The organism is Micromonospora sp. Mcm103, from assembly GCF_024519755.1.
In the GTDB taxonomy this organism is placed as follows: domain Bacteria; phylum Actinomycetota; class Actinomycetes; order Mycobacteriales; family Micromonosporaceae; genus Micromonospora; species Micromonospora aurantiaca.
This window is the reverse complement of the sequence record NZ_JALJRJ010000003.1, coordinates 201,596-258,563: the sequence shown is the minus strand read 5'-3', so window position 1 is coordinate 258,563 and position 56,968 is coordinate 201,596. Positions and strand designations below refer to the sequence as shown.

Below are 56,968 nucleotides of genomic sequence, written 5' to 3'. Positions count from 1 at the left end.
AGTGGCAGCACAAGCCGGTGGGCTTCGTCAGCTACGGCATGACCTCCGGCGGTCTGCGCGCGGTGCAGATGATCAAGCAGGTGGTGACCACGCTGAACATGACCCCGGTCAACGACCAGGTGGTCGTCTTCCTGCGGCAGGCGCTGGACGAGTCGGGCGAGCTGCGACCCGACCCGGGCCGGGAGGACGCCGCCGCGCTCATGCTCGACCAGCTCGTCCGGCTGGCCGCCGCGCTCGCGCCGCTGCGGGTTGCCGCATGAGCGCGCGGCTGTGGGAGCTGTTCGGCGAGCGCGGGCGCGGTGTGCTCGTCACGCTGCGCCGGGACGGCCGTCCCCAGCTGTCCAACCTCGACTACCTGGGCGAGCCGGGCCTGATCCGCTGCTCCACCACCGGCGACCGGGCGAAGGTGCGCAACCTGCGCCGCGACCCCCGGGCGAGCTTCCACGTGACCACCGCCGACGGCGGTGCGTACGCGGTCGCCGAGGGCACCGTGACGCTCACCCCGCCCGCTGCGGCCACCGACGACGCGACGGTCGACGAACTGGTCGAGGTCTACCGGCGGATCCGCGGCGAGCACCCGGACTGGGCCGACTACCGGGCCGCCATGGTGGCCGACGGGCGGGTGGTCCTGCGGCTCGCGGTGGAGCGGGTGTACGGCTGGCGACCCTGACCGCCCCGGTCCACCGCCGCGCCCGTACCGGGGGTGACTAGGGTCTGAGCATGGTCGCAATCTCGTACGAGGACATCGTCAAGGTCCCGAAGGCGCTGCTGCACGATCACCTCGACGGCGGCCTGCGGCCCGCGACGATCGTCGAGCTGGCCGCCGAGGTCGGCCACGAACTGCCCACCACCGACCCGGCGGCGCTCGGCGTCTGGTTCACCGAGGCGGCGAACTCCGGCTCGCTGGAGCGTTACCTGGAGACGTTCGCGCACACGGTGGCGGTCATGCAGACCCCTGCCGCGCTGCGCCGGGTGGCCCGCGAGTGCGCGCTGGACCTGGCCGCCGACGGCGTGGTCTACGCCGAGGTGCGGTTCGCGCCGGAGCAGCACCTGGAGCAGAACCTGACCCTGGACGAGGTGGTCGACGCGGTGGTCACCGGGTTCCGGGAGGGCAGCGCGCTGGCCGCCGAGGCGGGCACCCCGATCCGGATCGGCACGCTGCTCACCGCGATGCGGCACGCGGCCCGCTCGCAGGAGATCGCCGAGCTGGCCGTGCGGCACCGCGACACCGGTGTGGTCGGCTTCGACATCGCCGGCGCCGAGGCGGGCTTCCCGCCCACCCGGCACCTGGACGCGTTCGAGTACCTCCAGCGGGAGAACTTCCACTTCACCATCCACGCCGGTGAGGCGTTCGGCCTGCCGTCGATCTGGCAGGCGATCCAGTGGTGCGGCGCCGACCGGCTCGGCCACGGCGTCCGCATCGTCGACGACATCACCCCGGGCAACCCGCCGGTGCTGGGCCGGCTGGCCGCGTACGTGCGGGACAAGCGCATCCCGCTGGAGCTGTGCCCGTCGTCGAACGTGCAGACCGGCGCGGCGGCCTCGATCGCCGACCACCCGATCGGGCTGCTGCGCGACCTGCGGTTCCGGGTGACTGTGAACACCGACAACCGGCTGATGAGCGGCACCTCGATGTCGCGGGAGATGGCGCTGCTGGTGGAGGCCTTCGGCTACGGCTGGAAGGAACTCCAGTGGTTCACCATCAACGCGATGAAGAGCGCCTTCATCCCGTTCGACGAGCGGTTGCGGATCATCGACGAGGTGATCAAGCCGGCGTACGCCGAGCTGATCGGCTGATCACGACTGGCGGGGGTGGCCGGAGAGCAGTGCGGCCACCCCGCGCAGCACCTGGCCGGCCCGGGCCGCCTCGGCGCCCAGCCCGGTCTGCCGGCGCAGCACGGCCGGCTCGGCGCGCAGCAGCGCGACCCCGCGCCGGAGCAGCACCCGGGGTGCCTTGCGTTGCTCGGCGAGATCCCGGGCGAGGCGGCGCAGGAACGTCGCGCCGCGCGGTCGGCGCAGCGCGTACGCCCCGGCGAGCAACCCCAGCCGGCGGCACTCGGCCACGATCTCGGCCGCGAAGATCCCCTCGGCGACGAAGATTGGCGATCCGTCGACATCGAATGGCCGGGTGGCTACCCGACGGTCTGCGCCGATCGCATAAACCGGCACTTCGGCCTTGCCCTCACGAGCCAGTCGGGCGATTGTTTGCACCGCCGTGTCCGAATCCCAGGACAAGGGGGACTCCCAATCCACCTGTCCGTTTCGACGCGGACACGTGGGGTCATCGCCGTCCTTGTAGAAGTCGTCCAGGCAGAGCACCGGAAGTCCGGTTCGCTGGGCTATGTATGACTTTCCGGACCCGGAGGGGCCGGCGAGCAAGACGACGCGGTGCGGGTGTTCCATTACCTTCAGTGACTCCGGCCAGACGGATTGCTATCAAATTGCATCAACATCTCATCACACCTCCGGTGAGGGACAACCTGGTCTTTCTCTTTGCGGAGCGGCGTGATGGAATCTCGGAGGTCCGACCCGCCGGGTCGGTCGCTCGGCGTTGCCCTCAGGGTGACGCGGGGCGCAGTAATGCGAGGGCGGTGACGTGAGCAAACGGCCAACGACGGCGGGCTCCTTCCTGTCGCGGCTGCGCCGGCCGATGAGTCGGCTGCGCGATATGCCGATCTGGTCCAAGCTCGGTCTGATCATGATCGTGCCGACCATCGCCACGGTCGTGGTGGGCACCAGTGGTCTGGTCGACCACCTGGAGACGCTCAACAATGCCAACCGGGCGGGGGATCTGGCCAACCTGATCGGCTACTCGGGTGACCTGGTCGACACCGTGCAGGACGAGCGGGTCGGTGCCGTGCTCTTCCTCGGCGCGAAGGAGTTCCAGACCCGGGCGCAGTACCAGGAGGGCTACAACCGCGCCAACCAGCGGGTGGACCAGGCGAAGTCGCCGTACCTGCGGCAGCGTGGCGAGATCGACGACCTGCCCCGCAACTTCGTCGGGCTGCTCGACACGATCGACACCCAGCTGAAGGACCTTCCGGCTACCCGCAGCCAGGTGCTGAACGGCAAGCTGAAGATCAATGACGCCGACCAGGCGTACCGGCAGCTGATCGAGGACCTGCTCGCGATCCGCGACTCGGCCACCCAGCTCGCCGGCAACAACGACCTGAGCGACCGGATGCGCGCGTCGGCCGCCGTGGCCCGGCAGAAGGAATACCTGACCCAGCGCCGGGTGGTCGTCCACCAGGCGCTCACCCAGAACCAGTACACCGCCGCGCTGCGCGAGCAGTTCATCGCCAGCGGCACCGGCCAGTCGCAGTCGCTGGCGACGTTCCAGGCGGTCGCCACCGAGCCCGACAAGCTGTTCTACGAGCAGACCGTCTCCGGGCCCGACCTGCGCAAGGCCGACCGCTTCACCAGTTTCGTCTCGGGCAACAACAACGGCTCCATGGAGAACGCCCCGTTCGGGGCGGACCAGTGGGACCAGACCATGGTCGCCAACGCCAAGCTGATCCGGACCGTGGAGGCCCGGCTCGACGGCAACGTGGTCCGCCAGGCCGACGCGCTGCGTTCGGACACCCAGCGCCAGGTGTTCCTGGAGACCGGCCTGCTGCTCACCATGCTGCTGCTGGCCATCCTGTTCGCGTACCTGGTGGCCCGCTCGATGGCCCGCTCGCTGCGCGACCTGCGCCAGGGCGCCCTGGCGGTGGCCCAGTACGGGCTGCCACAGGCGGTCGCCCGGCTGCGTGACCCGCAGGTGACCGGCCAGCTCTCCCCGGTCCAGCTGGCGAACCAGATCGCCGAACCGCTGCCGGTACGCAGCAAGGACGAGTTCGGCCAGGTGACCGAGGCGTTCAACGCGGTCCACCTGGAGGCCGTCCGCACCGCCGCCGAGCAGGCCGCCCTGCGGGCGTCGGTCGCGACCATGTTCGTCAACCTGGCCCGCCGCTCGCAGATCCTGGTCGACCGGCTGATCGGCCACCTCGACCGGCTGGAGCGCGGCGAGGAGGACCCGGACCGCCTGGCCGAGCTGTTCCAGCTCGACCACCTGGCCACCCGGATGCGCCGCAACGACGAGAACCTGCTGGTCCTCGCCGGTGCGGACTCCACCCGTGTGCAGCGCGAGCCCGCCGCCCTGATCGACGTGCTCCGCGCCGCCCAGTCCGAGGTCGAGCACTACACCCGGATCGAGTTCGGCGTGATCGACCGGGACATCGAGGTCGCCGCCCACGCGGTCAACGACCTCGTGCACCTGGTCGCCGAGCTGTTCGACAACGCCACCGCCTTCTCCCCGCCGGACTCGCAGGTCATGGTGGAGGCCCGGCGGGTCGGCGACCGCGCCTCCCTCTATGTCGAGGACCGCGGCATCGGCATCAGCCCGGAGCAGCTCCGCGACCTCAACGAGCGGCTGGCCACGCCGCCGCAGGTGGACGTCGCGGTCTCCCGGATGATGGGCCTGGTCGTGGTCGCGCGGCTGGCCGCCCGGCACGGCGTCCGGGTCGAGCTGCGGCCGGGCGCCGACCGGGGCACCGTCGCCGACGTGACGCTGCCGACCTCGGTCCTGGTGCCGCGCGCCCTGGCCGGCCGTGGCCTGCCCGGACCGGCCCTGCCCGCAGCGGGCCCGCAACAGAACGGCCCGGCACCGGCCTTCGGCGCCCTGGCGGCCTTCGGCAACAACAACCCGCCGAGCCTGCCGCCGGCGCCCCACCCGGGCTCCTCGGGCAACCAGGTCACGCTCGGCGGACGCGCGTTCGACCCGGCGCCGCGCAACGGCTCGGGCACCCCGGCGAACGCCGGTGGCGGCCGTGCCATGCCGGCCTGGTCCGACCTGACCGGCGCCAGCCCGTCCGGCGGCGACGGCGGATTCGACGGCCGGCCCAACGGCCAGTCGACGGACCCGCTGCCGCAGCGGCGTAACCCGGCCGACGGCGACCCGGGCAGCACCGGGCAGCAGCCGGCGATCCCGCGCCAGCTGCCGAGCAGCCCGGAGGCGCGGCCCTACAGCCCGCCGCCGGTCTCCGCGCCGCCGGTCCCGCCGGTGTCGGCCCCGCCGCTGCCCCCGGTCTCCGGCGCGCCGGTCTCCGGTGACCCGCTGCCGTACCGGCCGGTCTCGGCCGCGCCGGTCTCCGGTGACCCGTTCTCGGGCCGCCCGGTCTCCGCGGCGCCGGTCTCCGGTGACCCGCTGCCGTACCGGCCGGTCTCGGCCGCGCCCGTCTCCGGGCACCCCGCGCCGGTGTCCGGACAGCCCGCCGCCGGGTACCCGACCTCCGCGCCGCCGGCGAACCAGCCGCAGGCACGTCCGATGCCCGCACCGGGTGTCAGCGCCCCGCCGGTCTGGCCGCCGGTCACGCCGGCCCCGGCTCCGGCGGCGCCGGAACGGCCCACCGGCGGCATGGACATGACCACCGAGCTGCCCCGGGTGCCGCGCACGGAGATTCCGGCCACCCCGCAGCAGGCGGCCGGCCAGCCGTCCGCCGCTCCGGCCGCGAGCCGGCCGGCCGAGGCACCGGCGGCGAACCGCCCGGCGGCACGCCCGGCCGCGCCGCAGCAGCAGGGCAACCGACAGCGGTACGCGGACGAGACGATGGAGCTGCCGATCTTCCGGGAGCTGGAGTCGGCGTGGTTCCGCACCCGCCGGCCCGGGCCCAACGAGGAGTCGGCGGCACCGGCCGCGACGACGAACGGCGGCGCCGCCACCCAGCAGTTCGCCAAGGTGGACACGGCCGGCCGGCCCGTGCCGCAGAAGACACCCGCAACGACAGGTAACACACCGATGGCACAAACTCCGACGGCCGGCGGAGCACCGCGTGACAACGGCGCGGCGAACGGGAACACCCGTCCCGCGTACACCGGCGGGTTGCCCACCCGGCAGCCGTCCGCGTCGCCGCAGGCCTCCTCCCCGTGGCAGACCGCGGCCGACGACGGCTGGCGCGCCGCCTCGGCGGCCACCGAGGTGCCGGTCGCGGAGACCACCCAGAAGGGCCTGCCGAAGCGGAAGCCGATGGCGCAGCTCGTGCCGGGCAGCATCGAAAAGCCTTCCGCGTCGGTGCAGCGGCGGACGCCGGAGGGCGTCCGGGGCCTGCTCTCGGCCTACCATCGGGGCGTGCAGCGCGGGCGTAACACCGACAGCAACACGACCGGCCCGGAGGGCACTCCGGGCGGGCAGCAGTCCTCGCAGTCTGGCTCAGGCCCGGTGGCCGGGAGCGGGCAGAAGGAGCAACAAGGATGACTACTACGCAGGATCTCGGATGGCTGCTCGCCAACTTCGCCGACCGGGTGCCCGGTGTGGCGCACGCGGTCGCGGTCTCGGCCGACGGCCTGCTTCTCGCCTCGTCCCGTGACCTTCCGCGGGACCGCGCCGACCAGCTCGCCGCGATCGCGTCCGGTCTGGTCAGCCTCACCCAGGGCGCGGCCCGCTGCTTCGAGGGCGGGGCGGTGTTGCAGACAGTCGTCGAGATGGACAACGGCTTCCTGTTCCTGATGTCCATCTCCGACGGTTCGTCGTTCGCGGTGCTGGCGGCGCGGAGCTGCGACGTGGGTCAGGTCGGGTACGAGATGGCCCTGCTCGTGGACCGGGTGGGCGATGCCCTGACGCCGCAGCCGCGCACGGCTGTGGGGATGATGGGCTGAATGACGCGCTGGCCGGTGGGTCAGGTGCGGGAACGACAACGACAGCGACGAATGCCACCGGGGCGAGCCGGTGCCGGGTACGAGGGAGGTGAGCGGCGAAATGGTGGATCGTGACGAGCCGACCGGCGCGTTGGTCCGGCCGTACGCCGTCACCCGCGGTCGTACCCGCCCTCGGCTCGACATCGCCCTGGAGGCACTCGTCGAGACGACGGTGCGCGGCCGAGCGGTTGCCACTGGCAATGGTGGCCACGGTCGTGAACACCAGTACATAGCCGCGTTGTGTGACGGACGTGTGCAGTCGCTCGCCGAGATCGCGGCGCGGATGCAGCTTCCGCTCGGCGTGGCCCGGGTGCTCATCGCCGACATGGCGACGGACGGCCTGGTCGCGGTCCACGAGCCGACCATTTTGGACGACTCCGACGACGCGGTGGGCACTGAACTGCTGGAGAGGGTGCTGAGTGGACTTCGCAGGCTCTGACATGTCGCACCGGCCGCCGGCCCCGAGCGGCCGAGTGACGTCGGCGAAGATCGTTATCGCCGGTGGGTTCGGCGTCGGCAAGACGACGCTGGTCGGCTCGGTCTCCGAGATCACGCCGCTGACCACCGAGGCGATCATGACCTCCGCCGGTGTCGGCGTCGACGACACCCGGCAGGTGCCGGGCAAGACGACGACCACGGTGGCGATGGACTTCGGTCGTATCTCGATCGACCGGGATCTGATCCTGTACCTGTTCGGTACGCCGGGTCAGACGCGGTTCTGGTTCATGTGGGACGAGTTGGTCCGGGGTGCGATCGGCGCGGTGGTGCTGGTCGACACCCGGCGGCTCGCCGACTGCTTCGCCGCCATCGACTTCTTCGAGCACCGGCGGCTGCCGTACCTGGTGGCCATCAACTGCTTCGACGGCATGCAGTACCACGATCCGCAGGACGTCCGGGACGCGCTGGCGATCTCCCGCGACGTGCCGGTGGTGCCGTGCGACGCCCGTAACCGGGAGTCCACGAAGCACGTGCTGATCTCGCTGGTCGAGTACGTGCTCACCATGCGGCGCTCGCGGGCCGTCGCGCCCGCCTGACCGACGCGCGGAAGCGCCCGGCGGCCTCAGGGCCACCGGGCGCTTCCTGCCGTCCGGGGTCGGACACGGTACGCGACCGCCCGGTGACCCTCCACGCGGGACGGTCACCGGGCGGTGAGCGGGGTCAGGCGTACCGGGTCCAGGTGCCGCGGAACACCTGGTACACGGCGAGCGAGTCGGGCTCCATGCCGCCGTGCCGGTCGGCGCTGAACGCGTACCCGCCGGCGATGCCCTCGACGGTCTGCGCCTGGAGGAGGGCCCGCAGCCGGCCCCGGTCCAGGCTCGTCGCCATCCGTGCCGACGTGGCGAGGAGCTGGAGCGCGTCCGAGGCGTACGGAGCGAAGTCCGGGCTGACGCCGTGCCGCTGCGTGTAGCGGTTGACGAAGTCCCTGCGGGCCAGCTGCGCCGTCGTGGTGGCGGTGGCGGCGGAGACGTCCAGGCAGGCCGGGTGCACCGCGTACGCGCCCTCCACGGCGGCGGCGTTCGCACCCTGGGCGGTGTCGTCGGCGACCGCGCCTGCGTCGAAGAAGATCGGGCCGCGGTGACCGGCGGCGCGCAGCTCCCGTGCCGCGACTCCGGAGTCCGGCGCGGTACCCCAGACCACGACGCCGTCCCGCTGGCCCCCGGCGGCGCGCTCGGCGGCGGCACGGAAACGCCGGCCGGTCGCCGGCAGGCGTACCGTGCGGGCCAGGTCGATGGTGCTGTCGGCGAGCGCCTCCCGCATCGCGCGCACACCCGAGTCGCCGTGCATCCCCTCGGTGGCGAGCACCGACACCCGCCGGATCTTCTTGGACTCGAACAGCTCCACCAGGCGACGTGCCATGTCGACGGCGTCCGGGGTGAGCTTGTAGGTGAACGTGCGCTCGTCCAGCGGCAGCACGATGCGGTCACCGTAGCCGAGTGACAGGAACGGCGTCTTGATCCGCTGGGCGGCCGCCGCGAGGGCCGCCGAGGTCTCGCCGAGTACACCGCCGATCAACGCCTGCGCGCCGATCCGGGTGAGGTCGGCGGCGTGCCGGGCGGCGACCTCGGGATTGCTGCCGTTGTCCAGGATCTGGAGCCGGACCGACCGGACCAGGTTCCCGACCGGCAGGCCGGTGCGGTTGAGCGAGTCGGCGGTGAGCTGCAGGGCCTGCCGCTGGGCGACGCCGAGCAGTGACCCGGTGCCGGTCAGCTCCAGACTCGCGCCGACGATCAGATCCTGGTCGCTCGGCGCGCTGCTGGACGGGCCGTCCTCCGGCCGCTGGCCCTGCGGAGCGCAGCCGGCGAGCAGCAGGCTCCCGGCAGCGGCGGCGAGGACGCCCCGCCGGGTGAGCACAGTGGAGTCGAACGCCGGTGTCGCCAATGGAATCGCCTTCCCACCCCGGCGAACAGGCGCCGCCGCTGGTCCGCCGGGTATGTTCCCGGCCGGTCCAGCCCAGCGTCAAATCGCCCCGGTGTGGGATGAAACACCCCCGGCGAGCCCGGTCAGGAGCGGTAGCCCGCCGAGCGGTACTCGTACTCCCGGTCGTCGTCGCGGTCACCGGTGTCGCGGGTGAAGTCCCAGCCGCCGGCCGCCTCGCGGCCCGGACGGCCGCCCACGGCGAAGCCGCCGATCTCCTGGCCGCGCCGCCAGCCCCGGAAGTATCCGGTGGTGTTCTCGGCGAGGCTCGCCGCGTTCCGGACGATCCGCAGTGGACGCTCCTCGCGCAGCGGGGAGCCCGGCACCAGGTTGGCCTGCGGCACGCGCTTCGGCAGCCCGGCCTTGGTCTCGGCACCGACGGCCGGGCGGGCCGCCTGCTCGGCCGCCTGCCAGCCGGTGTCGGCGGTGGTCGACCACTCCAGGTCGGCCTCGTCGCCGTGCCCGACGAACCAGGCGGACTTGGCCTGCGCGAAGATCAGCAGATCGCCGTCACCCTCGTCGGAGACCGGCGGCGGCCGGTGCTCCTTCGGTGCGGGACGCCGCTCGGGCGCGGCGGGCAGCGGGACGCGGCCCGGGTCGCCCTGGTCGACGAGACGCAGCGGCGGCGTCTCCAGACCGGGGTCGGCCGAGCGGCTCATCTCGTCGCGCAGCGCCCGATCAGCCAGCGGCGGCGGCTCCACCAGCCGCAGCATCGGCGGCTCCTGCGGCAGGTCGTCGGCGAGCCACGGCGGCGTGACCCGGCCCGGGTCGCTCGGCGCGTCCACGCCCCGCCCGTACGGGTAGGTGGTGCCCTCCCGCTCCCGGGCGGTGTCGTCCTCGGTGTTCACCAGCGGCCAGTTCGCCCGGGAGCCCGGCGGCGCCTCCGGCGCGGGCGGACGCGGGGCCGGCACCGGAATGCTCAGGTCGGTGGCGCTGAAGCCACCGGTCGGCGGTTCCTGGTGCTGGTTGGTCTTGGGCCGGGGCGGGATGACTGTGCGCTGCCGCTCGGCCCGCGCCTTGTTGATGGCAGCGGTGGTGAGCGTCGGGCGGAACGGTTCGCCGGCCTCGGCGGGCGGCACGGCACCGCGCGGGGACGGTGCGATCGGGGTGATCCCGGGGGGCGGCGGTGGCGGCGCGGAGATCGGCCGGTTGGTGGGGCCGTCCACCCGCGACGGCAGCGGCGCGCCGGTCGGCTCGGGCCGCGCCGGGGGAGCCGAGGACGGCCGGCCCAGTGCGGCTGCCGGAGCAACGGGCGTGACCGGCGCCGGGGCGACCGGCGGCGGCGTGACGGGCGCGGGCGCGACGGGCGGCGGGCCGAGCGGCCGGGGCGTCGTCGTGGCGGCCGGCCCGGACACCGGCTCCGGACGGCTGCGCCGCCCACCGGGGACCTGCTCGGGACGGCCGCGACGGCCGGCCGGTTCGGGTGCGCCGGCCGGTTCGGGACGACCGAGGTGGGGCTCGGCGATCGGCTCCGGCGGGATCGAGCGCACCGGACGCAGGTCGGCCGCGGGCGCCGGGGCCAGCTCGTCGACCTGCTCGCCCCGTCGCGCGGCGGCCCGGCGGCCGGTCGCGGGAGCGGGAGCGGTGCGTTCGGCGAGCGCGCCGACGAGCGCGTCGCAGCCGGCGTCACAGGTGCGGACGGAGGCGACTGCCTGCCGCACGGTCTCGGCGACGGCAGCGGTGAGCGTGCGGTTGACGGTGGCCCGCCGGGGCGTCTCGGAGATGGCGACGCGCAGCGCGGTCACCGCGTCGGAGACGGCGTCGGCGTCGGCCACTCCCTCGCCGGCCAGATGCGCGACGACCGCGTCGGCGGCCGGCGCGCCACCACGCCCCGCGGGGCCGGTGAGCATGCCCGGCTCGGGCAGCGCGTCGAGCACCGCCAGGGCGACCCGGTCGGCAGGATCCGGGTAGGCCCGCAGCGCGGCCGGGTACAGCTCGCGGAGCACCTCGCGCAGCGTCACCGCGGCGGAGTGCCGGCCACTCGCCAGCGCCGCGTGCGCGGCCAGGACCTGCGTGTATCCGGCCAGCTCACGCGGTGCCGGGAGGGTCACCGCGGAGAGCGCGCCGGCCTGGAGCGCGCGGGCCAGCCCGACCGCGCGACGCTCGGCGGGCGGGGACTGCATCTCCTCCAGGGAGTCGTCGTCGGCGAAGCGCTCGGCGAAGTCGTCGACCGAGTCGTCGTCGGCGATCGCCAGCGGCCGGCCGGCGGCGCTCAGCAGCGAGGTGACGATGTGGTCGTCGCTGTCGGCGGCGATGGCCGCGCCGCTCGGACCGCCGGACCGCTCCACCAGCAGCGCGACCAGCCGGGCGTAACCGGCGGGATCGTCACCGATCTCGCAGACGTGCAGCAGACGGCCTGCGTCGTCGACCACAGCGGACGTCAGCGTCGTTCCGGCCGAAGCCGTTCGGTCGGCCGGATCTGCCGAGGCCAGACCGCAGTACACGCGCACGAGCGCCACGGCGTCGTCCTCCTCCCGGGACACAGGTCTTGCTCTGCCAGAGACTGATGCTCCCCGCTCCGGGTCAGTCGCGCCAGTCCACAACCGCAGAGATCTTGCCGACAATGGTGCGCCAACCCAAACTTGCGGTTTGTGCCCCGATTTTCTTCAGCCGGCGCCGACCCAGGAAACCACCGACGCCACCGTTGACGGAAGCGCGCAGAGCCTCGTCCAGGTCGTCCAGGCTGGAGCCCGCCGAGAGCATGTCCAGCACGGCGGGTAGCCGCAGGGCGTACGCCAGGTCACGGGCGATCTCACCGGCTTCGATGAGCAGCTCGTGGTCCCACGCGTCGTGGCCGCCGCGCAGGTTCTCGACCACCAGGTCGAGCTCGTACGTGTCCTCGTCCAGCGGGGCGATGTCGGCCGGTTCCAGCCGTTCGGACAGTTCATTCCAACTGTCCAGCTGGGACAGATCGTTCGGCGCACCGGAACGGATGAAAGTGACCAATGACTCGGGGGTCTTGAACAGCAGGAGCCGGCCCTTGTGAGTGAGGAAGAGCGGCACCTCCTCGTCGCCCGCCTCGTCCTCGTCGTCCTCGTCCTCGGCCTCGGAGTCGTCCTCGCCGCCCTCGGCCTTCTCCTCGTCCGAGGCGTCGGCCTTGCCCTTGCGGCGGGACTTGGCGTCCTTCTCCTCGTCCTCGTCGTCCTCCTCGGCGGAGAGGGCGGCGAACTCCTCGTCGAGGATCACCACCTCCTCGTCCTCCTCGGTCTCGACGACCTGGCGGCGGGCCAGGAACGGGTCGTCCTGGTCGCGCTCGGCGACGTCGGTCGGGGTCAGCTCGCGCGCCGGCCGGTACGCCCGCAGCGTGAAGCCGGTGCCGGCGGGCAGGGCGATCTCCACCGGGTCGATCCGCACCTCTTCCCAGAGCGCGCGGTCCGCCGGCGGGCGGTCCTCCTCGACCTCGTCGGCCGCGGCGGCGGCGTCGGTGTCGTCGAGCTCGGGCTCGTCGGCGTCGGGCCGTTGGGGCGACTGGCGGGCCACGCTGACCTCCGTGTGCGTTCGGGTTGCCCACCCGGCGGCGTCGCGCCGCCGAGTGACTCTGCGCACATACCCTAGTGGGCGACGGTTCCGACCGGGAGTCGCACCCCTTGGCGTCGCGGCGGCACGACAAGTAGCGTTGCTACACATGAAGGCGCAGGCGCTGCACGGACACCTGGACGCGCTCCTGCTCGCGGTGCTGGAACGGGGCGCGCTGCACGGCTACGCGATCATCGAGGCGTTGCGGGCCCGCAGCGGCGGCACGCTGGATCTGCCCACCGGCACCATCTATCCGGCGCTGCGCCGGCTGGAGCGGGCCGGGCTGGTGGCGAGCACGTGGAGCACCGTCAACGGCCGGGAGCGCCGCACGTACGAGCTGACCGAGGCCGGCGGCCGCGCGCTCGCCGGGGAGCGGGCCGGCTGGCACGAGTTCAGCGCCACCGTCGGGAGGTTCCTCGGCGCGGACGAGCCACCCACCGCACCGGCCTGACGGGGGCGCGCCGGCAGCCGCTCAGCCGGCCAACCGGCGGTCGGCGAGCACCCAGCATCGGGCCGCCCGGGCCAGCGCGAACCAGGCCGCCGAGACCACCACCATCCCGATGACCAGGGGTGGCCAGGTGAGCGCGGCGTCCCACAGCCCGATCGACCAGCCGAACAGCGCGCCGCCGGCGACCGCGCCGAGCAGCAGGCTGCCGGTCAGACCGAAACCGATCAGCCGCGCCGGGCGGACGAGCCGCGGTGAACCCCACCGGGCGACCAGCGGACCGACCAGCAGCGCGACGAGCGCCAGCGCGGCGACCACGCCCCAGATGCCGTTCAGCGCGGCGGAGAGCAGCAGGTAGGTCTGCGGCGGCGGCGGACCGTCGCTCCAGCTCGACCCCTGCCAGGTCAGGTCACCGGCGGCGATGAGCACCACCGCCACCACGAGCGTGCGCAGCGCCAGCCCGCGCAGCGCGCCGACGGCCAGCTCGGCCTGGAAACCCGGCACGAGCTGGGCGTCGCTGCCGAACTCGGCGACCGCCCGCCGCTGCGCCTCCGCGCGCGGCAGGCCCCCTTCCCGGTACGCCTCGACGGCGTCCTCCAGCGCGTGCCGCGCCTCGGTCAGCAGGTCGGTCTTGAGCCGGTTCGGCCCGTGCAACCGCGTGGACAACTCGTGCAGCCGGCGGTCGACCACTGCCTCCTCATGCACCCGCATGGGGTAAGCCTGCCACCGGAGGGCGACAACCCGCGTCAGGGAAAACCCCGATCGGCCGGGCGTCAGGGCGTGATCGCCAGGTAGCCGCGCTCGGCCGCCTCCTGGCGCAGCCACTGCTCCCGGTACCAGCCGGGGCGTGCCACCAGCTCGTCGTGCCGGCCGCGCTGCACGATCCGGCCGCCTTCGAGCACCACGATCTCGTCGAACCCGGCGAGGCCGCTGAGCCGGTGGCTGATCAGCAGCACCGAGTGCCCGGCCGGGGTGGCGGCGAGCGTGGAGTCCAGCACCGCGTCCGCGGCCGCCGGGTCGAGCCCTTCGGTCGGCTCGTCGAGCACCAGCACCGGCGGGGCGGCCAGCAGCGCCCGGGCCAGCGCGAGCCGCTGCCGTTGCCCGCCGGAGAGCTGCCCGCCCTGCTCGCCGACCACCGTGTCCCAGCCGTCGGGCTGTTCGCGTACCCAGTCGAGCAGGCCGGCCGCCCGGGTCGCGGCGACCAGGTCCGCCTCGGTGGCGTCCGGGCGGCCGAGGAGCAGGTTCTCCTCGACCGTGGCGTGGAAGACGTACGCCTCGGCGAGCAGGCCACCGACCACCCGGGGCAGGTGTTCGGCCGGGATCTCGGACACCGGCACGCCGCCGGCGGTGACGCGGCCGGTGTCGGGGCGCACCGCGCCGGTGAGCACGGCGGCGAGTGTGCTCTTGCCGGCGCCGCTCGGCCCGACCACCGCCACCCGGCGGCCGGCCGGCAGGTCGAGGTCGAACCCGGCCAGGGCGGGGGCGGCGCCGGCCCGGTAGCGGACCGTCACGTCGGCGAACCGCACGTCGTGGCCGTCGACAGTGGGCTCCGGCGCGTCCGGTGGCGTCGCCGGGCCGGGCTCGGTGAGCAGGTCGGCGACCCGGGCCAGCCCGGCCCGCAGCTGGGTACGCTGGCGGGCCGCCGCGACGAGCGCGAGCGCGACCTCCACGGCGGCGAGCGAGCCGACCGCGAGGACGCCGACCAGCACGCCGCCGACCTCGGCCCGCAGCGCCACGACCACCACGGCGGCGGCGGTGAGGCCACCGACGAGGACGCCGAGCGCGTCCACCGCGAAGCCGGTCGCGGCGAGCCGGCGTTCCAGCCGGGCCAGTCGTCCGGCCCGCTCGTCGGCGGCGGCGAGCGCGGCGCCTGTGGCCCCGAACGCGGCCAGGTCGGCGGCGCCGTGGGTGAGGTCGACCGCGTCCACGGCGAGCGCGCCCCGCAGCGGGGCCACCTCGTCGGCGGCGCGGCGGGTGATCCGGGCGGCGAGTGCGGGGAGCGCCACTCCCGCCACGAGCAGGCCGACCGCGAGCACACCGGCGGCCGGCGGCGAGATCAACGCGGCGACGCCGACCGCGAGCACGCTGACCAGCGCCGCCGCCGCTCCCGGTACGAGGACGCGCAGCAGTAGGTCCTGGGCCGCCTCCACGTCGGAGACCAGCCGGCTCAGCGCGTCCCCGGTACGGCGACCGGTCTCGCGCCGGGCGGCGAGCGTGGCGAAGACGCGGGCCCGCACGTCGGTGATCATGCGGAGGACGGCGTCGTGCCCGGCGAGCCGTTCGGTGTACCGGAACACGCCCCGGCTGACCGCCAGTGCCCGGACCGCGACGATGGCCACCGTCAGCCGGTCCAGCGGCGGCCGGCCGGCGGCGCTCATCAGCAGCCAGGTGGCGGTGGCCATCAGCGCCAGGCCGGCGAACTCGGTGGCGGCGGCGAGCAGCCCGGCGCCGAGCAGCCGGCTCAGGTAGGGCCGGGCCAGACGCAGCACCGCCCGTTCCGCGCCGGGCCGGGCGGGCGCGGGCGGTTCCGGCGAGCCGGAGGCCGTCACCGCAACCCCCGTCGGCCCGGCCGGCTCCCGGCCCACCGGCGTCACGCCGTCGCCGGCGGTCACCGGGTCACCGCCGGTCGGGCGGGGGAGACGGGGCTCGCCGGGGCACCGGCGGGGGAGACGGGCTTCATCGGGCCACTCCCGGTCCGGTGGCGGTCGGGTGCAGTTCGGTGACCCGGCCGTCCTCGACGCGCAGGATCCGGTCGGCGTCGGCGAGCAGCGCGGGCCGGTGCGCGACGAGCAGCGCGGTACGCCCGGCGACCAGCCGCCGGGTCGCGTCCAGCACGACCGCCTCGCTGGCGCTGTCCAGCCGCGCGGTCGGCTCGTCGAGCAGCACGATCGGTGCGTCCCGGAGGAACGCGCGAGCCAGCGCGACACGCTGCCGCTGACCGCTGGACAGGCCGTGACCGCGCTCGCCCAGGCGGGTGTCCAGCCCGTCGGGCAGGGCGTCCACCACCTCGTCCAGCGCGGCGCCGGTGACCGCCGCGGCGAGCGCGGCATCGGAGGTGTCCGGTGCGCCGAGGCGGATGTTGTCGGCCAGCGACCCGGCGAACAGGTGCGCCCGCTGCGGCACCCAGGCCAGCTCGCGCCGCCAGTCGTCGAGGTCGACGCCGGCCAGGTCCACCCCGTCGACCGTGACCCGGCCGGAGGTCGGTGCGACGAAGCCGAGCAGCAGGTTGAGCAGCGTGCTCTTGCCCGCGCCGCTGGGCCCGATGATCGCCACCCGGTCGCCGGGCCGGATGGTCAGCGTGACGTCGCGCAGCGCGGTGGTCCGGTCGTACGCGACTGTGACGCCCTCGAAGCGGATCTCACCCCGGCCGCGCGGCGCCGGGCGGCGCGGCTCGGCGGTGGCGGGCGCGTCGGTGGCGGAGAGCGTGAGCGCCTCGTCCAGCGCGGTGAGTCCTTCCATGCTGGCGTGGAACCGGCTGCCCGCGGCCCGCAGCGGCAGGTACGCCTCCGGGGTGAGCAGCAGCACCAGCAGCGCGGTGGAGAGCGTGAGGCCGCCGCCGAGCAGCCGGATGCCGACCGGCACCGCGACCAGCGCGACGGAGAGCGTGGCGACCAGTTCCAGCACCAGCGCGGACAGGAACGCGATCCGCAGCGTCTTCATGGTGGCCTGGCGGTGGCCGTCCGCCATCCGGCGTACCACGTCGACCTGCCCCCGGGACCGGCCGAACGCGCGCAGCGTGGGCAGCCCGGCGACCATGTCGAGGAAGTGCCCGCCGAGCAGCGACAACCGGCGCCACTGCCGTTCGGTGGCGGCCTGCGCCTGCCAGCCGAGCAGCGCGCCGAAGATCGGGATGAGCGGGATGGTGAGCGCGATGATCAGCGCCGAGCTCCAGTCGGCGAACACGATCCGGGCCAGCACGGCCACCGGCACCGTGACGCTCAGCACGAGCTGCGGCAGGTAGCCGGTGAAGTACGGGTCCAGCGCGTCCAGGCCGCGCCCGGCCAGCGTGGCGAGCTGCCCGGCCCGCTGCCCGGCGACCCAGGTCGGGCCGTGCCGGCCGACCGCGCCGAGCAGGTCGGCTCGCAGCGCCGCCTTCACCGTGGCGGCGGCCCGCGCCGCGACTGTGCCCTGCGCCCAGCTCACCAGCGCCCGCCCGGCCACAGAGGCCACGAGACCGGCCAGCGCCGGCCGGTGCAGCCGCCCGTCGAACGCCGTCGCCAGCAGCGTCGCCAGCGCGGTGGCCTGAGCGATCACCAGCAGCGCGGTGAGCCCGCCCAGCACCGCGAGCACGGCGAGGTCGCGCCGGGCCGCGGGGACCCGACGCAGCAGACGCGGGTCGAACGGGCGGCGGTTCACCAGTACACCGGTGCCCTGCCGTCGATCCGTCCCCGGAAAACCCACCAGCACATCGCCTGAAAGCCTAGTAGGGCCGGCAGGAGCGGTAGCGCGAGCCATCCCAACAGCGCCAGCGTCGGGTGGCTGGCGGCCGCCTCGGCCACCGTCAGCGACGCCGCCGGGTCGGTGGTGGAGACCAGGATCCGGGGCCAGAGCGCGGCCCCGATCAGCGGCGCGGGCAGCGCCAGCGCCGTCGCGGTCGCGGCGAAGGCCGCCAGGGCCCGGCCCCGCCGCAGCGCCGCGCGGGCCGCCAGCAGCGCCGCCACGAGCGCCAACGGCAGGAGTACGGCCACAGCCGGGCGCGCCACCGCGGCGCGTACCCGATCGGAGAGCACGCCCAGGACGGTGGCCGCGCCGACCGCGACGAGTGCGGCGGGCACCAGGCCGCTCGCCAGCCGGGCGAGGGCCGGGGCCTCGGCGGCGGGCAGCCGGAGCGTGAGGAACGTCGCACCGTGCACCGCCACCAGCGCGAGCAGCGCCAGCCCGGCGGCGGCGGCGAACGGGGTGGCGAGGTGGCCGACACCGACCACGTGGCCGTCGGCGCTCAGCGGCACGCCCTGGAGCAGCCCGGCGAGCACCGCGCCCCAGCCCAGCGCGGCCAGCACGCAGCCGACCACCACCACCCGGTCCCAGCGGGCGCGGGCGGCGGCGGAGGCCGGGCGGCTGCGCAACTGCACCCCGGCGGTCACCAGCACCACACCGGCCAGCGCGGCGAGCACCGCCGGGTAGAAGCCGGAGAGCAGCTCGCCCTCCAGCCGGGGGAACGCGCCGAACAGGATGCCGACGGCGGCCACCAGCCAGACCTCGTTGCCGAGGAAGAACGGCCCGAGCGCGGTGAGCGTGGCCCGGCTGCCCGGTGCCGGGCCGCGCCGGGCCAGCAGCAGGCCGACGCCGTAGTCGTAGCCGCCGAGCACGAGGTAGGTGGCGAAGAAGAGGCCGAGCAGGGCGTACCAGGCGAGTTCCACGGCGGGCTCCCTCAGACGAACACGGGCTGGTGGTGGGCGTCGCTGTCGGGCGCGGGCGGGCGGCCGAGCGCGGGGTTCTGCGCGCCACGGGCCGCGTGCCGGGCCATCAGCGTCCAGTTGGTCACCGCGAGCGCGCCGAGCAGCAGACTGAACCCGATCAGCGAGGTGAGCATCAGCCCCGGTGAGACCGGCGAGACGGCCTGCGCGGTGGGCAGCAGCCCGTACGCGGCCCAGGGCTGGCGGCCGACCTCGCGGGCGATCCAGCCGAGCAGCATCGCCACGAAGGGCAGTGGCAGGCCGAGCAGGATCAGCCAGAGCGGCGCCTTCAACCTGATGATCCAGTCGCGCCAGAGCAGCGGCAGCAGGAGCCAGAGCGCGCCGAGCGTGAAGCCGATCAGGATCATGAAGCCGAGGCCGACGTTGGAGAGCGCCGGCGGTTCCCAGTCGCCCGGGCCGAACCGCGCGGTCCAGTCGGCGACGAGCGCGTCCCGCTCCGGCCCGCCGCCGAACTTGGTCGGCTGGAGCTGCCCCACCGGCCCGAACTGGGCGAAGCCGAAACCCTGGAGCGTGCTGACCGCTAGGGCCGCGGTGACCAGGCCGAGCCGCAGCGAGGTGCGGAACAGCACGTAGTCGGGGGTACGCCGCAGCAGGTGCCAGGCGCTCACCGCGGCCATCAGCAGGCCGCCGGTGACCAGGCTCGCCGAGATCACGTGGCCGAACGCCATGCCGAACGTGGGGTTGGTGAGCAGCGCGCCGAAGTCGGTGAGGTGGGCGACGCCGTCGCGGACCTCGTACCCGACCGGGTTCTGCAGCCAGGCGTTCGCCACCATGATCCAGAAGGCCGAGGCGTACGCGGTGATCGCGACGCCCCAGAGCAGCGCCAGGTGCACGCCGCGCCGCAGCCGGTGCCATCCGAAGATCCACATACCGAGGAACGTGGACTCCAGGAAGAACGCCACCAGCGTCTCGATGGCCAGCGGCGCGCCGAACACGTTCCCGACGTAGCGCGACAGCCCGCTCCAGTTCAGGCCGAACTGGAACTCCATCACGATGCCGGTGGCGATGCCGAGCACGTAATTGATCACGTAGAGCTGGCCCCAGAACCGGGTCAGCCGCTCGTACACCGGCTTGCCGGTCAGGTAGCCGGCCGTCTGCAACCCGACCAGGAGCGTGACCAGGCCGAGCGTGACCGCCACGAACAGGAAGTGGATCGAGGTGGTGGTGGCGAACTGGAGGCGGGCGAGGAGCAGCGGATCCACTGTCGTCCTCCCATGGGTTGGCTCTCTTGTCGTAGCCAACCTACACGTAGCCTTGCTACCTATAGGGGTGCGCGAACCCGGAGAAGTCCCGTAGGGGGCGACGTCAGCTCAGGAACAGGGCGAACGGCAGGGAGACGAGCGTGCCCGCGACCGCCAGCGCCATCGCGCCGAGCACCCGCGGCGGGCGGTCCGCGACGAGCAGCCGCTGCACGCGTACGTCGAGGTCGCGGTCGCCGAGTCCGAGCGTGCCCGCCGGCTGGACCCGGTGCTCGGCGGCGGCGAACCGGCGCAGCGCACCGGCCAGCGGCGCGTCCGCGTGCAGCTCCCGGGCCTTGTCGTCGGCGCGCATCTCGACCAGCAGCGCCACCCGCGCGTGCGCGTCCCGCACCCACCGGAACCAGGGCAGCGCCCGGCACAGCGCGGTGAACGGCAGCAGCACCAGGTCGTGCCGCTCCTGGGCGTGCGCGCGCTCGTGGGTGAGCACCGCCGCCAGCTCGGCCGGGTCGAGCAGGTCGAGCGTGCCCGCGCTCACCACCACCCGGGGACGAACACCGGGCAGGCAGTACGCCGCCGCGCTCGGGTGGTCGAGCACCAGCGCGCCGGGCACCGTCGGGTCACGCCGGGCCACCAGGTGCAGCAACTCCCGGTGCCGGCGCTGGGCGCGGACCGCGCCGTGCAGGCTGCGTACCGTCGTGGTGAGCAGCACCGCGCCGATGCCGAGACCGACGCCGACCAGGCTGAGGTGCACCGCGCCCACACCGGCCGGCAGCGTGCCGTGGGCCAGGTCGTCGGCCAGGGCCAGCAGCGCGTAGCCGGTCGCCCGGTCGTACGCGTCGAGCCCCAGCGCCATCGGCAGCCCCATGGCGGACAGGCCGAGCGCCAGCCCGACCGCCTGCCAGCAGAGGATCGCCACCCGGGGCGCCCGCCACGTCCAGCGCGCGGCGGCGAGGACCTGCGCGGTCAGCCAGCAGGCCAGGATGATCGCGGCGAAGTGCAGGGCGTACGCCACGGCAGCCGCCCTACCGGTCCGTCGCCTCGTCGAGCGCCGGCCGACCGGGCCGGGGGTTCTCGACCCGGCCGGCCGGTCCGTCCTCGACAGTCGCCCCGGCCTCGGCGCCGAGCGCGGCGCGGAGCACGTCCGCCTCCGTGCCGGTCACCGAGCGGGCGAAGCGTACGAGTGCGGCGTCCCGGCTGCCGCCGAGATCGAGGGCTTCGAGCATGAGCTGGGCGATGTGCGCCTCGCGGGTGGCGGCCGGACGGTAGCGCCACGCGCGGCCCTCCCGCTCGCGCTGCACCATGCCCTTGCCGGCGAGCCGGTCGAGCACTGTCATCACGGTGGTGTAGGCGAGTTCCCGGCCGTCCAGGGCGTCGGCGACCTCGCGTACGGTCACCCCGCCCGACGAGGCGGGTGCCGCGTCCCACAGCACGTCCATCACCGCACGCTCAAGGTCCCCCAGCCGAGTCACCCGTCAATCCTACCCCCGGTAGTAGATCCCTTCCGCCGCCCCGGTCCCCGGTCCTCCCTCCGAAGATCAACGCCAGCTCGGGGAGGTGGTGTGGTCCGAGGCGGCTCGATGCAGCCACCTCGCCGTGCTGGTGTCGATCTTGGTCGGCGCGGGTGCGATCGACAACAGCCGCGGGAAGTGCGGGAACGGGAAGTGGCGGCAACCCGGGTGGGTGTGCCGCCACTTCGGGCCGGGACCGGACTGTCGCCGGTCAGACGCCCTTCGGGTGCCAGACCGTCTTGGTCTCCAGCAGCGTGGTCATCCGGGTGATGCCGGGGTCGGCGTACCAGTCGTGGTCGGCCGGGGCCGGCCGGAGCACCCGCTTGAGGTTCTCCGCGGCCTTGATCTCCAGGTCGGCCGCCAGGTCGGCATCGGTGACGCCGGTCAGGTCGATCGCGTTGACGTCCATGTGCGCGGCGAGCGTCGGCACGGTCTCGGTCAGCCGGCCGGTGAGGATGTTGACCACCCCGCCGGGCAGGTCGGAGGTGGCGAGCACCTCGGCCAGCGTCACCGCCGCCAGCGGCGCCGCCGGGGAGGCGGCCACCACCACCGTGTTGCCGGTGACGATCGCCGGGGCGATCACGCTCACCAGGCCGAGCAGCGCGGGCTCCTCGGGGGCCACCACCGCCACCACGCCGGTGGGCTCCGGCGCGGACAGGTTGAAGTACGGGCCGGCCACCGGGTTCGCGCCGCCGTACACCTGGGCGACCTTGTCGGACCAGCCCGCGTACCAGACCCAGCGGTCGATCGCCGCGTCCACCTCGTCGGCCGGGACGCCCAGGGCGACGAACTGCTCGCGCCGGCCCTCCAGCATCTCGGCCACCCGGTAGAGGATCTGACCCCTGTTGTACGCGGTCGCCCCGGCCCAGCCCTTCACCGCGGCGCGGGCGGCCACGACCGCGTCCCGCGCGTCCTTCCGGGAGGCAAGAGACACGTTCGCGGATTGCACGAGATACGACCGTCCCGACTCGCTGCGCGGGAACTTCCCGCCGATGAAGAGCTTGTACGTCTTGCGTACCGCGACCCGCTCAGACATTGAGGTACCCCTCCAGCCCGTGCCGGCCGCCCTCGCGACCGTAGCCCGACTCCTTGTAGCCGCCGAACGGCGACGTCGGGTCGAACTTGTTGAACGTGTTCGCCCACACCACGCCCGCGCGCAGCCGGTCGGCCAGCCACAGGATCCGGGAACCCTTGTCGGTCCAGATCCCGGCCGACAGCCCGTACGGCGTGTTGTTGGCCTTCTCGACGGCCTCCGCCGGGGTGCGGAACGTGAGCACGGACAGCACCGGGCCGAAGATCTCCTCGCGGGCGATCCGGTGCGCCTGGGTGACGCCGGTGAAGATGGTCGGCGCGAACCAGAAGCCGCGCTCGGGCAGCTCGCACGGCGGCGACCAGCGCTCGGCGCCCTCGGCGGACCCGGCGTCGGACAGCTCCCGGATCCGGGCCAGCTGCGCGGCCGAGTTGATCGCGCCGATGTCGGTGTTCTTGTCCAGCGGGTCACCGACCCGGAGCTGGGCCATCCGGCGCTTGAGCGACTCCAGCACCCGGTCGGCCACCGACTCCTGCACCAGCAGCCGGGAACCGGCGCAGCAGACGTGCCCCTGGTTGAAGAAGATGCCGTTGACGATGCCCTCGACGGCCTGGTCGATCGGGGCGTCGTCGAAGACGATGTTGGCGGCCTTGCCGCCCAGCTCCAGCGTCAGCTTCTTGCGGGTGCCGGCGACCGAGCGGGCGATGGCGCGGCCGACCTCGGTGGAGCCGGTGAACGCGACCTTGTCCACGCCCGGGTGCTCGACCAGCGCCCGGCCGGTGTCACCGGCGCCGGTGACGATGTTCACCACGCCGGCCGGCAGGTCGGCCTGCTGGCAGATCTCGGCGAACAGCAGCGCGGTCAGCGGGGTGGTCTCGGCCGGCTTGAGCACCACGGTGTTGCCGGCGGCCAGCGCCGGGGCGATCTTCCACGCCAGCATGAGCAGCGGGAAGTTCCACGGGATGACCTGCGCCGCCACGCCGAGCGGCTTCGGGTCCGGGCCGAAGCCCGCGTGCGGGAGCTTGTCCGCCCAGCCCGCGTAGTAGAAGAAGTGCGCGGCGACCAGCGGCAGGTCGACGTCGCGGGACTCCTTGATCGGCTTGCCGTTGTCCAGCGACTCCAGCACCGCCAGCTCACGCGAGCGCTCCTGGATGATCCGGGCGATCCGGAACAGGTACTTGGCCCGGTCCCGGCCCGGCATCGGACCCCAGACCTTCTCGTACGCGCTGCGGGCGGCGCGGACCGCGCGGTCCACGTCGTCGGCGCCCGCCTCGGCGATCTCGGCCAGCACCTCCTCGGAGGCCGGGTTCACCGACTTGAAGCTGCCGCCGGAAGCCGGGTCGACGAAAGCGCCGTCGACGAAGAGCCCGTACGAGGGCTTGATGTCCACCACCGAGCGGGACTCGGGGGCGGGTGCGTATTCGAACATCGCGTTCAGTCCAGGGTGAAGTAGTCGGGGCCGGCGTAGACGCCGGTCGTCAGCTTGGTGCGCTGCATGAGCAGGTCGTTGAGCAGGCTCGACGCGCCGAACCGGAACCAGTCCGGGCTCAGCCAGTCGGCGCCGACGGTCTCGTTGACCATGACCAGGTACTTGATCGCGTCCTTGGTGGTCTTGATGCCACCGGCCGGCTTGACGCCGACCTGACGCCCGGTGGCGGCGCGGAAGTCGCGGACCGCCTCCAGCATCACCAGCGTCACCGGCAGGGTGGCCGCGACCGGGACCTTGCCGGTGGAGGTCTTGATGAAGTCGCCGCCCGCGAGCATGGCGAGCCAGGACGCCCGCCGCACGTTGTCGTACGTGGCCAGCTCACCGGTCTCCAGGATGACCTTGAGGTGGGCGTCCCCGCAGGCTTCCTTGGTGGCCACGATCTCGTCGTAGACCTCGGCGTACCGCCCGGCCAGGAACGCGCCCCGGTTGATCACCATGTCGATCTCGTCCGCGCCCGCCTCGACCGCCGCGCGCACGTCGGCGAGCTTGATCTCCAGCGGCGCCTGACCGGACGGGAACGCGGTCGCCACGCTGGCCAGGTGCACGCCGCTGCCGCGCAGCACCTCCGCCACGTACGGGACCATCGACGGGTAGACGCAGACGGCGCCGACGTGCGGGCAGCTCGGGTCCGCCGGGTCGGGACGCAGTGCCTTCGCCGCCAGCGCCCGCACCTTGCCCGGGGTGTCCGCCCCTTCCAGGGTGGTCAGGTCGACCATCCGGATCGCCAGGTCGATCGCCTCGGCCTTGGCGGTGGTCTTGATGGAGCGGGTGCCGAGTTGTGCCGCCCGCTGCTCCGCGCCGACCTGGTCCACGCCGGGCAGGCCGTGCAGGAAGGTCCGCAGAGCGGTCTCGGATCGTCCCAGCTCGGTGAGGTCCGACCGGGCCGACGTCGTTGTCGCCGTCATGCCCCGAATAGTACGCACCCGCGAGTCGAGTGATCTTGCTCACGAACGACCGGTCGTGAGCGTCATACGTGAGCGGTGTCGCTGGTCGTACCGCACCCGCCCTGCGCCCGGCCGCCAAACGGTAGGTTGAGCGATCGTGGACGTAACCGTCATTGACCATCCGCTCGCCCAGACGCGGCTGACCGCCATGCGGGACGCCCGGACCGACTCGTCGTCGTTCCGGGCCGCGCTGCGCGAACTCACCACCATGCTGGTGTACGAGGCCGCGCGCTCCTTCCCGGTCGAGAAGTACTCGATCCAGACCCCGGTCACCGCCACCGAGGGCAGCCGGCTGGCGAACCCGCCGCTGCTGGTGCCGGTGCTGCGGGCCGGTCTCGGCATGGCCGACGCCGCGCTCGGCCTGCTGCCCGAGTCGTCGATGGGCTTCGTCGGCCTGGCCCGCGACGAGGAGACGTACGAGCCCCGGGCGTACATGGAGTCGCTGCCGCGCGACCTCGCCGGCCTGCCGGTGCTGGTGCTCGACCCGATGCTCGCCACCGGCGGCTCGCTGGAGCACTGCTGCCGGCTGCTCGCCGACCGCGGCTGCACCGACATCACCGTGCTGTGCGTGCTCGCAGCGCCGGTCGGCATCGAGCGGCTGGAGCGCTCCGGCCTGCCGCTGCGCCTGGTCACCGCCTCGATCGACGAGGGCCTGAACGACTCGAAGTTCATCGTCCCCGGCCTGGGTGACGCCGGCGACCGCCAGTTCGGCGGCATGCCCCGCTTCTGAGACCGGTCCGGTGCGGAGGGACGCCCTCCGCACCGTGGACCGGCCCTACCCGGCGAGTCGATGCGCGGGGGTGCGGGGAGGCGCTAGCGTTCCGGGCCATGACTGGTGTTGCGCTCGCCGAGGAGCTGCTGCTCCTCGCGTATGACGACGAAACCGGCAAGGCCACCATGCCGCGGATCAGCCTGGATCTGGGCATGGCCGCCGCGGTGCTGGTCGAGCTGGCCCTGGCCGGACGGGTCGCGTACGCGGACGGGAACCTGGCGGTGGTCGACCCGGCCCCGACCGGCGAGCCGATCGCGGACGCCGTACTCGCCAAGATCGCCGCGGACACCCCGCACACGCCGTCGTCGTGGGTGCAGCGACTGCGGCACGGGCTGCGCGACCGGATCCTCTCCGACCTCTGCGGCCGGGGCGTGGTCCGCGACGTCGACGAGACCGAGCTGGGCTTCATCCACGTGCACCGCTACCCGGTCGCCGACGCCTCGGTCGAGGCGGACATCCGGCAGCGGCTGGCCGACGCGCTGACCAGCGGGCAGCTCCCGGACGAGCGGACCGCCGCGCTCGCCACGCTGGTCGCGGTGCTGCGGATGGAACCCGCGCTCGGACTGACCGGCTCGGCCGCCGAGGACGCCGGCCGGCGCCTGGAGGAGATCGCCGCCGGCGCCGGGTTCTCCGGCACGGTGAGCCTGGACGACAGCGTGGTACGCCCGTCGATCAGCCTGGTCATCGCCGCGCTGGGCCAGGCCGTCGACGCCGCCCTCGGCAAGCGGTAAGGAAGGGCCCCCTATTAACGCCTCCGGTAAAGGAAGGGCCCCTTGTTAACGCCAGGCGTTAACAAGGGGCCCTTCCTTGCAGCAGGGGTCAGAGGCCCAGGGCGGCGGCGATCTCGTTGCGCAGCTCGGTCACCGCGGCACGCGCGCGCTGCCGGGCCGCGGGCACGTCGCCGCCGGTCACCGGCTCCACCACCTCCAGGTACGCCTTGAGCTTCGGCTCGGTGCCGGACGGCCGGATCACCACCCGGGCCGCGCCGGTGCGCAGGATCACCACGTCCGCGTCCGGGAGCAGGTCGGACGCCTCGGTCACCGGCTGCCCGAGCAGCGCGGTAGGGGTGGCCGCCCGGATCCGGGCCATCGAGTCCGCGATCACCCGCAGGTCCTCCACCCGGACCGAGAGCTGCTCGGTGTGGTGCACGCCGAACTCGGCTGCGAGCTCGTCCAGCCGGTCGAGGAGCGTACGGCCCTCGGCCTTGAGACCGGCGGCCAGCTCGGCGACGGTCAGCGCGGCGGTGATGCCGTCCTTGTCCCGGACGTGCTCCGGCGCGACGCAGTAGCCGAGCGCCTCCTCGTAGCCGTACACGAGCGGCTCCCGGCCGCCGCCGGCCCGGACGATCCACTTGAACCCGGTGAGCGTCTCGTCGTAGGGCAGGCCCCGGGCCGCCGCCATGGCCCGCAGCAGCGCCGACGACACGATGGTGGTGGCGTACAGGCCGGTCACGCCGCGCCGCATCAGGTGGTCGGCGAGCAGTGCGCCCACCTCGTCGCCGCGCAGCATCCGCCAGGACCCGGCGTCGCGTACGGCCACCGCGCAGCGGTCCGCGTCCGGGTCGTTGGCGATGGCGAGGTCGGCGCCGGTGCGGTCGGCGAGCGCGACCAGCAGGTCCACCGCGCCCGGCTCCTCCGGGTTGGGGAAGCTGACGGTCGGGAACGCCGGGTCCGGCTCGGCCTGCTCGGGCACCACGCCCGGCACGCCGAATCCGGCGCGTGCGAACGCGGCGGTCAGCACCGCGCCGCCCACCCCGTGCAGCGGCGTGTACGCCACCTTCAGGTCGCGCGGTCCGGCCGGGTCCACCACGGCGGCGGCCCGATCGACGTACGCGGCCACCAGGTCGTCGCCGAGCACCTGACCGGCCGGGCCGAGCGGCACCGCCGCGAGCGGGCCGACGGCGCGGATGGCCGCCTCGATCCCGGCGTCGGCGGGCGGCACGATCTGCGCGCCGGCGCCCAGGTCACCGCCGAGCTGCGCGCCCAGGTAGACCTTGTAGCCGTTGTCCTGCGGCGGGTTGTGGCTGGCGGTGACCATCACGCCGGCGACCGCGCCGAGCTGCCGGACCGCGAACGCCAGCACGGGCGTGGGCAGCGGCCGGGGCAGCAGCAGCGCCGGGCGGCCCGCGCCGGTGGCCACCTGCGCGGTGCGCTCGGCGAAGGCCAGCGAGCCGTGCCGGGCGTCGTACCCGATCACCAGCGGGCCCTCGCCGCCCTGGGCGGCGAGCCAGCCGACGAGCCCGGCGGCGGCCTGGGTGACCACGGCGAGGTTCATGCCGTTGGGCCCGGCCCGCAGCGGGCCGCGCAGCCCGGCGGTGCCGAAGGTCAGCGGACCGGCGAACCGGTCGGCCAGGTCGGCCGCCGTGCCGGGCAGCCCGTCGAGGACCGCGCGCAGCTCGTCGCGGTCGGCCGGGTCCGGGTCGTCGCCGAGCCAGCGCTCGGCGCGTACGCGAAGGTCGTCAAGGTCAGTGGTTTCCGCCGCCATTGCCTCATGAAAGCACGGCGGCGGATCACCACCGACCGTCGGCCTCGACTCAGTTCGCCGCCGTGAGCTGGAACGAGCCGACCATCGCGTCGAAGATCGGCTTGCTCTCGGCGAAGGTGGCGTCGCTGGAGGAGAGGTAGAACGAGTAGACCTTGCCGCCCTGGACCACGCCCCGCCACACGCCGTGCCGCTTCTCGTCGCCCTCGCCGCAGGTGTACTCGAACTCGGCGGCCGGCTTACCGGCCAGCGTCGTCTCGGTCATCGCGAGCTGTTCGTAGGGTTTGGCGCACGACTTGCTCTTGTCGCGGAGGTTGCGGGAGGCGAACTCGGCCCAGCTGACCGACGTGCCGCCCCAGTTCTCGGCCAGCACCCGCACCTTGCGGCTCTGGTCCTGCGGGTCGACGTAGTCGACGAAGACGCCACCGGTCTTGCGGTCCCAGCCCTTCGGCACCTGGACGGTGATGTCCTTGACGGTCTGCTCCTGCATCTCCACCGGCGAGGCGGCGGCCGAGTTCGACGGCAGCGCGCCCACGATCGGCGGGGGAGCGTCGTCGCCGCCGCTGGTCAACGCGATCACGCTCACCAGCAGCACCACGGCGAGGCCACCGGCGGCGGCGAGCTGGACCTTGCGCGGCCACGCCTTCACCCGGCCGAGCAGGCCCTTGGCCGCGCCCAGCGGGCCGCCATCACCGGCGGCGGCCGGTGCGGTGGCCGGGGTGGTCCACGCCTGGCCGGTGCCGGGCACCGACCACTGGTTGCCGCCGCCGTACACCGGCTGGGTGGCGTCGACGGTGCGGCCGTAAGCGGCGGGTACCGCCTGGGTCGCGTCCGCACCGGCGCCCGCCCCGAGCCGGACCGTGGCGTCCGGCGAGATGCGCTGGGTGGCCTCCGGCGTGCCCGGCCCGGACATCGCGCCGGTCGGGGTGTGCAGCGGACCGGCCAGCGCGTCGGCGCTGGTCTCGTCGAGCGCGGCGGCACCCGCTGCGGCCTTCTCGGCCTGGGGCCGCTCGCCGCGGCGCAGGGCGGCGAGGCGGTCGGTGAGCGACTCGTCCGGGCCGATCATCGCCCGGCCGCCGATCTGCCCGCTCGGCTTCGGCTCCGCGGCGATCGCCGGCGGCGTGGTCGGGCGCGGCACCGGCACCACCGCGTACGGGTCGGTGACCGAGTTGACGGCGGTCGCGGTGCTGGTCAGCGGCCCGGCGAGCAGCTCGCGCAGGTTGGCGCGGGCGCGGTGCACGTCCATCCGGCGGGCCGGGTCCTTCTCCAGCAGCCCCATCAGCACGCCGGTGAGCGGGCCGCTGCGCTGCGGCGTGGCCGGCGGGTCCTCGACCACTGCGTGCATGGTCTCGATCGGGTCGCCCTTGTCGAACGGGGGCCGGCCCTCGACCGCGGTGTAGAGCGTCACGCCGAGTGAGAACAGGTCGCTCGGTGGCCCGAACTCCTGGCCCATGGCCCGCTCGGGCGAGATGAAGTGCGGCGAGCCGAGCACCATGCCGGGCGTGGTGAGCTGCACGTCGGTGGGCATCCGGGCGACGCCGAAGTCGGTGAGAACGCAGCGGCCGTCGGTGCAGATCAGTACGTTCGCCGGCTTCACGTCGCGGTGCAGCACGCCGATCGCGTGCGCGACCTCCAGCGCGCCGAGCAGCGCGATCCCGATCTTGGCGACGGCGCGTGGCGGGACCGGCCCGTCCTCGATCACCATGTCGGCGAGGCTGCGGGCGTCCAGCAGCTCCATCACGATCCACGGACGGCCGCCCTCGGTGACCACGTCGTAGACCTGCACCACGGCCGGGTGCTGGATCGCGGCGGCGGCTCGGGCCTCCCGCAGCGTCCGTTCGTAGAGCGCGTCGCGATCGCTCGGGGCGAGCCCCGGCGGGAGGACGACCTCCTTGACCGCCACATCACGGCGCAGCAACGTGTCTGTGGCCCGCCAGACCGTGCCCATGCCTCCGTTGCCCACCGGGGAGCGCAGCGAGTAGCGACCACCGATGGTGGTGCCGGGCGCCGCGCGTCCAGTGGGGGGACTGGCCGGTCCGCCGCTCCACGTCGGAATCTGAGTCACAGAAAAGCCACCAGGGGATATCGAGGGGGCTGGGACACAACCCCTCTATCTTGCTGGTTCCGACGCCCGATGCGAAACCCGACGCGGCGGGCGTTTACCTACTCGACGGTATGTGGTCGGTCGCTCACCTCCGGTGGGTCGTGGCCGCGAGGTGTGCGGTATCCCTCACCCACCAGGCGGTCTGCGCGTCCTACCATCCGGTAATGAGCGATGCGCGGTCAAGCGAGTCGGGTTTCCCGATCCAGGGCGTCTACACGGCGGCAGACCTTCCGGCGGACCTGGACGCCCGGCTGGGCGAGCCGGGCGAGTTCCCGTACACCCGCGGGGTCTACCCGACGATGTACACGTCCCGGCCCTGGACCATGCGACAGTACGCCGGGTTCGGCACGGCGACCGAGAGCAACGCGCGCTACCACCAGCTACTGCGCGCCGGCACCATGGGCCTGTCGGTCGCGTTCGACCTGCCCACCCAGATGGGGTACGACTCGGACGACCCGATCGCGCACGGCGAGGTCGGCAAGGTCGGCGTCGCCATCGACTCCATCGAGGACATGCGCACGCTGTTCGGCGGCATCCCGCTGGACAAGGTCTCCACCTCGATGACCATCAACGCGCCCGGCTCGGTGCTGCTGCTGCTCTACCAGCTCGTGGCCGAGGAGAACGGCGTGCCGGGGGCGGCGCTCAACGGCACCATCCAGAACGACATCCTCAAGGAGTACATCGCCCGGGGGACGTACATCTTCCCGCCGAAGCCCTCGCTGCGGCTGGTCGCCGACACCTTCGCCTACTGCCGGGCCGAGGTGCCGAAGTGGAACACCATCTCCATCTCCGGCTACCACATGGCCGAGGCCGGCGCGTCGCCCGCGCAGGAGGTCGCGTTCACGCTCGCCAACGGCGTGGAGTACGTCCGCGCGGCGCTCGCCGCCGGGCTGGCCGTCGACGACTTCGCGCCCCGCCTGTCGTTCTTCTTCGTGGCCCGCACCACGCTGCTGGAGGAGGTCGCGAAGTTCCGCGCCGCCCGGCGGATCTGGGCCCGCCTGATGCGCGACGAGTTCGGCGCGAAGAACCCGAAGTCGATGATGCTGCGGTTCCACACCCAGACCGCCGGCGTGCAGCTCACCGCCCAGCAGCCGGAGGTGAACCTGGTCCGGGTGGCGGTGCAGGGCCTCGGCGCGGTGCTCGGCGGCACCCAGTCGCTGCACACCAACAGCTTCGACGAGGCCATCGCGCTGCCCACCGAGAAGGCGGCCCGGCTGGCGCTGCGGACCCAGCAGGTGCTGGCGTACGAGACGGACCTGACCGCGACCGTCGACCCGTTCGCCGGGTCGTACGTGGTGGAGGCGATGACCGCCGAGGTGGAGGCGGCCGCCACCGAGCTGATGGACCGGGTCTTCGACCACGGTTCGGCGGTGGACGCGATCGAGGCCGGGTTCCAGAAGCGGGAGATCGAGCAGTCCGCGTACCGGATCGCCCAGGAGATCGACTCGGGCGAGCGGGTGGTGGTCGGGCTCAACCGGTTCCGGATCGACGAGGAGGAGCCGTACGAGCCGCTGCGCGTCGACCCGTCGATCGAGGCGGCACAGGGGGAGCGGCTGGCCCGGCTGCGCGCCGAGCGGGACTCCGGCGCGGTGGAGCGGGCCCTGGCCGAACTGCGTGCCGCCGCCGAGGGGGACGCCAACGTGCTCTACCCGATGAAGGAGGCGCTGCGCGCCCGCGCCACAGTCGGCGAGGTCTGCGGGACGCTGCGCGAGGTGTGGGGGATCTACCGGCCCAGCGACCGGTTCTGAGTCGTCCGTCGGCGGCCCCGCCGCGCACCCTGAGTGCGCGGCGGGGCCGCTTTCGCGTGTGCGATTCGGCGATTCGGGTAACCGGATCGGGTGAACGGGACGGACAGCCTGTGCGGTCGGCGGTCGGGCGCTCGTGTCACCGTCGGGAGTCTTCCGGCAGCCGACGGTTGTCGTGCAATTGTCGGAGCGGCAGTTAATTGCCACGACTAATGCGACAATTCGGAACGACGGGTCGTTATTTGTGACCGATGAAACGGTTACGCGTTGTAGGAGGTGGGAGGCGGATGACGGCGTTCGACCGCGATCTACCTGCTGTCCCGCAGATATTCGAGCCCTCCCACCAGGGCATTCGTGACGCTGCGCGGTCCGACCGCTACGCGAAAGATGTTGCGCAGCGTCACCGTCGGAGGTCTAGGCTGTCTGCTGTCCGACCCGAAGATCCATCCACTTCTAGTGATCGAGAATTCGACGTGACGAGTGCGTTGACGCTGCCTTCCGGCGGCCCGCTGGCGTCGTCCCGGCCCGAGACGCCGACCGGTTACCAGCCCCTGCCCTTCGAGCTCGACCATCTGCTCGCTCTGCGCGTACCGGGCCTCATCGAGACGCGCCGTCACATCCACTCCCACCCGGAGCTGTCCGGCGAGGAGTTCGAGACGGCCGCGCTGGTGCACCGGGAGCTGTCCCTCGCCGGGCTGAAGCCGCGTCTGCTGCCGAAGGGCAACGGCGTCATCTGCGACATCGACGGCCGCCCCGACGGCCCGGTGATCGCGCTCCGCGCCGACATCGACGCGCTGCCGCTGAGCGACCCGAAGGACGTGCCGTACCGCTCGACGGTGGAGGGCGTCTGCCACGCCTGCGGCCACGACGTGCACACGTCGGTGATGCTCGGCGTCGGCATGCTGCTGGCCCAGCTCGCCGACACCGGCCGGCTCGACGGCCGGGTCCGGCTGATCTTCCAGCCGGCCGAGGAGATCCTGCCCTGCGGCTCGCTGGAGGTCATCGAGGCCGGCGGCCTGGACGACGTGGTGCAGATCTTCGCGCTGCACTGCGACCCGAACCTGCCGGTGGGCAAGGTCGGCCTGCGGGTCGGCCCGATCACCGCCGCCGCCGACAACGTCACCGTCCGGCTGACCGGGCCGGGCGGGCACACCGCCCGCCCGCACCTGACCGTCGACCTGGTGGACGCGCTCGGCCGCCTGGTCACCGAGGTGCCGACGCTGATCAGCCGCCGGGTGCCGGCCAACAGCGGGCTGCTGCTGGTGTTCGGCCACGCCTCGGCCGGCACCCGTTACAACGTCATCCCGTCCGAGGCGTGCGCGGCCGGCACGCTGCGGGTGATGGACCGCGACACCTGGGACCAGGCGCCCAAGATCGTGGCTCAGGTGGTGCGCGACGTGCTCGCCCCCACCGGCGCCACCGTCGACCTGGAATACCTGCGCGGCCGGCCCCCGGTGACGAACGACGCCCGAGCCATCGGTGTGCTCACCGCGGCCACCGCCGCCGCGCTCGGCCCCGACGGCATCGCCGAGACGCCGCAGAGCATGGGCGGCGAGGACTTCTCCTGGTACCTGGAGCACGTGCCGGGAGCGCTCGCCCGCCTCGGCGTCGGCCGTAGCGGGCCCAACGTGGACCTGCACCGGGCCTCGTTCGACGTGGACGAGCGCGCCATCGAGGTCGGCGTACGCCTCATGGTCCAGACCGCGCTGCGGGCACTGGCGGCGGCGCGCTGACCGGACCGTCGGCCGGCCCGGCCGGGCCCGGCGGCATCGGGCCCAGGCCGGGCGGCGGCATCACGCCCGGGCCGGGCGGCGGCGTCCGCCGGGACCGCACCCGGCGCCGCCACAGGAGCAGCAACCACAGCGGTACGCCGATCACTACCGCGAACGGCAGCACCGCGCCGAGCACTGTGAGCAGGACCCGGGCCGAGGCCAGGAACGCCGTCCAGCCGCCCCCCAGCCCGGCCAGGAAGCCCAGGTCGGCCTCCTCCTCGGCGGTGCTGGCGTCCTGACCGAGGAACGTCACCGTGATGGTGGACAGCGAGGTCAGGTCCGCGAGCCGGCGCTTGCGGGCCTCCAGCGCGGCCAGGTCCGCCTGCCGGGTGCCCACCTCGTTCTCCAGCCGGACCAGCTCGTCCACCGACGTGGCCCGGGCCAGCAGCTTGCGGGAACTCTCCACCCGCGCCCGCTGGGTGGCGATCCGGGCGTCCAGGTCGACCACCTGCTCGGTGACGTCCTCGGTGCGGATCTCCCGGCGCTCCTGCCGGCCGAGACCGGCGAGCCGGTCGATCACCGCGGCGAACCGGTCCGCCGGCACGCGCAGCGTCAGCGCCGCCCGCGCCTCGGCGGCCCGGCTCGACCGCCGGTCCGCGCCGACGAATCCGCCGGCCGCCGTCACCGCTGTGGTCGCCTCCCGCGCGGCGGCCTCCACATCGTCCACCCGGACCTGCATGGTCCCGGTGTAGATGATGGACCGCTGGTCGACCCGCAGGTCCGCGCCACCGGTGCCGCCCGGGACGGCCTGGTCGCGATCCGCGCCACCGCTGTCCGCGCCGCCCTCGGCGGCCTGCTCGCGCCCCGCGCCTCCGTCGGCGGCCGGTGCGGCCGAGTCGCTGCCGGAGTCCCCGCCCGCGCCGCAGGCGCCCACACCCAGTGCCGCTATCAGACCCACAGCCACCAGGGCCACGCCCCGGAGTCGTCGTCCGCCCATTCCCCGTACTCCGATCGTCGGCGGCCCCGACTGCCGGGACCGATACCTCGGACGTGACGCGTGGTCGCGCCGGTTCCGGCAGACTGCGCTGAGGACATCACGATTCGATAATCGAGGAGTCACGATGCAGGTGACCAAATTCGCCCACTCCTGTCTCCGACTGGAGCACGACGGTGCGGTGCTCGTCGTCGACCCGGGTGTCTTCAGCGATCCGGCGGCGCTGGACGGGGCGGACGCGGTGCTGATCACCCACGAGCACCCGGACCATGTGGACGTCGCCGCGCTGACCCGGGCGCTGGAGCGGCGGCCGGTGCCGGTGCATGGTCCCGCCTCGCTCGCCGGGGTGCTCGGCGATGCCGCCGAGGCGCTGGTGACGGTCGAGCCCGGACAGTCGCTCAGCGTCGCCGGGACGCCGGTACGGACGTACGGCGGGCAGCACGCGGTCATCCACCCGGACATCCCGGTGATCCAGAACATCGGCTACCTCTTCGCCGATGTGGTGTACCACCCGGGCGACGCGTTGTTCGTGCCCGACGACGTACAGGTGGACACGCTGTTCGCCCCGATCCACGCGCCCTGGTCGAAGTTCTCCGAGGTGGTCGACTTCATCCGCGCGGTCGCGCCGCGGCGGGCGTACGCGCTGCACGACGGGCTGCTGAACGACAACGGCTTCGGTGTGCTGGACCGGCAGTACACGGCGATGTCCAACACCGACTACCGCCGTCTGGAGCCGGGCACCCGGATCGACGCCTGACCATGGCCGAGGTGCCCGAGGAGGTGATCCGGCGGCTCTACGCCACGCCGCCGGACCGGTTCGTCGCGGCCCGGGACGAGGCCGTCGCGCAGGCGCGGCAGTCCGGTGACCCGCGTACCGCCCGGGAGATCGGCAAGCTGCGCCGGCCCACAGTGGCGGCCTGGCTGGTCAACCTGCTGGCGATCCGCCGGCCCGAGCTGGTCGCCGACCTCACCCAGCTGGCCGAATCGCTGCGCGCCGCGCAACGCGACCTGCGCGGCGGCACGCTGCGGGAACTCTCCGCGCAGCGGCGCGCCGTCGTGGGCGCGCTGGTGGCGGAGGTACGCCGGCTCGCCGCCGCCGAACCCGCCGCGCCCCCGGCCGGGAAGCTGCCGCTGGGCGAGGTGGAGGCGACACTCAACGCCGCGCTGTCGGACACCGAGGTGGCCGAACAGGTACGCGCCGGACGCCTGCTGCGGGCCAGCCACTACGCCGGGTTCGGCGAGGTGCCCCGCCCCCAGCTCCGGCTCGTGACAGGGGGCGAGGAGGCGCCTGTCGTACCGGATCGGGCGGCCGAGCGGGCCGACGCGCGCCGGGCCCGCGACGAGCGGGCGGCGCGGGCCGAACGGGCCGGGCGGCGGCGGACCGCGACCCGGGAGCTGACCCGGGCCCGCGCGGACCTGGACCGGGCCGAGAAGGAGCTGGCCACGGCCGACGCGGCCGAGCGGGACGGCGCCGCGACGCTGGACCGGATCGAGACCGAACTGGCCGAGCTGGAACGTCGCCGGGCCGTGGCCGAGCAGGAACTGAGCCGGGCCCGGCTGGCGCGCCGCGGCGCGGAACGGGCGGTCGCCGCGGCCCGGCGCCGGGCCGGTGAGGTGGAGGCCGTGTTGGAGGCGCTGGACGCCGAAGAGGGGGATGCCGACACCGGTGACCACGCGGCAGACTGAGCGTGATGAATGGCTACGGTGGAGTCACGGCGACGGGCGGCCGATGACTCCGGAACAGCTCGCCGCCGCCTGCAAGCCGCTGGTGCTCGAACTCGGGGAGGCATTCGCGCGCTGCCCGTCCACGCTGCGCCGGGCGCGGCTGCTCGGCATCTCCGGGTGGGCCTTCTACATCACCGGGCGGGCCGGTGCGCTCGGGGACGTCCGCGCCGAGACGGTCGCCGCGGCGCTCGGCTTCATCGCCCCGGAGGCGGTCACCGACGGCTGGGACGCCGCCGCGCGCACCGTCCCGCCGCTGGAGGTGGCCACCGCCAACCTCGCCGAGTGCTGCCGGTGGGGCACCGCCCGGCTGGGCGACGGCGCCGAGTCGTCCCGGCTCGCCGCGCTGCTGGGCCGGGCGGTCGACGCGGCGGACGGCAGCGGCATGCCGCTTTTCGCCGCCTGGCGGGCCATGCCGGTGCCCGACCCGTCGCCGGGTGCGCGGGCGGCTGTCGGGATGCTGCTGCTGCGTGAGCACTTCGCCGGGGCGTACCTGCTGGCGGTGCGCGCGGCCGGGCTGACACCGCTGGAGGCGGTGCTGGCCGGGCCGGAGGGCGAGGCCGGTGCCGCCGCGTGCGGCTGGGTGCCCCCGTACCCGCCGGTCGGGCCGCTGGTGCGGCGCCGGCTGTGGGCCGAGGCGGTGACCGACCGGCTGGCGTCGGCGGCGTTCCGCGTGCTGGACGCCGCCGAGGGCGCTGAGCTGCTGGGTCTGCTCGGCGCCGCGCGGCAGCGCGCCCGCGGCGGATAAATGGGAGGCGATCCGGCCGGTGCGGCTGCCAGGATCTGGCCCGTGACGCTTCCCGCCGGCTGGTCGGCCCGCCGCCCGACCCTCGAAGACGTGCCCGCGATCCTGGCGGTGGTGCACGCCGCCGACACGTTCGCCGTGGGCCACCCGGACTTCGACGACGAGGACGTGCGGTCCGCGCTGACCGCGCCGTTCGTCGACCCGGCTCGGGACTCGTGGCTGGTCACCGACCCGGACGGCACGGCGGTGGCCTGGTCGATCCTGGCCAACCCGAGCGGTGTCGGGCGGGAGTGGGTGGACGTGCTCGTCGACCCCGACCGCGGCGCCGACCTGCGCGCGCCGCTGCTGGCCCGGCTGCTGGAACGCGTCGCCGAACGGGCCGCCGAGCGCGGCCTGCCCGCGCTGACCGCCCGCGCCGGGGTGTACGCGCCGGAGACCCGCTGGGCCGGTGAGCTGGCCGAGGCCGGGTTCACCCGGATCAAGCGCTACATCCGGATGAGCCGCTCGCTCGCCGACCTGCCCGCCGAGCCGGCGCCCCCGCCCGGGGTGACGGTGCGGCCGCTGCGCGCCGACGACGAGGACGACCTGCGGCTGTTCCACCGGATCTACGACACCGCGTTCCGGGACACCCCCGACCACGACCCGCTCGACTTCGCACAGTGGCGGGACCTGCTGCCGTCGTACGGCAAGGTCTGGGACGAGTGGTTCCTGGCCGAGGTCGACGGCGAGCCGGCCGGTGCGCTCCAGTCCTCCGACCAGGCGCTCGACCAGGACCGGGGGTGGGTGCGGACGCTGTCGGTGCTGCCCGCGTACCGGCGCCGCGGGGTGGGCGCGGCGCTGCTGCGCCGGGCCTTCGCGGTCTACGCGGCGAAGGGCCGCACCGGCGCCGGGCTCGGCGTCGACCTGGCCAACCCGACCGCGCCGGTCACGCTCTACCGCTCCGTCGGGCTGGTGGAGGAGCACTGGGCCGACATGTACGAGCGGAGCGTGCCCGCCTCGCGGGTGTGACCCGGCACCCCTCGTACCGGGGTCGCCGAGCGCGGGTACGGCCGCCCGGCGCACACTGTGGGTGTGGGAGACGCGCTACGCCGACGCGGTGCCGGTGGGGCGGGACCGCAGCTCGGTGACGTAGTCGTCCGGCGCGCCCGCCTTCTCCGCGGCGTTCGCGAGCTCCGAGAGGTACCACGCGGTGGGCAGCCCGCCCTCGTACCCGTCGAACACGTAGACCCACGCTGTCACGTCGCCGTCGAGCGTCGAGACGCGGACGGTCAGCTTGCGGTACGTCCCGGAGGTCACGCCCTCGATCTCGTCGAGCTGCGCGGCGTCGTACGGGTGGATGTCGTAGAGCGCCACGAACACCCGGTCACCCGGGGACTCGACAACGGTGCTGACCGAGCCCTCCCAGCCGATGACGTCCTCGCCGGCGAAGGTGAGCCGCCAGCCCTCAAGCCAGCCGGTGCCCACCATCGGCGAATGCGGGCAGTAGGCGCGCATGCGGGCGGGATCCAGGTTCGAGCCGTAAGCAGCGTAGAGACCCACGGCGACGACGATAGCCCGGCTGGCGGGTGGGGGAGAATACGACAGTGCGTGTCGGACGGGACGGGGAGAAGAAAGTCACTGTGAGCACAGACGAGGGGCGACTGCTGTGAGCCAGATCGTGATCATCGGCGGCGGGCCGGCCGGGTACGAGGCGGCTCTGGTCGCCGCGCAGTTGGACGCCGATGTCACAGTGGTCGAGGCGGAGGGCGCCGGCGGCGCCTGCGTGCTCTCCGACTGCGTGCCCTCCAAGACGTTCATCGCCAGCTCCGAGGTGGTCACCGGCTACCGGGACACCGAGGAGTTCGGGGTGCACTCCGACGGCCTGGAGGCGGTCACCGTCGACGCCTCGGCGGTGCACGAGCGGGTCAAGCGGCTCGCGCTGGCCCAGTCCGCCGACATCCACACCAAGCTCGTAAAGGCCGGCGTCGAGTTCGTCGCCGGCACCGCCCGGCTCGGCGAGGACACGCTCGGCCACACCCACCGGGTGATCGTCACCCCGGCCGACGGCGGCGCCGAATACTCGATCGCCGCGTCGACGGTGCTGGTCGCGACCGGCGCGACCCCCCGCCAGTTGCCCACCGCCGTACCGGACGGCGAGCGCATCCTGACCTGGCGCCAGGTGTACGACCTGCCCGACCTGCCCGAGCACCTGATCGTGGTCGGCTCCGGCGTGACCGGCGCCGAGTTCGCCAGCGCGTACCTCGCCATGGGCGTCAAGGTCACGCTCGTGTCCAGCCGGGACCGGGTCATGCCGCACGAGGACGCCGACGCCGCGATGGCGATCGAGCGGGTGTTCCGCAACCGGGGCATGAGCATCCTGAACAACTCCCGCGCCGAGGCGGTCCGCCGCGTCGGCGACGGGGTCGAGGTGGTGCTCTCCGACGGAAGGCAGGTCACCGGCTCGCACGCGCTGATCGCTGTCGGCTCGATCCCGAACACCGCCGACCTGGGCCTGGCCGAGTACGGCGTGGAGCTGGCCCGGGGCGGTTACGTGACGGTGGACCGGGTCTCCCGTACCAACGTGCCGGGCATCTACGCGGCGGGTGACTGCACCGGCGTGCTGCCGCTCGCGAGCGTCGCGGCCATGCAGGGCCGGATCGCCATGTGGCACGCGCTGGGCGAGGCGGTCCGGCCGCTGCGGCTGCGTACCGTCGCCGCGAACGTCTTCACCGACCCGGAGCTGGCCACCGTCGGCGTCTCCCAGGACGAGGTGTATGCCGGCAAGACCCCGGCCCGCCAGGTGATGCTGCCGCTGTCCGGCAACGCCCGGGCGAAGATGGACGACCTGGCCGACGGCTTCGTCAAGCTGTTCTGCCGGCCGGCGAGCGGCCAGGTGATCGGCGGCGTGGTGGTGGCGCCGAAGGCGAGCGAGCTGATCCTGCCGATCACGATGGCGGTGGAGAACAACCTCACCGTCAACGAGCTGGCGCACACCATCACCATCTACCCGAGCCTGTCCGGCTCCATCACCGAGGCCGCCCGCCAGCTCATGCTCCACGAGCTGGAGTAACCCCCTCTTTGCTCGTCGATCATGGAGTTGCGGCCCCCGATCCGACCGGTATGCCCGGTCTGTGCGGGGTCCCAACTGCATGATCGACGACTTTGGTCAGGGTGAGGTGCAGGGCCAGGGTTGTCAGCAGGGCTGTCTCGGTGAGGATGAGCAGGCGCTCGATCAGGCCGAGCAGGGCGCGGTCGCCGGGGTAGGCGGACCAGATCATCGCGCCCGCCAGCACCAGGCTGGCCACTGTCAGCCCGCGTAGCCAGGTGGCGGCTCCGGCGACCGGGTGACGGGCCAGCAGCCAGCCGGCCACCGGCAGGGCCAGGAACGACAGCACCGAGGCGTACCGGTGCACGTACGCGGCGGTGTCCATGGGCGTGCCCGGCTCGTTCGTGGGCACCACGGCGGCGGCCAGCAGCCCGGCCGACCAGGCGGTCAGCAGCGCGAGCGGCACCCGGCCCGCTCCGGCCCGGCGCAGCGACGGCAGCAGCACCAGGCTGGCCGCCGCGAGCACCGCCATCGCGGTGTCGATGACGCCGCCCCGATCGGAGACGGCGAAGTCGCTGACGGTCAGCGACCAGGGATCCAGGTCGTCGCTCACCTCGAGATGACCGACCATCGCGAGCACCGCCGCCAGGACGATCCCGCCGAGGGCCAACAGGCCGCTGCTCCGCGTTCCAGGCATACGGCCAGCCTGTCGCCGTAACCGCCCCAGACGGATCCGGGACCACCACCCACTTCGCTCCCCGGGTCGTCCCCTACCGGACCCCCGAGAACCGCGTCAGGTGAGGTCGGGTCGAGATGGATCGTCCGCCCGGTCTCCCGCCGGTTGCGCGGCGGCGATCGACGCCAGCATCTGTTCTCTGAGCTGCCCGCGCCGGGTCACGCGCTTGGCGTCATTCCATGAGGGATCGATTCGCCGAGCCCTGGCCTTGACGTCGTGCCACGCCGCCGCATCGCTCATGACCTGTTCTTCCTTCACGTCGATCAGGTGCTCGGGGGTCAACTGCCGGCGGAGTCGGCGGTGGCCTCGGCACGGGTCTGCCGGGCGCTGCTGATCCAGGTCATCGCCCACCCGGCCAGCGCGAACCCCGCAGCGGCCACCCCGCCGATCAGCAGCAGCCGCCACGCCGAGTGGGTCAGCGCCGTACCGCCCAGATGGCCGACGAGCGCGCCGTAGCTGGACCACGCGAGCGCCGCCGCCGCCTCGTAGGGCAGGAACAGCCGGTACGGGTAGCGGCTGCGCCCGGCCGAGAAGCAGGCCGCCATGCGGCCACCTGGTACGAAACGGCAGAGCAGGATCACCATCGGCCCCGGTTCGCGCAGCCCACGGGTGACCCGGGTGACCGCCCGGCGTGCCCGTCCCGGTGTCGTGGCGCGCGCCGCGCGCCGGGTCGGCGTACTGCGGCCGATCAGGTAGCAGGCCAGGTCACCGATGAACACACCGGCCGCGCCGACCGCGATGGTGAGCGGCAGGCTGAGCCCGCCGTACACGGTCAGCGCCCCGCTGGTGATCATGACGAGCTGGGTCGGCACCACCGGGACGAAGGCGTCGGCGATCAGCAGGATCAGCAACAGCGCGTACGCCCACATGGGCGACGCGACGTCAGAGATGAGCTCGGCCACGACCGCCACCTCGCCGGAGTTCTCCGTTCGACCGGATCGAGCCTGACGCCGTGTCCGGCGTCACCACCACCGGCCCCGCCGCACGGTGACAGCCGACACCGGCAGGCCGTAGGTGTGAAACGAGGCGGCCCGCCCGCAGGTGACGGGCCACCGGCGCGTACACCACGGGGCGGGGCGGCGCATCGTCGATTCCCGGCGTACCGTTGGTCGGACGCGGCACCGGAGTCGTCGGGTCCCCCGTTCCTGACGACCGGGCCGCCGCGGGTCGCCGGCAGGTCCCGTGCCGGCGACCCGCACCCACACTCCGAAACTCAGGTGCGCCGTCGATGCCCGCGCGCCTACGGTCGGGGCATGCGCAGCGCGGTAGTGACCACGACGCCGGGTGTTCCCGGCGCGCCGCACTGACGTTTCCGTCGACGAGGCCCCGGGGCGATCCGCTCCGGGGCCTCGCGGCGTACCGGGCCTGCTCGCCTCCGGGTCGTACCCGATCAAGGAGAGCGACATGATCGACCACCGCAGGCTCGGCCGGGACCTGGAGCTGTTCGTCTCCGACCCGCTCGCGGGCGCCGGGCTGCCGATCTGGCTGCCGGCCGGCGCCGCCGCCCGGCACGCCGTCGAGGAGTACGTCCGGGAGTTGGAGCGCCGGGCCGGCTACCGGCACGTCTACTCGCCGCCGCTCGGTAAGCGGGAGCTGTTCGAGCTGTCCGGGCATCTGGGCTACTTCGCCGACGACATGTTCCCGCCGATGCGGCTGAGCGCCGACGACGAGTTCGTGCTGCGCCCGGCGCTGTGCCCGCACCACGCGCTGGTGTTCCGCGCCCGCGGCCGCTCCTACCGCGAGCTGCCGCTGCGGATCGCCGAGCTGGGCGGCATGTACCGGGCGGAGCGCTCCGGTGTGCTCGGCGGGCTGTCCCGGGTGCGGGCCATCTCGCTCAACGACGCGCACAACTTCTGCGCCCTGGAGCAGGTCGGTGACGAGGTCCGCGAGATCCTGCGGCTGATCGGCGAGGCGCACGCGGCGCTCGGCGTCCGTCCCGCCGGGTTGCGGCTGTCGCTGCGCGGGCCGGGCCAGCGGTACGTGGGCGACGACGCCGGCTGGGCGCGGGCCGAGGAACTGCTCCGCGCCGCGCTCGACGGGGTGGACGTCGTCGAGGCGCCGGGCGAGGCCGCGTTCTACGGCCCGAAGATCGACATTCAGATCGTGGACGCGGCCGGCCGGGAGTCGACCATCTCCACCGTCCAGCTCGACTTCGACAAGCCGGAGCGGTTCGACCTGTCGTACACCGACTCGGACGGCCGCCGGAAACGGCCGGTGATGGTGCACCGCAGCCTCGTCGGCAGCATGGAGCGGCTGTTCGCGTACCTGATCGAAGTGCATGAGGGCGCGTTCCCGGCCTGGTACGCCCCGGTGCAGTTGCTGCTGCTCCCGGTCGACGCGGCCCAGGCCGAGGCGGCCGTCGGGCTGGCCCGCCGGGCCGAGGCGGCCGGGCTGCGGGTCGAGGTGGACCACGCCGGTTCGCTGGGTGCCCGGATCCGGGACGCGTCCCGCCGCCGCGTCCCGTACACCGGGGTTCTGGGCCCCCGGGAGGCGGCCGACGGTTCGGTCTCGCTGCGCCTGCGCGACGGCCGGGTGCTCGACCCGATGCCCGCCGCCGAGGCGCTGGGCCTGGTCGGCGCGGTGGTCGCGAGCCGGTCGGCGGCGCTGCTCCCGGCCTGACCCCGGCCCGTCCGGGTGCCGGTGAGGCGCCCGGACGGGGACCGGTGTCGGACCTGTGGCCGGGTCCACGTCAGTTCCCGACCGGCGTGCCGGCACCGGCCCGCATCCCCGGCGGGCCGGCCGGGGCGGGCGCCGGCACCTCGTCTTCGATGACCGCGCCGCTGAACTGCGCCCGGTAGAGCCGGGCGTACGCGCCACCGGCGGCGACGAGCTGGTCATGGGTGCCCTGCTCGACGATCCGGCCCTGCTCCATCATCAGGATCAGGTCGGCGTCGCGGATGGTGGAGAGCCGGTGCGCGATGACGAAGCTCGTCCGGTCCGAGCGCAGCGCCGCCATGGCGCGCTGGAGCAGCACCTCGGTCCGGGTGTCCACCGAGCTGGTCGCCTCGTCCAGGATCAGCAGCGACGGCTCGGCCAGGAACGCCCGCGCGATGGTGATGAGCTGCTTCTCCCCGGCGCTGACGTTGCTGCCCTCCTCGTCGATCACCGTGTCGTAGCCGTCCGGCAGGCTGCGGACGAACCGGTCCACGAACGTCGCCCGGGCGGCGGCGAGGATCTCCTCCTCGGTGGCGTCCGGCCGGCCGTAGGCGATGTTGTCCCGGATGGTCCCGCCGAACAGCCAGGTGTCCTGCAGCACCATGCCGATCCGGCCGCGCAGGTCGTCGCGGCGCATCGTGGCGATGTCCACCCCGTCCAGCGTGATCCGCCCCGCATCGAGCTCGTAGAACCGCATGACCAGATTGACCAGCGTGGTCTTGCCGGCACCGGTGGGACCGACGATGGCGACCGTGTGACCCGGCTCGGCGACCAGCGACAGGTCGTCGATGAGCGGCTTCTCCGGGTCGTACCGGAAGGAGACGTGCTCGAACTCGACCCGCCCGTGCGGGTCGGCGACCCGGACCGGCTCGGCCGGGTCGGGGCTCTGCTCGTCCGCGTCGAGCACGGCGAAGACCCGCTCGGCCGAGGCCACCCCGGACTGCAGCAGGTTGGCCATCGACGCGACCTGGGTGAGCGGCTGGGTGAACTGCCGCGAGTACTGGATGAACGCCTGCACGTCGCCGAGGCTCATCGAGCCCGACGCCACCCGCAGGCCGCCGACCACGGCGATCGCGACGTAGCTGAGATTCCCGATGAAGAACATCGCCGGCATGATCAGCCCGGAGACGAACTGCGCGCCGAAGCCGGCCCGGAACAGCTCCTCGTTCTTGGCGTGGAAGGCGGCCTCGACCTCCTTCTGCCGGCCGAAGACCTTGACCAGCTCGTGCCCGGTGTACGCCTCCTCGATCTGGCCGTTCAGCTCGCCGGTGTGCTTCCACTGGGCGATGAACTTGCCCTGCGACCGCTTGGCGATCTGACCGGTGACCACCACCGACAGCGGCACCGCGACGAGCGCGACGACAGCCAGCAACGGCGAGATCCAGAACATCATCGCGAGTACGCCGACGACGGTGAGCAGCGACGTGAGCAACTGGCTCAGCGTCTGCTGGAGCGTCTGCGACACGTTGTCGATGTCGTTCGTGACCCGGCTGAGCAGCTCACCGCGGGGCTGCTTGTCGAAGTAGGGCAGCGGCAGCCGGTTGAGCTTGTCCTCCACGTCGGCGCGCAGCGTCAGCACCGTGCGCTGCACCACGCCGTTGAGGACCCAGCCCTGCGCCCACTGGAGCATGCTCGCGCCGACGTAGAGCACCACGGCGAACGCCAGCACCCGGCCCAGCGCGTCGAAGTCGATGCCTGCGCCGGGGATCACGTCCATCCGAGCCAGCATGTCGGCGAAGTTGCCGTTGCCCTCGGCGCGGGCCGCCTCCGCCGCCGCCTCGGTGGTGGTGCCGGGCGGGAGCTGCCGCCCGATCACCCCGCTGAAGATGATGTCGGTGGCGTGGCCGAGCACCTTCGGCCCGATGACGCTGAGCCCGACGCTGGCCAGGGCCAGCGCGAGCACGCCGGTGAGCTGGAGCCGGTACGGCCGCAGCCGCGCCAGCAGCCGCCGTGCCGAGGGCCCGAAGTTCATCGCCTTCTCGGCCGGCATGCCCATGCTCATGTGCGGCGGACCACCGCCGGGCCGCCGCCCGGCCGGAGGCAGCCGCGTCGGCTCGTTCTTCTGCTGCGGCACCGACGACGTCATGCGGCCACCTCCGCCGTCTGCTGCGACGCGACGATCTCGGCGTACGTGGGGCAGCTCTCCAGCAGTTCCTCATGTCGTCCCATCCCGACGACACCCCCGTCCTCGAGCACGATGATCTGGTCGGCGTCGACGATCGTGGAGACCCGCTGGGCCACGATCACCACCGCCGCGTCCGCGGTGACCGGCTTGAGGGCGGCCCGCAGCCGGGCGTCCGTGCCGAGGTCGAGCGCGGAGAAGGAGTCGTCGAAGAGGTAGATCTCCGGTTTGCGGACGAGCGCGCGGGCGATGGCCAGGCGTTGCCGCTGGCCGCCGGAGACGTTGGTGCCGCCCTGCGCGATCGGCGCCTCCAGCCCGCCCGGCATCTCGGCGACGAAGTCGCGCGCCTGGGCGATCTCCAGCGCGGCCCACAGGTCCGCGTCGGTGGCGTCCGGGTTGCCGTAGCGCAGGTTGCTGGCGACCGTGCCGGTGAACAGGTACGGCCGCTGGGGCACCAGCCCGATCCGCCGCCACAGCTCGTCCGGGGCCAGGTCCCGTACGTCCACGCCGTCGACCAGGACGGCGCCGGCGGTCGGGTCGACCAGCCGGGGGATGAGCGTGAGCAGCGTGGTCTTGCCGGCGCCGGTGGAACCGATGATCGCGGTGGTGCGGCCCGGCTCGGCGCGGAACGAGATGTCGTGCAGCACCGGGGCGCTCGCACCCGGGTACTGGAATCCGGCGCCGCGTAGTTCCAGTTCGCCGCGGCCGGTGACCTCGGTGACCGGGTCGGTGGCCGGCACCACCGACGAGTCGGTGTCCAGCACCTCCTCGATGCGCTCGGCGCAGACCGCGGCCCGGGGCACCATCATCAGCATGAAGGTGGCCATCATGACCGCCATCAGGATCTGCATCAGGTACTGCAGGAACGCGGTGAGCGCGCCGACCTGGATCTGACCGGAGTCGACCCGTGCCGCGCCGAACCAGAGCACCGCGACGCTGGAGACGTTCAGCACCAGCATCACGATCGGGAAGATCAGCGCCTGGAGCCGTCCGATCCGCAGTGCGGTGGTGGTCAGGTCGGTGTTGGCGACCCGGAACCGGTCGGTCTCGTACGGCTCACGGACGAACGCCCGGACCACCCGGATGCCGGTGATCTGCTCGCGCAGCACCCGGTTGACGGTGTCGATCCGGGTCTGCATGAGCCGGAAGCCCGGCACCATCCGGCGGATGATCAGACCCAGCGCGACTGCGAGCACCGGTACGCAGACCAGCATCAGCCAGGAGAGCCCGACGTCCTCGCGCAGCGCCATCACCACGCCGCCGACGCTCATGATCGGCGCGGCGACCAGCATGGTGCAGCTCAGCAGCACCAGCATCTGCACCTGCTGGACGTCGTTGGTGTTGCGGGTGATCAGCGACGGCGCCCCGAACCGGGCGACCTCGCGGGCGGAGAAGCTGTTGACGCGCCGGAAGATCGAGCCGCGTACGTCGCGGCCGAACGCCATCGCGGTCTTCGCGCCGAAGTAGACGGCGGCGATCGAGCAGGCGATCTGGAGCAGGCTGACGAGCAGCATCCACCCGCCCGTACGCAGGATCTGGTCGGTGTCGCCGACGGCGACGCCGCGGTCGATGATGTCGGCGTTCAGGCTGGGCAGGTAGAGCGAGGCGATCGTGCCGACGAACTGGAACGCCACCACGGCGGCCAGCCATCGTCGGTACGGGTGCAGATGTGTGCGGAGCAGGCGGATCAACACAGATGGCTCCCCGTTGGCGGCTCGGTGTCGGACTCGCTGTCCCGGTTCAACCGACGGAGGTCCCCGTCGGACATGCCGGTGATGATTTCGATCAGGAACTGGCGGATCACCGCCCGGTTGGCCGGGTCGGCGTCGACCGACGTCAGCGGCCGGTCGCTGTGGATCATGTCGCTGATGGCGCGGGCGTGTTCGCCGCCCTTGTCGGTCAGCGTGAGCCGGACCGTGCGGCGGTCCTCCGGGTCGCGGCGGCGGCTGACGAAGCCGTCGCGTTCGAGGGTGTCCGCGATGCCGGTGAGCGTGGCGGGCCGGACGAAGCACAGCTCGGCCATTTCCCGGTGGCTCACGTCGCCGGCCCGGAGGAGGATCATCAGGACCCGCATGCCGGCGGACGTGAGCCCGTGTTCGGCGAGGTAACGCCCCCAGTGCTGTTCGACCACGTGTCCGGCGATCGAGATCAGCCGGCCGAGTGGCGCGTGGTGCAACGCGTCGGGGAAGCGGACGAGCGGGCCCATGTTCACGAGCGTCAGGTTAGCCCCCGAACCATCAGGGCCCAAACTAATTCTGAGAATCTCCTCAGCCGCGATCGGCGCGGGTGCGTGGCGGCTCGTCCGGGGCGGTGGCGACGTACTCCCGCATCACCTCGCTGACCTCGCGCAGGAACGCCGTGGTGGCCTCGGCCTGCTCGGGGGTGAGCCGGGCGACCGCCCGGTCGACGCCGACGAGCATCGGGCGCAGCGCCTCCAGCACCTCGCCGACGGCGCTCTCCGTGACCTGGAGGCTGAGCCGGCGCCTGTCGTGCGGGTGCGGGGTCCGGGCGACGTGACCGGCCTGCACGAGCCGGTCGACAAGCGTGGTCGCCGAGGCGGACCGGATGCCGAGCCGGTTGCCCAGCTCGACCGGGCCCAGCGGATCCGGGCTGGAGACCAGGTGGTCGATCGCGGCGGCGTCGGTCGCGTTGAGGCCCAGGCGGCGGGCCAGCGCGGCCCGCGTGTAGCCGGCCAGGCGCAGCACGTCGCGCAGCGCGCGGGACGCCTCGCTGCTCGGTGGCGCGACCCGCGCGGACTCTCCGGTTGGCGGCACCCCCTCCATGGGGTAAAGCTAGCATCTCAGGTAGCTAGAAAATCTAGCTAAAGCGGGAGGATGCCATGCGCGGCGACGGGCGCGGACGCTGGTTCGGGCTGCTGGCCATCAGCCTCGGCGTAGCGATGATCATCGTGGACGCCACGATCGTGAACGTCGCGGTGCCGCAGATCATCCGGGACCTCGACATCACCTCCACCGACGCGCAGTGGGTGCAGGAGGCGTACACCCTGGTCCTCGCCGCGCTGCTGCTGGTCGCCGGCCGCTTCGCCGACCGGTCCGGGCGGCGGCGGATGTTCCTCGTCGGGGTCACCGTCTTCGTGGTCGCCAGCGTGCTCGCCGCGCTCGCCGGCTCCGGCGAGACGCTGATCGCCTCCCGCGTGCTCCAGGGCGTCGGCGGGGCGATGATGCTGCCCACCTCGCTCTCCCTGCTCAACGCCAACTTCACCGGCCGGGAGAAGGGCATCGCGTTCGCCGTCTGGGGCTCCACCATCGGTGGTGCGGCGGCGCTCGGGCCGCTGCTCGGCGGCTGGCTCACCACCACGTACTCCTGGCGGTGGGCCTTCGGCATCAACGTCCCGGTCAGCCTGGCCGTGATCGTGGCGACGCTCGTGCTGGTGGCCGAGTCCCGGGACGAGCGGGCCGAGCGCGGGCTGGACCTGCTCGGCGCGCTGCTCTCGGTGATCGGCATGACCGGCGTGGTCTTCGCGCTGATCGAGGGCCGCACCTACGGCTGGTGGGAGCGGGAGCGGCCGTTCAGCCTCTTCGGGCTGGACTGGACCGCGTCGATCTCGCCGGTGCCGGTGGCCGCGCTGGTCGGCCTCGTCGCGCTCGGGATTTTCCTGGCCCAGCAGGTACGCCGCAACCGGGCCGGCCGTCCCGCGCTGCTCGACCTGTCGCTGTTCGGCATCGGCTCGTTCCGCAACGGCATCCTGGCCGCCGCGATCGTCAGCCTGGGCGAGTTCGGCCTGCTGTTCGCGCTGCCGCTGTGGTTCCAGAACGTGCTCGGCTACAGCGCCTTCCGGACCGGCCTGGCGTTGCTGCCGCTCGCCGTCGGCAGCTTCCTGGCCAGCGGCATCGGCGCGCCGCTGACCCAGCGCTTTGGTGCGGCCCGGGTGGTGCAGCTCGGCGTCGCCGCCGAACTGGTCGGCGTGGCCGGGCTCGGGCTCGTGGTCGCGCCGGACACCAGCTGGTGGGCGCCGCTGGGCTTCCTGTTCGTGTACGGCGTCGGCGTCGGCCTGGCCACCGCCCAGCTCACCGGCGTATCCCTGTCGCAGGTGCCGGTACGCCGCAGCGGCCAGGGCTCGGGCCTGCAGAGCACCGCCCGGCAGGTCGGCTCCGCGCTCGGCATCGCGGTGCTCGGCACCGTGCTCTTCGCCGGCCTCGGCGGGCTCCTCGGCGACCGGCTGGCCGATCAGCCCGGACTCACCCCGGCCCAGCGGGACCAGGTGGTGAGCGCGGTCAAGGAGAGCGCCGGCGCGGCGATCGGCGGGCTGGAGGCGGACCCGCGTACCGCGCCGATCGCCGAGGAGGCGAAGGCGGCGTTCTCCGAGGCCACCCGGTACGCGGCCTTCGCGGGCGCCGGATTCCTGCTGATCGGCCTGGTCGCCTGCCTGCGCCTGCCGGCCGTTCGCCACGGGGAGACCGGGGCCTCCCCGCCCGCCGAGGCGGAGCCGGCCCGCGCCTGAGCCGGGTCCCGCCGTTCTCGTCCCGCCGGCTCGGCGCGGGCGGCCGCCGGGTCGGCGGCGGGTCATCAGCCGAGGGCCACCGCCAGCGCCGCGGCCACGAAGACGACCTGGAGCACGGTACGGACGCCGAGCGGCGTCACCGGGCGCCCGGCGAGCGTGAGCCGTCGCCGGGCGGCCGACACGTTGGCCGGGAACATGGCGAGCATCAGCAGTGCCAGCCCGGCGGCCGCCGGGCGCGCGGTGGCCGGGAACAGCAGTGCGAGCGCGCCGGCGAGTTCCAGCACGCCGGTGACGGTGACCAGCAGGGCCGGCCGGGGCAGCGCCGGCGGGACCATCGCGATCAGGTCGGCGCGGCGGGACGCGAAGTGGGCCACGCCGGTCAGCACGAACATCAGCGCCAGCCCCACCCGCAGCGCGGGGTGCCACCCGTCCACGGCGTCCACGCCGAGCAGGCCGGCGATCCGGGCCAGCGCGGTGCCGGCGAGGAGTGCGATCAGGGGTGCCATTGTCGATCCCTCCGACGAGCATCTTGTCGCTGACAAGATTGCGTCGACGGGTGCCATCTTGTCAATGACAAGTTAGGGTGACGGCATGGCCTCGTACCACCACGGCGACCTCCGCCGCGTCCTGCTGAGCACCGCCGCCGAGGCGATCGCCGAGTCCGGTCCGGCCGCGCTGAGCCTGCGTGAGCTGGCCCGGCGCGCCGGGGTCTCGCACGCCGCGCCGGCGCACCACTTCGGCGACAAGGCCGGGCTGCTCACCGCGTTCGCCACCCAGGGCTTCGACCTGCTCGCCGACGCGTTGCGGCAGGCCGGGGACGACCTGCTCGACAGCGGCGTGGCCTACGTCGGGTTCGCGGTGCGGCACCGGGCGCACTTCGACGTCATGTTCCGGCCCGAGCTGTACCGGGCCGACGACCCGGAACTGGTCGCCGCCCGCGCGCGGTCGGGGGCACTGCTGCGCGGCGGAGTGGCCCGCCACACCGGGCGGGAGCCGGACGCCGACGCGCTCGCCGCCTGGTCGATCGTGCACGGCTTCGCCACGCTCTGGCTCTCCGGCGCGCTGCCACCACGGGTGGGCGACGACCCGGAGGCCGCCGCCCGTACCGTGATCAGGCGGTTGTTCGACTGAGCCGGCCGGACGTCACCAGCTCGTCGGCAGCGGCATCCCCTCGGTGTAGCCGGCGGCGCTCTGCACGCCGACGAGCGCCCGCTCGTGGAACTCCTCCAGGCTGCGCGCCCCCGCGTACGTGAACGCGCTGCGCACCCCCGAGATGATCTCGTCGATCAGGTCCTCGACGCCGGGCCGGTTCGGGTCCAGATACATCCGGGCCGAGGAGATGCCCTCCTCGAAGATCGCCTTCCGGGCCCTGTCGAACGCGCTGTCCTCGGCCGTACGGGCGCTCACCGCGCGCGACGACGCCATGCCGAAGCTCTCCTTGTAGCGCCGCCCGTCGGCGTCGGTGTAGAGGTCGCCGGGGGACTCGTAGGTGCCGGCGAACCAGGAGCCGATCATCACGTTCGAGGCGCCCGCGGCCAGCGCCAGCGCGACGTCTCGCGGGTGGCGTACGCCGCCGTCGGCCCAGACGTGCCGCCCCAGCGAGCGGGCCGCCGCGGCGCAGTCGAGCACCGCGGAGAACTGCGGACGCCCCACGCCGGTCATCATCCGGGTGGTGCACATCGCGCCCGGCCCGACGCCGACCTTCACGATGTCCGCGCCCGCGTCGACCAGGTCGCGTACGCCGTCTGCAGTCACCACGTTCCCGGCCGCCACCGGCACCGGCGGGTCCAGCCGGCGGACCGCCCGCAGGGCCTGGAGCATCCGCTCCTGGTGCCCGTGCGCGGTGTCCACGACGAGCGTGTCCACCCCGGCCTCCAGCAGCGCGGCGGCCTTGCCGGTGACGTCACCGTTGATGCCCACGGCGGCGGCGATCCGCAGCCGCCCCCGGTCGTCGGTGGCCGGCTTGTACAGCGTGGCGCGCAGCGCGCCCTGCCGGGTCAGCACGCCGACCAGGCGGCCGTCGTCGTCCACCACCGGCGCGAGCCGCCGCCGGCCCGCCGACAGCCTGTCGAATCCGGTACGCGGGTCCGCGTCCGCCGGCACGGTGTGCAGCTCGGTCGACATCACGTGCCGGAGCTGGGCGAAGCGGTCCACCCCGACGGTGTCCGCCTCGGTCACCACGCCCATCGGCCGGCCGGCCGCGTCGACCACGACCACCGCGCCGTGCGAGCGCTTCGGCAGCAGGTGGATGGCGTCACCGACGGTGTCGGTCGGGCCGAGCGTGATCGCCGTGTCGTGCACCAGGTGCCGCTGCTTGACCCAGCCGACCACGTCGGCGACGACCTCGATCGGGATGTCCTGCGGGATCACCGCCACCGCGCCGCGCCGGGCCACGGTCTCGGCCATCCGCCGGCCGGCGACGGCCGTCATGTTCGCCACCACGAGCGGGATCGTGGTGCCGGTCCCGTCGGTGGTGGCCAGGTCGACGTCGAGCCGGGAGCCCACCTCGGACCGGTTGGGCGCCATGAAGACGTCGTTGTAGGTCAGGTCGTGCGCGGGGACCGCGCCGTGAAGGAACCGCACCCGGCCATCATTCCCGCCCGGCGGCGCTCCCGCCCTCCGTGGTGGCTCAGACCACCCGCCCTCGCGCTGTCGCGCAGGGGTCCTTCCGCACTCCTCAGGCGATGGTGCAGATCGCGGCGCCGGACGTGATCACCGCGCCGACCTCGGCGGCGAGCCCGCTGACCGTGCCGGCCTTGTGCGCGTGCAGCGGCTGCTCCATCTTCATCGCCTCCAGCACCACGACCAGGTCGCCCTCGGCCACCTCGTCGCCGTCCGCGACGGCGATCTTCACGATCGTGCCCTGCATCGGGGAGGTGAGCGTGTCCCCGCTGACCGCGGCGCCCGCCTTGCCCCCGCCACCCCGGCGGGCCGGCTTCTTCGCGGCGGGCGCGGCTGCCGCCGTACCCGCGCCGAGCCCGGCGGGGAGGACGACCTCCAGCCGCTTGCCGCCCACCTCGACCACGACGGTCTCGCGCTCGGCGGGCTCGTCGGCGGCGCCGGCGGTGGCGGTGAAGGCCGGTACGGTGTTGTCCCACTCGGTCTCGATCCACCGGGTGTGCACGGCGAACGGCTCGGCGGTGAACGCCTCGTCGCGGATCACCAGGCGGTGGAAGGGCAGCGCGGTCGCCATGCCCTCGACCACCATCTCGTCGAGCGCCCGGCGGGCCCGCTCCAGCGCCTCGGTACGCGTCTCGCCGACGATGATCACCTTGGCGAGCAGCGAGTCGAAGTTGCCGCCGATCACGTCGCCGGCCGAGATGCCGGTGTCCACCCGCACGCCCGGCCCGGAGGGCAGGCGCAGCGCGGTGACGGTGCCCGGCGCGGGCAGGAAGTTGCGGCCCGGGTCCTCGCCGTTGATCCGGAACTCGATGGCGTGCCCGCGCGGCGTCGGGTCCTCGGTGAAGCGCAGCTTCTCGCCGTCGGCGATGCGGAACTGCTCGCGCACCAGGTCGATGCCGGCGGTCTCCTCGGTGACCGGATGCTCGACCTGGAGCCGGGTGTTCACCTCCAGGAAGGAGATCGTGCCGTCCGCGCCGACCAGGTATTCCACGGTGCCGGCGCCGTGGTAGCCGGCCTCCCGGCAGATGGCCTTGGCGCTGTCGTGGATCTGGGCCCGCTGGGCGTCGGTGAGGAACGGCGCGGGGGCCTCCTCGACCAGCTTCTGGTGCCGGCGCTGCAGCGAGCAGTCCCGGGTGCCCACCACGATCACGTTGCCGTGCTGGTCGGCCAGCACCTGCGCCTCGACGTGGCGCGGCTTGTCCAGGTAGCGCTCGACGAAGCACTCGCCCCGGCCGAACGCGGCGACCGCCTCGCGGGTGGCCGACTCGAACAGGTGCGGGATCTCCTCCATGGTGCGGGCGACCTTGAGGCCGCGACCGCCACCGCCGAACGCGGCCTTGATGGCGACCGGCAGGCCGTGGTCGACGGCGAACGCCATCACCTCGTCCGCGTTCGCGACCGGGTCCGGGGTGCCGGGCACCAGCGGCGCGCCCGCGCGCTGCGCGATGTGCCGGGCGGTCACCTTGTCGCCGAGGTCGCGGATCGCCTGCGGGGTGGGGCCGACCCAGGTCAGCCCGGCGTCGATGACGGCCTGGGCGAAGTCGGCGTTCTCGGAGAGGAAGCCGTAGCCGGGGTGCACCGCGTCGGCGCCGGAGCGGGCCGCCACGTCGATCAGCTTGTCGATGCGCAGGTAGCTGTCGGCGGCGGTGTCACCGCCGAGCGCGTACGCCTCGTCGGCGAGCGTGGCGTGCAGGGCGTCCCGGTCGGAGTCCGCGTAGACGGCGACGCTGGCCAGCCCGGCGTCGCGGCAGGCGCGGATGACGCGGACGGCGATCTCGCCGCGGTTGGCGATGAGAACCTTGCGCACCTTGTGGCTCCTCCCGGGAGGTCGTTGCCGGGAGTTTAGCGGCCGAGCTGCGGGGCCTAACGATCGCTCAGTGTGGGATGCGGCACTGTAGTCAAACTTGGTTATTACGCTTGTCCCGTGTCGGCAACGAGGATGATGATTCTTGGCCTGGTTCGGTGGATGCAGCCGGTGCACGGCTACGACGTGCGCCGCGAGCTGCTCAGCTGGAGCGCGGACAAGTGGGCGAACGTGCAACCGGGCTCGATCTACCACGCGCTGCGCAAACTCACCGACGAGGGCCTGCTCCGGACCGTCTCGGTGGAGCAGGTGGGCGCCCGCCCGGCGCGCACCACGTACGAGGTGACGGCGAAGGGGGAGGACGAGTTCGAGACGTTGCTGCGGGCGCAGTGGTGGCAGCTCCACGAGCCGCCGGACCCGTTCGTGGCGGCGTTCTCCTTCCTGCCGGCGATGCCGCGCGAGGAGGCCGCGGCGGCGCTGCGCAACCGGGCGAACCTGCTCCGGGCCGGGGTCGAGTCGACGCGCGCCGCGCTCGACTCGGACTGGGTGCGCACCCGCAAGCCGGTGCACGTCGGGTGGATGTTCGAGCTGTGGCTGGCCCGCGCCGAGGCGGAGTCGGCCTGGTGCGAGCGGATCGCGGAGCGGATCGAGTCGGGAGTGTCTTACCTGCCCGATGGGATGGAACGGGCCGAGGACTGGTCGGGCTGGTCCGACGGCTCCCGGTGACACGACATAATCAACGTTGACTAAAAGAGCTATATCGCGTTAGCCTCGGCGGGAATCGCGGGGGATTCGTGCGTCCTCGCGGACGATCGGCGGCCGCTCAGGTCCGCCCGGACGACCAGGAGCAGAAATGATCGAGACCAGGGGGTTGCGGAAGTCGTACCGCTCCCGCGCGGGTCGCGAGACGAAGACAGTGGACGCGGTCCGCGGCGTCGACCTCGACGTCGCAGCGGGGGAGATCTTCGGCTTCCTCGGGCCCAACGGCGCCGGCAAGACCACCACGCTGCGGATGCTCGCCACGCTCATCGAGCCGGACGGCGGCGAGGCCACAGTGGCCGGCGCCGACCTGCGCAAGGACCCGGCCGAGGTGCGCCGCCGGATCGGCTACGTGGCCCAGGGCGGCAGCACCTGGGACGAGTCGAGCGCCCGCGAGGAGCTGGTGCTCCAGGCCCGCCTCTACGGCATCGGCAAGGCCGACGCGCACCGCCGTGCCGAGCGCGCGCTCGAAGCCTTCCAGCTCACCGAGTACGCCGACCGCAAGTGCAAGACCTACTCCGGCGGTCAGCGCCGGCGCGTCGAGATCGCGCTCGGCATCATCCACGAGCCGAAGATCGTCTTCCTGGACGAGCCGACCACCGGCCTCGACCCGCAGAGCCGCGCGCACATGTGGGACGAGATCCGCCGGCTGCGTACCGAGGGGATGACCGTCTTCATCACCACGCACTACCTGGACGAGGCGGACGCGCTCTGCGACCGCATCGCGATCATGGACCACGGCGAGGTGGTCGCCGAGGGCACACCGGCCGAGCTGAAGCGGGAGATCTCCGGCGAGGTGGTGATCGTCGGCCTGGACGCCCCGAGCACCCCGCGCGCCGCCGAACTGCTCGACACCGAGGCGTACGTGAGCAAGCTGGAGACCGTCGACGAGGGCGGCCTGCGCCTCTACGTCGACGAGGGCGCCACCGCCATCCCGCAGGTGCTGCGCCGGCTCGACCACGCCGGGCTGGACCTGCGCTCGATCGAGCTGCACCGCCCGAGCCTCGACGACGTCTTCCTCACCAAGACCGGCCGCTCGCTGCGCGAGTCCTGACCCCCGGAGAAGCTGTCATGAAACTCGCCCGCGACACCTGGCTGATCTTCCAGCGCCAGACGCAACTCCTGCTGCGCAACCCGGTGTGGATCTTCGTCGGCGTCTTCCAGCCGGTGATGTACCTGCTCCTGTTCGCCCCGCTGCTCAAGCCCGCGCTGAACGCACCCACCCAGGCCGCCGCGTACAAGATCTTCGTACCCGGCCTGCTCGTGCTGCTGGCCATCTTCGGCGGCCTGTTCCAGGGCTTCGGCCTGATCGCCGAGCTGCGCGCCGGCGTGATCGAGCGCTCCCGGGTCACCCCGGTCAGCCGGCTCGCCCTGCTCCTCGGCCGCTCGCTGCGCGACGTGGTCTCGCTGATCGCGCAGGCGATCATCATCACGCTGCTGGCGCTCGCGTTCGACCTGCGCGTGTTCATCGGCAACCTGCTCCTGGCGTACCTGATGCTCGCCCTCATCGCGCTGATGACCTCGGCCGTCTCCTACGGCATCGCGCTCAAGGTCAAGAGCGAGGACGCGCTCGCCCCGCTGATGAACACCGTCGCGCAGCCGGTGCTGCTGCTCTCCGGCATCCTGCTGCCGCTCACCTTCGCCCCCGGCTGGCTCCAGGGCGTGGCCAAGTGGAACCCGTTCTCCTGGGCGGTCGAGGGCACCCGCGCGCTGTTCAACGGCGACCTCGGCAACGACCGGGTGTGGCAGGGCCTCGGCATCATCGCGGTGCTCGCCGCCGCAGGCGTTTTCTGGGCCGCCCGCCAGTTCGCCCGCAGCGTCCGCTGAGCAGGGGAGACCTACCTCTCAGCAGGGGCGGGGCACCGGCCGGGCG

Annotated in this window: 51 protein-coding genes (1 of these 51 only partly in view); 23 read left to right on the top strand and 28 right to left on the bottom strand. The window is 73.4% G+C overall.

All coding sequences use genetic code 11. The features are described from left to right. The 3 genes in view from OC439_RS06110 to OC439_RS06100 are tightly spaced (at most 50 nt apart) and all read left to right on the top strand, a layout consistent with a single transcriptional unit that may run on beyond the window. Positions 1–260, top strand: the 3' portion of a protein-coding gene (locus OC439_RS06110) for an NADPH-dependent FMN reductase (protein ID WP_262012594.1). Its footprint begins 310 nt before the window's first position; only the last 260 of its 570 coding nucleotides appear in the window; the start codon falls outside the window, past its left edge; it ends in the stop codon at positions 258–260. After that, positions 257–670, top strand: a complete 414-nt coding sequence (locus tag OC439_RS06105; protein ID WP_262012593.1) for a PPOX class F420-dependent oxidoreductase — start codon at positions 257–259, stop codon at positions 668–670. The genes OC439_RS06110 and OC439_RS06105 overlap by 4 nt, the downstream gene beginning before the upstream one ends. A gap of 50 nt (positions 671–720) precedes the next feature. Next, positions 721–1,797, top strand: coding sequence for an adenosine deaminase (locus OC439_RS06100; protein WP_013473969.1), 1,077 nt, complete (start codon positions 721–723; stop codon positions 1,795–1,797). On the opposite strand, the gene OC439_RS06095 is transcribed toward OC439_RS06100, so the two are convergent. Next, complete coding sequence (locus OC439_RS06095; RefSeq protein ID WP_228531240.1) at positions 1,798–2,064, bottom strand: hypothetical protein; 267 nt, start codon at positions 2,062–2,064, stop codon at positions 1,798–1,800. Positions 2,065–2,596: 532 nt separating this feature from the next. On the opposite strand from OC439_RS06095, the gene OC439_RS06090 reads away from it, so the two are divergent. The 4 genes from OC439_RS06090 (at position 2,597) to OC439_RS06075 (ending at position 7,706) form a co-directional block, all read left to right on the top strand. Next, entirely contained in the window at positions 2,597–6,232 is a 3,636-nt protein-coding gene (locus tag OC439_RS06090) for a nitrate- and nitrite sensing domain-containing protein (RefSeq protein WP_262012592.1), read from the top strand. Beyond that, positions 6,229–6,633 carry a roadblock/LC7 domain-containing protein gene (locus OC439_RS06085; RefSeq protein ID WP_013283992.1) on the top strand — a complete coding sequence of 135 codons (405 nt, stop codon included), beginning with the start codon at positions 6,229–6,231 and terminating at the stop codon, positions 6,631–6,633. The genes OC439_RS06090 and OC439_RS06085 overlap by 4 nt, the downstream gene beginning before the upstream one ends. A gap of 100 nt (positions 6,634–6,733) precedes the next feature. Beyond that, positions 6,734–7,111 carry a DUF742 domain-containing protein gene (locus OC439_RS06080; protein WP_036345708.1) on the top strand — a complete coding sequence of 126 codons (378 nt, stop codon included), beginning with the start codon at positions 6,734–6,736 and terminating at the stop codon, positions 7,109–7,111. A 1-nt stretch (position 7,112) separates the two neighbouring features. Beyond that, a complete protein-coding gene (locus OC439_RS06075; RefSeq protein ID WP_030501201.1) occupies positions 7,113–7,706 on the top strand; it encodes a GTP-binding protein in 594 nt (197 codons plus the stop codon). 124 nt (positions 7,707–7,830) lie between these two features. On the opposite strand, the gene OC439_RS06070 is transcribed toward OC439_RS06075, so the two are convergent. From OC439_RS06070 to OC439_RS06060, 3 genes are all read right to left on the bottom strand, one after another. Then, entirely contained in the window at positions 7,831–9,051 is a 1,221-nt protein-coding gene (locus tag OC439_RS06070) for an ABC transporter substrate-binding protein (protein WP_262012591.1), read from the bottom strand. Positions 9,052–9,173: 122 nt separating this feature from the next. Next, positions 9,174–11,570, bottom strand: coding sequence for a transposase (locus OC439_RS06065; RefSeq protein WP_262012590.1), 2,397 nt, complete (start codon positions 11,568–11,570; stop codon positions 9,174–9,176). Between the two features lie 40 nt (positions 11,571–11,610). Next, complete coding sequence (locus OC439_RS06060; RefSeq protein WP_262012589.1) at positions 11,611–12,567, bottom strand: DNA primase; 957 nt, start codon at positions 12,565–12,567, stop codon at positions 11,611–11,613. 145 nt (positions 12,568–12,712) lie between these two features. On the opposite strand from OC439_RS06060, the gene OC439_RS06055 reads away from it, so the two are divergent. Beyond that, a complete protein-coding gene (locus OC439_RS06055; RefSeq protein WP_194798637.1) occupies positions 12,713–13,054 on the top strand; it encodes a PadR family transcriptional regulator in 342 nt (113 codons plus the stop codon). A gap of 21 nt (positions 13,055–13,075) precedes the next feature. On the opposite strand, the gene OC439_RS06050 is transcribed toward OC439_RS06055, so the two are convergent. From OC439_RS06050 to deoC, 10 genes are all read right to left on the bottom strand, one after another. Continuing rightward, complete coding sequence (locus OC439_RS06050; RefSeq protein ID WP_262012588.1) at positions 13,076–13,759, bottom strand: permease prefix domain 1-containing protein; 684 nt, start codon at positions 13,757–13,759, stop codon at positions 13,076–13,078. Positions 13,760–13,821: 62 nt separating this feature from the next. After that, positions 13,822–15,597, bottom strand: a complete 1,776-nt coding sequence (gene cydC / locus OC439_RS06045) for a thiol reductant ABC exporter subunit CydC (RefSeq protein ID WP_262012755.1) — start codon at positions 15,595–15,597, stop codon at positions 13,822–13,824. A gap of 127 nt (positions 15,598–15,724) precedes the next feature. Continuing rightward, complete coding sequence (gene cydD / locus OC439_RS06040; protein ID WP_262012587.1) at positions 15,725–17,404, bottom strand: thiol reductant ABC exporter subunit CydD; 1,680 nt, start codon at positions 17,402–17,404, stop codon at positions 15,725–15,727. After that, on the bottom strand, positions 17,401–18,408 hold the full coding sequence (locus OC439_RS06035; RefSeq protein ID WP_262012586.1) for a cytochrome d ubiquinol oxidase subunit II: 1,008 nt from the start codon (positions 18,406–18,408) through the stop codon (positions 17,401–17,403). The genes cydD and OC439_RS06035 overlap by 4 nt, the downstream gene beginning before the upstream one ends. An 11-nt stretch (positions 18,409–18,419) precedes the next feature. Further along, positions 18,420–19,667 (bottom strand): cytochrome ubiquinol oxidase subunit I, encoded by a 1,248-nt coding sequence (locus OC439_RS06030; RefSeq protein WP_262012585.1) that lies wholly within the window; start codon positions 19,665–19,667, stop codon positions 18,420–18,422. A gap of 103 nt (positions 19,668–19,770) precedes the next feature. Continuing rightward, positions 19,771–20,676, bottom strand: a complete 906-nt coding sequence (locus OC439_RS06025) for a M56 family metallopeptidase (RefSeq protein WP_262012584.1) — start codon at positions 20,674–20,676, stop codon at positions 19,771–19,773. 10 nt (positions 20,677–20,686) lie between these two features. After that, the gene (locus OC439_RS06020; protein ID WP_026268060.1) at positions 20,687–21,133 is read right to left on the bottom strand and encodes a BlaI/MecI/CopY family transcriptional regulator; all 447 of its coding nucleotides are present in this window, start codon (positions 21,131–21,133) and stop codon (positions 20,687–20,689) included. A 250-nt stretch (positions 21,134–21,383) separates the two neighbouring features. Further along, positions 21,384–22,208, bottom strand: coding sequence for an aldehyde dehydrogenase family protein (locus tag OC439_RS06015; protein ID WP_262012583.1), 825 nt, complete (start codon positions 22,206–22,208; stop codon positions 21,384–21,386). Next, entirely contained in the window at positions 22,201–23,631 is a 1,431-nt protein-coding gene (locus OC439_RS06010; RefSeq protein WP_262012582.1) for an aldehyde dehydrogenase family protein, read from the bottom strand. The genes OC439_RS06015 and OC439_RS06010 overlap by 8 nt, the downstream gene beginning before the upstream one ends. 5 nt (positions 23,632–23,636) lie before the next feature. Then, positions 23,637–24,596, bottom strand: coding sequence for a deoxyribose-phosphate aldolase (gene deoC / locus OC439_RS06005; RefSeq protein WP_262012581.1), 960 nt, complete (start codon positions 24,594–24,596; stop codon positions 23,637–23,639). Positions 24,597–24,732: 136 nt separating this feature from the next. Between deoC and upp the strand changes: the two genes are divergently transcribed. Further along, on the top strand, positions 24,733–25,365 hold the full coding sequence (gene upp / locus OC439_RS06000; protein WP_120571672.1) for a uracil phosphoribosyltransferase: 633 nt from the start codon (positions 24,733–24,735) through the stop codon (positions 25,363–25,365). A gap of 98 nt (positions 25,366–25,463) precedes the next feature. Next, entirely contained in the window at positions 25,464–26,138 is a 675-nt protein-coding gene (locus tag OC439_RS05995) for a GOLPH3/VPS74 family protein (RefSeq protein WP_194798627.1), read from the top strand. 88 nt (positions 26,139–26,226) lie between these two features. Here OC439_RS05995 and OC439_RS05990 read toward each other — a convergent pair whose 3' ends face one another. Beyond that, the gene (locus tag OC439_RS05990) at positions 26,227–27,891 is read right to left on the bottom strand and encodes a phospho-sugar mutase (RefSeq protein WP_262012580.1); all 1,665 of its coding nucleotides are present in this window, start codon (positions 27,889–27,891) and stop codon (positions 26,227–26,229) included. 49 nt (positions 27,892–27,940) lie between these two features. Continuing rightward, positions 27,941–29,953, bottom strand: a complete 2,013-nt coding sequence (locus OC439_RS05985) for a serine/threonine-protein kinase (protein WP_262012579.1) — start codon at positions 29,951–29,953, stop codon at positions 27,941–27,943. Between the two features lie 203 nt (positions 29,954–30,156). Here OC439_RS05985 and OC439_RS05980 point away from each other — a divergent pair, with 203 nt between their 5' ends. Both OC439_RS05980 and OC439_RS05975 read left to right on the top strand, forming a co-directional pair. Next, positions 30,157–31,740: a methylmalonyl-CoA mutase gene (locus tag OC439_RS05980; protein ID WP_135243294.1), complete on the top strand. Its 1,584-nt coding sequence runs from the start codon at positions 30,157–30,159 to the stop codon at positions 31,738–31,740. A gap of 470 nt (positions 31,741–32,210) precedes the next feature. Further along, positions 32,211–33,470, top strand: a complete 1,260-nt coding sequence (locus tag OC439_RS05975; protein WP_262012578.1) for an amidohydrolase — start codon at positions 32,211–32,213, stop codon at positions 33,468–33,470. Here the strand turns inward: OC439_RS05975 and OC439_RS05970 are convergent. Beyond that, a complete protein-coding gene (locus tag OC439_RS05970; protein ID WP_262012577.1) occupies positions 33,427–34,446 on the bottom strand; it encodes a DUF4349 domain-containing protein in 1,020 nt (339 codons plus the stop codon). The two genes, OC439_RS05975 and OC439_RS05970, sit on opposite strands and share 44 nt — an antisense overlap. 124 nt (positions 34,447–34,570) lie before the next feature. Here OC439_RS05970 and OC439_RS05965 point away from each other — a divergent pair, with 124 nt between their 5' ends. From OC439_RS05965 to OC439_RS05950, 4 genes are read left to right on the top strand one after another with little or no spacing between them, the layout of a single operon-like run. Next, positions 34,571–35,200, top strand: coding sequence for an MBL fold metallo-hydrolase (locus tag OC439_RS05965; RefSeq protein WP_262012576.1), 630 nt, complete (start codon positions 34,571–34,573; stop codon positions 35,198–35,200). A 2-nt stretch (positions 35,201–35,202) separates the two neighbouring features. After that, positions 35,203–36,129, top strand: a complete 927-nt coding sequence (locus tag OC439_RS05960; protein WP_262012575.1) for a hypothetical protein — start codon at positions 35,203–35,205, stop codon at positions 36,127–36,129. 43 nt (positions 36,130–36,172) lie between these two features. Next, on the top strand, positions 36,173–36,913 hold the full coding sequence (locus OC439_RS05955) for an SCO6745 family protein (RefSeq protein WP_262012574.1): 741 nt from the start codon (positions 36,173–36,175) through the stop codon (positions 36,911–36,913). Positions 36,914–36,955: 42 nt separating this feature from the next. Continuing rightward, positions 36,956–37,918, top strand: coding sequence for a GNAT family N-acetyltransferase (locus OC439_RS05950; RefSeq protein ID WP_262012573.1), 963 nt, complete (start codon positions 36,956–36,958; stop codon positions 37,916–37,918). Between the two features lie 75 nt (positions 37,919–37,993). Here OC439_RS05950 and OC439_RS05945 read toward each other — a convergent pair whose 3' ends face one another. Beyond that, positions 37,994–38,449: a gamma-glutamylcyclotransferase gene (locus OC439_RS05945; protein ID WP_262012572.1), complete on the bottom strand. Its 456-nt coding sequence runs from the start codon at positions 38,447–38,449 to the stop codon at positions 37,994–37,996. A 106-nt stretch (positions 38,450–38,555) separates the two neighbouring features. On the opposite strand from OC439_RS05945, the gene OC439_RS05940 reads away from it, so the two are divergent. Continuing rightward, positions 38,556–39,959, top strand: a complete 1,404-nt coding sequence (locus OC439_RS05940) for an NAD(P)H-quinone dehydrogenase (protein ID WP_262012571.1) — start codon at positions 38,556–38,558, stop codon at positions 39,957–39,959. Positions 39,960–39,978: 19 nt separating this feature from the next. Here OC439_RS05940 and OC439_RS05935 read toward each other — a convergent pair whose 3' ends face one another. From OC439_RS05935 to OC439_RS05925, 3 genes are all read right to left on the bottom strand, one after another. Beyond that, positions 39,979–40,632 carry a DUF998 domain-containing protein gene (locus OC439_RS05935; RefSeq protein ID WP_262012570.1) on the bottom strand — a complete coding sequence of 218 codons (654 nt, stop codon included), beginning with the start codon at positions 40,630–40,632 and terminating at the stop codon, positions 39,979–39,981. A gap of 96 nt (positions 40,633–40,728) precedes the next feature. Next, a complete protein-coding gene (locus tag OC439_RS05930; RefSeq protein WP_262012569.1) occupies positions 40,729–40,953 on the bottom strand; it encodes a hypothetical protein in 225 nt (74 codons plus the stop codon). Next, on the bottom strand, positions 40,950–41,573 hold the full coding sequence (locus OC439_RS05925) for a DedA family protein (protein ID WP_262012568.1): 624 nt from the start codon (positions 41,571–41,573) through the stop codon (positions 40,950–40,952). Before OC439_RS05925 ends, OC439_RS05930 begins: the two co-directional genes overlap by 4 nt. A gap of 502 nt (positions 41,574–42,075) precedes the next feature. Between OC439_RS05925 and thrS the strand changes: the two genes are divergently transcribed. Beyond that, a complete protein-coding gene (thrS, locus tag OC439_RS05920) occupies positions 42,076–43,290 on the top strand; it encodes a threonine--tRNA ligase (protein WP_262012567.1) in 1,215 nt (404 codons plus the stop codon). A gap of 70 nt (positions 43,291–43,360) precedes the next feature. Here the strand turns inward: thrS and OC439_RS05915 are convergent, their stop codons facing one another. The 4 genes from OC439_RS05915 to OC439_RS05900 all read right to left on the bottom strand — a co-directional run bounded on the left by OC439_RS05915 (position 43,361) and on the right by OC439_RS05900 (position 48,231). After that, positions 43,361–45,412 (bottom strand): ABC transporter ATP-binding protein, encoded by a 2,052-nt coding sequence (locus OC439_RS05915; RefSeq protein WP_315985910.1) that lies wholly within the window; start codon positions 45,410–45,412, stop codon positions 43,361–43,363. Beyond that, a complete protein-coding gene (locus tag OC439_RS05910) occupies positions 45,409–47,142 on the bottom strand; it encodes an ABC transporter ATP-binding protein (protein WP_262012566.1) in 1,734 nt (577 codons plus the stop codon). The genes OC439_RS05915 and OC439_RS05910 overlap by 4 nt, the downstream gene beginning before the upstream one ends. Continuing rightward, positions 47,136–47,654, bottom strand: coding sequence for a MarR family winged helix-turn-helix transcriptional regulator (locus OC439_RS05905; protein WP_262012753.1), 519 nt, complete (start codon positions 47,652–47,654; stop codon positions 47,136–47,138). The genes OC439_RS05910 and OC439_RS05905 overlap by 7 nt, the downstream gene beginning before the upstream one ends. A gap of 61 nt (positions 47,655–47,715) precedes the next feature. Beyond that, positions 47,716–48,231, bottom strand: a complete 516-nt coding sequence (locus tag OC439_RS05900; protein WP_262012565.1) for a MarR family winged helix-turn-helix transcriptional regulator — start codon at positions 48,229–48,231, stop codon at positions 47,716–47,718. A 56-nt stretch (positions 48,232–48,287) separates the two neighbouring features. Between OC439_RS05900 and OC439_RS05895 the strand changes: the two genes are divergently transcribed. After that, positions 48,288–49,910, top strand: a complete 1,623-nt coding sequence (locus OC439_RS05895; protein WP_262012564.1) for a DHA2 family efflux MFS transporter permease subunit — start codon at positions 48,288–48,290, stop codon at positions 49,908–49,910. A gap of 65 nt (positions 49,911–49,975) precedes the next feature. On the opposite strand, the gene OC439_RS05890 is transcribed toward OC439_RS05895, so the two are convergent. After that, a complete protein-coding gene (locus tag OC439_RS05890) occupies positions 49,976–50,416 on the bottom strand; it encodes a DoxX family membrane protein (RefSeq protein ID WP_262012563.1) in 441 nt (146 codons plus the stop codon). An 85-nt stretch (positions 50,417–50,501) separates the two neighbouring features. On the opposite strand from OC439_RS05890, the gene OC439_RS05885 reads away from it, so the two are divergent. Further along, the gene (locus tag OC439_RS05885) at positions 50,502–51,041 is read left to right on the top strand and encodes a TetR/AcrR family transcriptional regulator (RefSeq protein ID WP_262012562.1); all 540 of its coding nucleotides are present in this window, start codon (positions 50,502–50,504) and stop codon (positions 51,039–51,041) included. Between the two features lie 12 nt (positions 51,042–51,053). Here the strand turns inward: OC439_RS05885 and OC439_RS05880 are convergent, their stop codons facing one another. Both OC439_RS05880 and OC439_RS05875 read right to left on the bottom strand, forming a co-directional pair. After that, positions 51,054–52,493 (bottom strand): GuaB1 family IMP dehydrogenase-related protein, encoded by a 1,440-nt coding sequence (locus OC439_RS05880; protein ID WP_262012561.1) that lies wholly within the window; start codon positions 52,491–52,493, stop codon positions 51,054–51,056. Positions 52,494–52,587: 94 nt separating this feature from the next. After that, positions 52,588–54,339, bottom strand: coding sequence for an acetyl/propionyl/methylcrotonyl-CoA carboxylase subunit alpha (locus tag OC439_RS05875; protein ID WP_262012560.1), 1,752 nt, complete (start codon positions 54,337–54,339; stop codon positions 52,588–52,590). A gap of 132 nt (positions 54,340–54,471) precedes the next feature. On the opposite strand from OC439_RS05875, the gene OC439_RS05870 reads away from it, so the two are divergent. The 3 genes from OC439_RS05870 to OC439_RS05860 all read left to right on the top strand — a co-directional run bounded on the left by OC439_RS05870 (position 54,472) and on the right by OC439_RS05860 (position 56,922). Next, positions 54,472–55,062: a PadR family transcriptional regulator gene (locus tag OC439_RS05870; RefSeq protein ID WP_262012752.1), complete on the top strand. Its 591-nt coding sequence runs from the start codon at positions 54,472–54,474 to the stop codon at positions 55,060–55,062. A 127-nt stretch (positions 55,063–55,189) separates the two neighbouring features. Further along, positions 55,190–56,149, top strand: coding sequence for an ATP-binding cassette domain-containing protein (locus tag OC439_RS05865; protein WP_262012559.1), 960 nt, complete (start codon positions 55,190–55,192; stop codon positions 56,147–56,149). A 17-nt stretch (positions 56,150–56,166) separates the two neighbouring features. Next, complete coding sequence (locus OC439_RS05860) at positions 56,167–56,922, top strand: ABC transporter permease (protein ID WP_013284036.1); 756 nt, start codon at positions 56,167–56,169, stop codon at positions 56,920–56,922. Positions 56,923–56,968: the final 46 nt, after the last annotated feature.

Excerpts from the sequence above, each read along its gene's own strand:
- OC439_RS06105 (WP_262012593.1), top strand. The coding sequence starts at position 257 with ATGAGCGCGCGGCTGTGGGAGCTGTTCGGCGAGCGCGGGCGCGGTGTG.
- OC439_RS06100 (WP_013473969.1), top strand. The coding sequence starts at position 721 with ATGGTCGCAATCTCGTACGAGGACATCGTCAAGGTCCCGAAGGCGCTG.
- OC439_RS06085 (WP_013283992.1), top strand. The coding sequence starts at position 6,229 with ATGACTACTACGCAGGATCTCGGATGGCTGCTCGCCAACTTCGCCGAC.
- OC439_RS06080 (WP_036345708.1), top strand. The coding sequence starts at position 6,734 with ATGGTGGATCGTGACGAGCCGACCGGCGCGTTGGTCCGGCCGTACGCC.
- OC439_RS06075 (WP_030501201.1), top strand. The coding sequence starts at position 7,113 with ATGTCGCACCGGCCGCCGGCCCCGAGCGGCCGAGTGACGTCGGCGAAG.
- OC439_RS06055 (WP_194798637.1), top strand. The coding sequence starts at position 12,713 with ATGAAGGCGCAGGCGCTGCACGGACACCTGGACGCGCTCCTGCTCGCG.
- OC439_RS06050 (WP_262012588.1), bottom strand. The coding sequence starts at position 13,759 with ATGCGGGTGCATGAGGAGGCAGTGGTCGACCGCCGGCTGCACGAGTTG.
- OC439_RS06015 (WP_262012583.1), bottom strand. The coding sequence starts at position 22,208 with ATGTCTGAGCGGGTCGCGGTACGCAAGACGTACAAGCTCTTCATCGGC.
- OC439_RS06010 (WP_262012582.1), bottom strand. The coding sequence starts at position 23,631 with ATGTTCGAATACGCACCCGCCCCCGAGTCCCGCTCGGTGGTGGACATC.
- deoC (WP_262012581.1), bottom strand. The coding sequence starts at position 24,596 with ATGACGGCGACAACGACGTCGGCCCGGTCGGACCTCACCGAGCTGGGA.
- OC439_RS05995 (WP_194798627.1), top strand. The coding sequence starts at position 25,464 with ATGACTGGTGTTGCGCTCGCCGAGGAGCTGCTGCTCCTCGCGTATGAC.
- OC439_RS05990 (WP_262012580.1), bottom strand. The coding sequence starts at position 27,891 with ATGGCGGCGGAAACCACTGACCTTGACGACCTTCGCGTACGCGCCGAG.
- OC439_RS05980 (WP_135243294.1), top strand. The coding sequence starts at position 30,157 with ATGAGCGATGCGCGGTCAAGCGAGTCGGGTTTCCCGATCCAGGGCGTC.
- OC439_RS05970 (WP_262012577.1), bottom strand. The coding sequence starts at position 34,446 with ATGGGCGGACGACGACTCCGGGGCGTGGCCCTGGTGGCTGTGGGTCTG.
- OC439_RS05965 (WP_262012576.1), top strand. The coding sequence starts at position 34,571 with ATGCAGGTGACCAAATTCGCCCACTCCTGTCTCCGACTGGAGCACGAC.
- OC439_RS05960 (WP_262012575.1), top strand. The coding sequence starts at position 35,203 with ATGGCCGAGGTGCCCGAGGAGGTGATCCGGCGGCTCTACGCCACGCCG.
- OC439_RS05955 (WP_262012574.1), top strand. The coding sequence starts at position 36,173 with ATGACTCCGGAACAGCTCGCCGCCGCCTGCAAGCCGCTGGTGCTCGAA.
- OC439_RS05935 (WP_262012570.1), bottom strand. The coding sequence starts at position 40,632 with ATGCCTGGAACGCGGAGCAGCGGCCTGTTGGCCCTCGGCGGGATCGTC.
- thrS (WP_262012567.1), top strand. The coding sequence starts at position 42,076 with ATGATCGACCACCGCAGGCTCGGCCGGGACCTGGAGCTGTTCGTCTCC.
- OC439_RS05915 (WP_315985910.1), bottom strand. The coding sequence starts at position 45,412 with ATGACGTCGTCGGTGCCGCAGCAGAAGAACGAGCCGACGCGGCTGCCT.
- OC439_RS05905 (WP_262012753.1), bottom strand. The coding sequence starts at position 47,654 with ATGGGCCCGCTCGTCCGCTTCCCCGACGCGTTGCACCACGCGCCACTC.
- OC439_RS05900 (WP_262012565.1), bottom strand. The coding sequence starts at position 48,231 with ATGGAGGGGGTGCCGCCAACCGGAGAGTCCGCGCGGGTCGCGCCACCG.
- OC439_RS05895 (WP_262012564.1), top strand. The coding sequence starts at position 48,288 with ATGCGCGGCGACGGGCGCGGACGCTGGTTCGGGCTGCTGGCCATCAGC.
- OC439_RS05890 (WP_262012563.1), bottom strand. The coding sequence starts at position 50,416 with ATGGCACCCCTGATCGCACTCCTCGCCGGCACCGCGCTGGCCCGGATC.
- OC439_RS05885 (WP_262012562.1), top strand. The coding sequence starts at position 50,502 with ATGGCCTCGTACCACCACGGCGACCTCCGCCGCGTCCTGCTGAGCACC.
- OC439_RS05870 (WP_262012752.1), top strand. The coding sequence starts at position 54,472 with ATGATGATTCTTGGCCTGGTTCGGTGGATGCAGCCGGTGCACGGCTAC.
- OC439_RS05865 (WP_262012559.1), top strand. The coding sequence starts at position 55,190 with ATGATCGAGACCAGGGGGTTGCGGAAGTCGTACCGCTCCCGCGCGGGT.
- OC439_RS05860 (WP_013284036.1), top strand. The coding sequence starts at position 56,167 with ATGAAACTCGCCCGCGACACCTGGCTGATCTTCCAGCGCCAGACGCAA.